Annotated in this window: 57 protein-coding genes (2 of these 57 running past the window's edge); 20 read left to right on the top strand and 37 right to left on the bottom strand. The window is 61.9% G+C overall.

The annotated features are described in order from the left end of the window. On the top strand, positions 1-419 hold the 3' portion of the coding sequence (locus tag AC07OO_RS18325) for a MerR family transcriptional regulator (protein ID WP_495083573.1). Its footprint begins 70 nt before the window's first position; only the last 419 of its 489 coding nucleotides appear in the window; its start codon lies off the left edge, out of view; the stop codon is at positions 417-419. A 20-nt stretch (positions 420-439) separates the two neighbouring features. Here AC07OO_RS18325 and AC07OO_RS18330 read toward each other — a convergent pair whose 3' ends face one another. The 4 genes from AC07OO_RS18330 to AC07OO_RS18345 all read right to left on the bottom strand — a co-directional run bounded on the left by AC07OO_RS18330 (position 440) and on the right by AC07OO_RS18345 (position 4,001). Beyond that, positions 440-1,714, bottom strand: a complete 1,275-nt coding sequence (locus tag AC07OO_RS18330) for a cation:proton antiporter (protein ID WP_495083574.1) — start codon at positions 1,712-1,714, stop codon at positions 440-442. Between the two features lie 96 nt (positions 1,715-1,810). Next, positions 1,811-2,059 carry a hypothetical protein gene (locus AC07OO_RS18335; protein WP_495083575.1) on the bottom strand — a complete coding sequence of 83 codons (249 nt, stop codon included), beginning with the start codon at positions 2,057-2,059 and terminating at the stop codon, positions 1,811-1,813. A 79-nt stretch (positions 2,060-2,138) separates the two neighbouring features. After that, on the bottom strand, positions 2,139-3,704 hold the full coding sequence (locus AC07OO_RS18340; RefSeq protein ID WP_495083576.1) for a glycine betaine ABC transporter substrate-binding protein: 1,566 nt from the start codon (positions 3,702-3,704) through the stop codon (positions 2,139-2,141). A 3-nt stretch (positions 3,705-3,707) separates the two neighbouring features. After that, a complete protein-coding gene (locus AC07OO_RS18345; RefSeq protein ID WP_495083577.1) occupies positions 3,708-4,001 on the bottom strand; it encodes a hypothetical protein in 294 nt (97 codons plus the stop codon). Positions 4,002-4,029: 28 nt separating this feature from the next. Here AC07OO_RS18345 and AC07OO_RS18350 point away from each other — a divergent pair, with 28 nt between their 5' ends. After that, positions 4,030-5,007 carry a DUF6929 family protein gene (locus AC07OO_RS18350; RefSeq protein ID WP_495083578.1) on the top strand — a complete coding sequence of 326 codons (978 nt, stop codon included), beginning with the start codon at positions 4,030-4,032 and terminating at the stop codon, positions 5,005-5,007. Between the two features lie 12 nt (positions 5,008-5,019). Here AC07OO_RS18350 and AC07OO_RS18355 read toward each other — a convergent pair whose 3' ends face one another. From AC07OO_RS18355 to AC07OO_RS18365, 3 genes are all read right to left on the bottom strand, one after another. Beyond that, on the bottom strand, positions 5,020-5,493 hold the full coding sequence (locus AC07OO_RS18355; RefSeq protein ID WP_495083579.1) for a cache domain-containing protein: 474 nt from the start codon (positions 5,491-5,493) through the stop codon (positions 5,020-5,022). Between the two features lie 85 nt (positions 5,494-5,578). Further along, on the bottom strand, positions 5,579-6,691 hold the full coding sequence (locus AC07OO_RS18360) for an MBL fold metallo-hydrolase (RefSeq protein WP_495083580.1): 1,113 nt from the start codon (positions 6,689-6,691) through the stop codon (positions 5,579-5,581). After that, entirely contained in the window at positions 6,688-7,611 is a 924-nt protein-coding gene (locus tag AC07OO_RS18365) for a LysR family transcriptional regulator (RefSeq protein WP_495083581.1), read from the bottom strand. Before AC07OO_RS18365 ends, AC07OO_RS18360 begins: the two co-directional genes overlap by 4 nt. Before the next feature lie 104 nt (positions 7,612-7,715). Between AC07OO_RS18365 and AC07OO_RS18370 the strand changes: the two genes are divergently transcribed. Beyond that, on the top strand, positions 7,716-8,930 hold the full coding sequence (locus tag AC07OO_RS18370; protein ID WP_495083582.1) for an MFS transporter: 1,215 nt from the start codon (positions 7,716-7,718) through the stop codon (positions 8,928-8,930). Between the two features lie 34 nt (positions 8,931-8,964). Continuing rightward, complete coding sequence (locus AC07OO_RS18375) at positions 8,965-10,188, top strand: aminotransferase class V-fold PLP-dependent enzyme (RefSeq protein WP_495083583.1); 1,224 nt, start codon at positions 8,965-8,967, stop codon at positions 10,186-10,188. Here AC07OO_RS18375 and AC07OO_RS18380 read toward each other — a convergent pair. After that, entirely contained in the window at positions 10,161-10,679 is a 519-nt protein-coding gene (locus AC07OO_RS18380) for a GNAT family N-acetyltransferase (RefSeq protein ID WP_495083584.1), read from the bottom strand. The two genes, AC07OO_RS18375 and AC07OO_RS18380, sit on opposite strands and share 28 nt — an antisense overlap. A gap of 191 nt (positions 10,680-10,870) precedes the next feature. On the opposite strand from AC07OO_RS18380, the gene AC07OO_RS18385 reads away from it, so the two are divergent. Beyond that, positions 10,871-11,770: an MOSC domain-containing protein gene (locus AC07OO_RS18385; RefSeq protein WP_495083585.1), complete on the top strand. Its 900-nt coding sequence runs from the start codon at positions 10,871-10,873 to the stop codon at positions 11,768-11,770. Between the two features lie 81 nt (positions 11,771-11,851). On the opposite strand, the gene AC07OO_RS18390 is transcribed toward AC07OO_RS18385, so the two are convergent. From AC07OO_RS18390 to AC07OO_RS18405, 4 genes are read right to left on the bottom strand one after another with little or no spacing between them, the layout of a single operon-like run. Continuing rightward, positions 11,852-13,252 carry an efflux transporter outer membrane subunit gene (locus AC07OO_RS18390; RefSeq protein WP_495083586.1) on the bottom strand — a complete coding sequence of 467 codons (1,401 nt, stop codon included), beginning with the start codon at positions 13,250-13,252 and terminating at the stop codon, positions 11,852-11,854. A gap of 37 nt (positions 13,253-13,289) precedes the next feature. Next, entirely contained in the window at positions 13,290-16,544 is a 3,255-nt protein-coding gene (locus AC07OO_RS18395; RefSeq protein ID WP_495083587.1) for an efflux RND transporter permease subunit, read from the bottom strand. Between the two features lie 38 nt (positions 16,545-16,582). After that, positions 16,583-17,806, bottom strand: a complete 1,224-nt coding sequence (locus tag AC07OO_RS18400) for an efflux RND transporter periplasmic adaptor subunit (RefSeq protein ID WP_495083588.1) — start codon at positions 17,804-17,806, stop codon at positions 16,583-16,585. 6 nt (positions 17,807-17,812) lie between these two features. Then, a complete protein-coding gene (locus AC07OO_RS18405) occupies positions 17,813-18,700 on the bottom strand; it encodes an alpha/beta hydrolase (protein WP_495083589.1) in 888 nt (295 codons plus the stop codon). 152 nt (positions 18,701-18,852) lie between these two features. Here AC07OO_RS18405 and AC07OO_RS18410 point away from each other — a divergent pair, with 152 nt between their 5' ends. Together AC07OO_RS18410 and AC07OO_RS18415 are read left to right on the top strand one after the other, a co-directional pair. Beyond that, positions 18,853-19,872: a LysR family transcriptional regulator gene (locus tag AC07OO_RS18410; RefSeq protein WP_495083590.1), complete on the top strand. Its 1,020-nt coding sequence runs from the start codon at positions 18,853-18,855 to the stop codon at positions 19,870-19,872. Between the two features lie 195 nt (positions 19,873-20,067). After that, a complete protein-coding gene (locus AC07OO_RS18415) occupies positions 20,068-22,419 on the top strand; it encodes a DNA polymerase II (protein ID WP_495083591.1) in 2,352 nt (783 codons plus the stop codon). Between the two features lie 58 nt (positions 22,420-22,477). Here AC07OO_RS18415 and AC07OO_RS18420 read toward each other — a convergent pair whose 3' ends face one another. From AC07OO_RS18420 to AC07OO_RS18455, 8 genes are all read right to left on the bottom strand, one after another. Then, on the bottom strand, positions 22,478-22,798 hold the full coding sequence (locus AC07OO_RS18420; RefSeq protein ID WP_495083592.1) for a hypothetical protein: 321 nt from the start codon (positions 22,796-22,798) through the stop codon (positions 22,478-22,480). Between the two features lie 171 nt (positions 22,799-22,969). Next, on the bottom strand, positions 22,970-23,356 hold the full coding sequence (locus AC07OO_RS18425; protein WP_495083775.1) for a putative signal transducing protein: 387 nt from the start codon (positions 23,354-23,356) through the stop codon (positions 22,970-22,972). A 68-nt stretch (positions 23,357-23,424) separates the two neighbouring features. Beyond that, positions 23,425-23,925: a hypothetical protein gene (locus AC07OO_RS18430; RefSeq protein WP_495083593.1), complete on the bottom strand. Its 501-nt coding sequence runs from the start codon at positions 23,923-23,925 to the stop codon at positions 23,425-23,427. A 69-nt stretch (positions 23,926-23,994) separates the two neighbouring features. After that, entirely contained in the window at positions 23,995-24,450 is a 456-nt protein-coding gene (locus tag AC07OO_RS18435) for an ABA4-like family protein (RefSeq protein WP_495083594.1), read from the bottom strand. Further along, positions 24,443-24,931, bottom strand: a complete 489-nt coding sequence (locus tag AC07OO_RS18440; RefSeq protein WP_495083595.1) for a hypothetical protein — start codon at positions 24,929-24,931, stop codon at positions 24,443-24,445. The genes AC07OO_RS18435 and AC07OO_RS18440 overlap by 8 nt, the downstream gene beginning before the upstream one ends. A gap of 141 nt (positions 24,932-25,072) precedes the next feature. Beyond that, a complete protein-coding gene (locus AC07OO_RS18445; protein ID WP_495083596.1) occupies positions 25,073-26,173 on the bottom strand; it encodes a WD40/YVTN/BNR-like repeat-containing protein in 1,101 nt (366 codons plus the stop codon). Between the two features lie 33 nt (positions 26,174-26,206). Beyond that, the gene (locus AC07OO_RS18450; protein WP_495083597.1) at positions 26,207-26,479 is read right to left on the bottom strand and encodes a MoaD/ThiS family protein; all 273 of its coding nucleotides are present in this window, start codon (positions 26,477-26,479) and stop codon (positions 26,207-26,209) included. A gap of 69 nt (positions 26,480-26,548) precedes the next feature. Continuing rightward, on the bottom strand, positions 26,549-27,004 hold the full coding sequence (locus tag AC07OO_RS18455) for an Lrp/AsnC family transcriptional regulator (protein ID WP_495083598.1): 456 nt from the start codon (positions 27,002-27,004) through the stop codon (positions 26,549-26,551). A 135-nt stretch (positions 27,005-27,139) separates the two neighbouring features. Here AC07OO_RS18455 and AC07OO_RS18460 point away from each other — a divergent pair, with 135 nt between their 5' ends. Further along, positions 27,140-28,759: an aminotransferase class V-fold PLP-dependent enzyme gene (locus tag AC07OO_RS18460; RefSeq protein WP_495083599.1), complete on the top strand. Its 1,620-nt coding sequence runs from the start codon at positions 27,140-27,142 to the stop codon at positions 28,757-28,759. A gap of 119 nt (positions 28,760-28,878) precedes the next feature. Here the strand turns inward: AC07OO_RS18460 and AC07OO_RS18465 are convergent, their stop codons facing one another. Then, complete coding sequence (locus AC07OO_RS18465) at positions 28,879-29,274, bottom strand: DUF3224 domain-containing protein (RefSeq protein ID WP_495083600.1); 396 nt, start codon at positions 29,272-29,274, stop codon at positions 28,879-28,881. A 245-nt stretch (positions 29,275-29,519) separates the two neighbouring features. Here AC07OO_RS18465 and AC07OO_RS18470 point away from each other — a divergent pair, with 245 nt between their 5' ends. Both AC07OO_RS18470 and AC07OO_RS18475 read left to right on the top strand, forming a co-directional pair. Beyond that, positions 29,520-30,356 carry a DUF6597 domain-containing transcriptional factor gene (locus AC07OO_RS18470; RefSeq protein ID WP_495083601.1) on the top strand — a complete coding sequence of 279 codons (837 nt, stop codon included), beginning with the start codon at positions 29,520-29,522 and terminating at the stop codon, positions 30,354-30,356. Positions 30,357-30,398: 42 nt separating this feature from the next. Next, positions 30,399-31,391, top strand: a complete 993-nt coding sequence (locus tag AC07OO_RS18475; protein ID WP_495083602.1) for a 2-hydroxyacid dehydrogenase — start codon at positions 30,399-30,401, stop codon at positions 31,389-31,391. Here the strand turns inward: AC07OO_RS18475 and AC07OO_RS18480 are convergent. Further along, positions 31,388-32,128 (bottom strand): zf-TFIIB domain-containing protein, encoded by a 741-nt coding sequence (locus AC07OO_RS18480; RefSeq protein ID WP_495083603.1) that lies wholly within the window; start codon positions 32,126-32,128, stop codon positions 31,388-31,390. The genes AC07OO_RS18475 and AC07OO_RS18480 overlap by 4 nt on opposite strands. Before the next feature lie 87 nt (positions 32,129-32,215). Next, complete coding sequence (locus tag AC07OO_RS18485; RefSeq protein WP_495083604.1) at positions 32,216-33,136, bottom strand: VTT domain-containing protein; 921 nt, start codon at positions 33,134-33,136, stop codon at positions 32,216-32,218. 385 nt (positions 33,137-33,521) lie between these two features. Between AC07OO_RS18485 and AC07OO_RS18490 the strand changes: the two genes are divergently transcribed. Then, positions 33,522-33,920, top strand: coding sequence for a hypothetical protein (locus AC07OO_RS18490; RefSeq protein WP_495083605.1), 399 nt, complete (start codon positions 33,522-33,524; stop codon positions 33,918-33,920). Between the two features lie 10 nt (positions 33,921-33,930). Here AC07OO_RS18490 and AC07OO_RS18495 read toward each other — a convergent pair whose 3' ends face one another. Next, positions 33,931-34,803, bottom strand: coding sequence for a LysR family transcriptional regulator (locus tag AC07OO_RS18495; RefSeq protein ID WP_495083606.1), 873 nt, complete (start codon positions 34,801-34,803; stop codon positions 33,931-33,933). A 117-nt stretch (positions 34,804-34,920) separates the two neighbouring features. Here AC07OO_RS18495 and AC07OO_RS18500 point away from each other — a divergent pair, with 117 nt between their 5' ends. Beyond that, a complete protein-coding gene (locus AC07OO_RS18500) occupies positions 34,921-35,895 on the top strand; it encodes an MBL fold metallo-hydrolase (RefSeq protein WP_495083607.1) in 975 nt (324 codons plus the stop codon). Between the two features lie 39 nt (positions 35,896-35,934). Next, the gene (locus AC07OO_RS18505) at positions 35,935-36,411 is read left to right on the top strand and encodes a hypothetical protein (protein WP_495083608.1); all 477 of its coding nucleotides are present in this window, start codon (positions 35,935-35,937) and stop codon (positions 36,409-36,411) included. A 7-nt stretch (positions 36,412-36,418) separates the two neighbouring features. On the opposite strand, the gene AC07OO_RS18510 is transcribed toward AC07OO_RS18505, so the two are convergent. Beyond that, the gene (locus AC07OO_RS18510; protein ID WP_495083609.1) at positions 36,419-36,658 is read right to left on the bottom strand and encodes a hypothetical protein; all 240 of its coding nucleotides are present in this window, start codon (positions 36,656-36,658) and stop codon (positions 36,419-36,421) included. A 136-nt stretch (positions 36,659-36,794) separates the two neighbouring features. On the opposite strand from AC07OO_RS18510, the gene AC07OO_RS18515 reads away from it, so the two are divergent. Genes AC07OO_RS18515 through AC07OO_RS18525 form a run of 3 tightly spaced genes read left to right on the top strand, consistent with a single transcriptional unit; the run spans position 36,795 to position 38,346 of the window. Beyond that, positions 36,795-37,112 (top strand): hypothetical protein, encoded by a 318-nt coding sequence (locus AC07OO_RS18515; protein WP_495083610.1) that lies wholly within the window; start codon positions 36,795-36,797, stop codon positions 37,110-37,112. A gap of 13 nt (positions 37,113-37,125) precedes the next feature. Continuing rightward, a complete protein-coding gene (locus tag AC07OO_RS18520) occupies positions 37,126-38,058 on the top strand; it encodes a toxin-antitoxin system YwqK family antitoxin (RefSeq protein ID WP_495083611.1) in 933 nt (310 codons plus the stop codon). A 9-nt stretch (positions 38,059-38,067) separates the two neighbouring features. Further along, on the top strand, positions 38,068-38,346 hold the full coding sequence (locus AC07OO_RS18525) for a toxin-antitoxin system YwqK family antitoxin (protein ID WP_495083612.1): 279 nt from the start codon (positions 38,068-38,070) through the stop codon (positions 38,344-38,346). A 93-nt stretch (positions 38,347-38,439) separates the two neighbouring features. Here AC07OO_RS18525 and AC07OO_RS18530 read toward each other — a convergent pair whose 3' ends face one another. Both AC07OO_RS18530 and udk read right to left on the bottom strand, forming a co-directional pair. Next, positions 38,440-38,766, bottom strand: coding sequence for a hypothetical protein (locus AC07OO_RS18530; protein ID WP_495083613.1), 327 nt, complete (start codon positions 38,764-38,766; stop codon positions 38,440-38,442). 20 nt (positions 38,767-38,786) lie between these two features. Continuing rightward, the gene (udk, locus tag AC07OO_RS18535; RefSeq protein ID WP_495083614.1) at positions 38,787-39,431 is read right to left on the bottom strand and encodes a uridine kinase; all 645 of its coding nucleotides are present in this window, start codon (positions 39,429-39,431) and stop codon (positions 38,787-38,789) included. A 153-nt stretch (positions 39,432-39,584) separates the two neighbouring features. Between udk and AC07OO_RS18540 the strand changes: the two genes are divergently transcribed. Continuing rightward, entirely contained in the window at positions 39,585-41,204 is a 1,620-nt protein-coding gene (locus AC07OO_RS18540; RefSeq protein ID WP_495083615.1) for a putative bifunctional diguanylate cyclase/phosphodiesterase, read from the top strand. Further along, positions 41,201-42,043 (top strand): hypothetical protein, encoded by an 843-nt coding sequence (locus AC07OO_RS18545; protein ID WP_495083616.1) that lies wholly within the window; start codon positions 41,201-41,203, stop codon positions 42,041-42,043. Before AC07OO_RS18540 ends, AC07OO_RS18545 begins: the two co-directional genes overlap by 4 nt. An 18-nt stretch (positions 42,044-42,061) precedes the next feature. Here the strand turns inward: AC07OO_RS18545 and AC07OO_RS18550 are convergent, their stop codons facing one another. The 3 genes from AC07OO_RS18550 to AC07OO_RS18560 all read right to left on the bottom strand — a co-directional run bounded on the left by AC07OO_RS18550 (position 42,062) and on the right by AC07OO_RS18560 (position 44,066). Then, entirely contained in the window at positions 42,062-43,030 is a 969-nt protein-coding gene (locus AC07OO_RS18550; RefSeq protein ID WP_495083617.1) for a hypothetical protein, read from the bottom strand. Continuing rightward, positions 43,027-43,497 (bottom strand): helix-turn-helix domain-containing protein, encoded by a 471-nt coding sequence (locus AC07OO_RS18555; RefSeq protein WP_495083618.1) that lies wholly within the window; start codon positions 43,495-43,497, stop codon positions 43,027-43,029. Before AC07OO_RS18555 ends, AC07OO_RS18550 begins: the two co-directional genes overlap by 4 nt. Before the next feature lie 257 nt (positions 43,498-43,754). Further along, complete coding sequence (locus tag AC07OO_RS18560) at positions 43,755-44,066, bottom strand: nucleotidyltransferase family protein (protein WP_495083619.1); 312 nt, start codon at positions 44,064-44,066, stop codon at positions 43,755-43,757. Between the two features lie 167 nt (positions 44,067-44,233). On the opposite strand from AC07OO_RS18560, the gene AC07OO_RS18565 reads away from it, so the two are divergent. After that, complete coding sequence (locus tag AC07OO_RS18565) at positions 44,234-45,709, top strand: HEAT repeat domain-containing protein (RefSeq protein ID WP_495083620.1); 1,476 nt, start codon at positions 44,234-44,236, stop codon at positions 45,707-45,709. 129 nt (positions 45,710-45,838) lie between these two features. Here AC07OO_RS18565 and AC07OO_RS18570 read toward each other — a convergent pair whose 3' ends face one another. From AC07OO_RS18570 to AC07OO_RS18590, 5 genes are all read right to left on the bottom strand, one after another. Next, complete coding sequence (locus tag AC07OO_RS18570) at positions 45,839-46,408, bottom strand: hypothetical protein (protein WP_495083621.1); 570 nt, start codon at positions 46,406-46,408, stop codon at positions 45,839-45,841. A 247-nt stretch (positions 46,409-46,655) separates the two neighbouring features. Further along, on the bottom strand, positions 46,656-48,521 hold the full coding sequence (locus tag AC07OO_RS18575; RefSeq protein WP_495083622.1) for an AAA family ATPase: 1,866 nt from the start codon (positions 48,519-48,521) through the stop codon (positions 46,656-46,658). Between the two features lie 35 nt (positions 48,522-48,556). Next, positions 48,557-50,383 carry a glutamine--tRNA ligase/YqeY domain fusion protein gene (locus AC07OO_RS18580; protein ID WP_495083623.1) on the bottom strand — a complete coding sequence of 609 codons (1,827 nt, stop codon included), beginning with the start codon at positions 50,381-50,383 and terminating at the stop codon, positions 48,557-48,559. 10 nt (positions 50,384-50,393) lie between these two features. Beyond that, entirely contained in the window at positions 50,394-51,653 is a 1,260-nt protein-coding gene (locus AC07OO_RS18585) for an HD-GYP domain-containing protein (RefSeq protein WP_495083624.1), read from the bottom strand. Positions 51,654-51,953: 300 nt separating this feature from the next. Next, the gene (locus AC07OO_RS18590; RefSeq protein WP_495083625.1) at positions 51,954-53,093 is read right to left on the bottom strand and encodes a branched-chain amino acid ABC transporter substrate-binding protein; all 1,140 of its coding nucleotides are present in this window, start codon (positions 53,091-53,093) and stop codon (positions 51,954-51,956) included. A 190-nt stretch (positions 53,094-53,283) separates the two neighbouring features. Here AC07OO_RS18590 and AC07OO_RS18595 point away from each other — a divergent pair, with 190 nt between their 5' ends. Next, positions 53,284-54,402 carry a DUF2157 domain-containing protein gene (locus AC07OO_RS18595; protein ID WP_495083626.1) on the top strand — a complete coding sequence of 373 codons (1,119 nt, stop codon included), beginning with the start codon at positions 53,284-53,286 and terminating at the stop codon, positions 54,400-54,402. Between the two features lie 16 nt (positions 54,403-54,418). Here the strand turns inward: AC07OO_RS18595 and AC07OO_RS18600 are convergent, their stop codons facing one another. Together AC07OO_RS18600 and AC07OO_RS18605 are read right to left on the bottom strand one after the other, a co-directional pair. Next, positions 54,419-55,009 carry a hypothetical protein gene (locus AC07OO_RS18600; RefSeq protein WP_495083627.1) on the bottom strand — a complete coding sequence of 197 codons (591 nt, stop codon included), beginning with the start codon at positions 55,007-55,009 and terminating at the stop codon, positions 54,419-54,421. Positions 55,010-55,053: 44 nt separating this feature from the next. Continuing rightward, a protein-coding gene (locus AC07OO_RS18605; RefSeq protein WP_495083628.1) for a carbohydrate porin crosses the window boundary here: on the bottom strand, positions 55,054-55,284 show its 3' end. The gene runs 996 nt beyond the window's last position; only the last 231 of its 1,227 coding nucleotides appear in the window; the start codon falls outside the window, past its right edge; it ends in the stop codon at positions 55,054-55,056.

A 55,284-nucleotide genomic window follows, 5' to 3' on the forward strand; every position in this document is an offset into this window, starting at 1 on the left:
GGCTGCTGTTGGCAACCGAGCGCGGGGCCAATGGCTACCGCAGCTACACCGAGGCAGACCTGACGCGCCTGCAACTGATACAGATGGCGCAGAACCTGGGCTTCACGCTGGATACGTTGCGTGCGCTGTTCTCGGCTCAGGTGGAGTTTCCCGAGGACGAGCTGATGGCGGGGCTGGATGCCCGCCTGAAAGAAATTGACACGGTAATGGCTACCTTGCGCACGCAGCGCAAGGCGGTGGCTGCGCTGCGTGCGCAGGTGGTCCAGGCCTGGGAGCAGGGGGAATGCCTGGCCGTGGCCGACTTGATCCACAACATGGCCAGCCAGCACCCGCGCAAGGCGGCTGCGCCCAAGGGCGCCAAGTCCCAGCCGCAGCAGCCTACGAAAAAGATCTTGCAGCGCAGTGCCGGCGGTCTATAGCCCAGGCGTGTCGCATGCCCCTATGGGTGGTCGCTGGGCAAGGTCTTGGCCCGCTTCCAGAACAGGCCCAGCAGCGGCTTGACACTGGTGCCGTGCAGCAGGATGGACAGCGTCACGACGATCAAGGTCAGCTGGATCAACTGCAGCGCCAGCGGCTCGGGCAGGCCATGCTGGATGACATACATCAGGTAGTACAGCGAGCCCACGCCCCGCACACCAAACCAGGCGGCGAGGCCGCGCATCTTCCACGGGGTGCCGGTGCCCACCAGGCCAACCAGCACGCTGACGGGGCGCGCCACCAGAAACACAAACAGGCTCAGCCCCACGGCGGCCCAGGTCCAGGAGTCGCGGAACAAGGTGCCGCCAATCAGGATGACCAGCACCATTTCCGACAAGCGCTCCAAATGCTCCTTGAACACCAGCGAGCCTTCGCTGACGGTGGGCGGTGGTTCCGTGGTGTCGTCGTGCACCTGGCTCTTCTTGGCGAGCGTGAGTTCGGTCTGGCGCAACGCGACGGCTGCGAAGAACACCGCCAGGAAGCCCCAGGCATCGACCATCAGGCATACACCGTAGACCAAGCCGATCAGGCCCAGACCCAGGAAGTCGTCCATCAGCTCGTGGCTCTGCGGGCGGCGGCGCAGCATCCAGCCTAAGCGGGCGAGTGCCACCCCTGCGACCACGCCAATGGCCACTGCGCCCACCGTGGCCCACAGTACCTCCACCACCAGCCAACGCCCGCCCGCGTCGCCCAATTCATGCAGGCCCAGCAGGCCCAGGCCCAGCATCACAAAGGGGAAGGCGCTGCCGTCGTTCATGCCCGCTTCACAAGTCAGTGCAAAGCGCAACTGGTCGCGGTCGCCGGGGTGGCGAATCTGCACGTCGGTGGCCAGCACAGGGTCCGTAGGTGCCAAGATCGCACCCAAGAGCACGCCCGCACCCACGGGCAAGTCCAGCACCCACACAGCGAAGGCGGCGACCAACGCCACGGACACGGCCATGGACACGGTGGCCAGCAATATCGGCGCGCGCCAGCGGGCAAAGCTGAAAGCGCCCGGCATTTTGACGCCGGCCGAAAACAGCGAGATCAAAACCACCACCTCGGTCAGCGTCTCCAGCAAGGCGGACTGTTTGAGGGGGTTGAAGTGGAAAAGATTCAGCGCGCTGGGCCCCACCAGCAAGCCCACCGCGAAATAGATGATGGCGGGTGTGACCGGCAGGCGCTGCAGCAGGGTTGCTGTCAGCCCTCTCACCAGCAGCAGGCCACCGATCAGCAAAAACCATTGTGCGCTGGTCATGGGCGTGGGTGAGACAGTCGCCGCCGGGCCGCCCCAAGGCGACTAAGCCCACTTGGGGGGCAGCGTAGTACGTGCAGCGACAAGCGTGGGGGCATGTTAATGCGTGATGAATTCGTAATTGACGACTTCGCTCTCCACCATGTCCAGGATGTCGTTCAGCACCTCGTCGTCTTCGGTGCTGGACCAGGTTTCCTCCGGGTCCGTGGCAAACAGCGGCTCTATGGCCAGATCCAGGAATTGCGCGTTGGGCAGCTTCAGCACTTGGCCACCTTCCGATGTCTGGACCAGTTCCCAATCATCGGGTACGGACATCTCCAGCGTGATGGTGACGTTGAGCTTTTTCATGGTGACTTCCTTTTTTTTAAGAGGGGTGGAGGGTAACCGAAGACGCCACACCCGGCCGTGCGTTGCCCAACCGACTGCGTTATGCAGTGTGGTTGCTGCGGCGCAAACCACGTTCCAGCAACTCGAAAAGAGCTTCGCTCAGAAATGCCAGCAGGGCCGCGGGCAGGGCGCCGGCCAATAGCAGCTCGCGGTCGTTCAGGGCTAGACCGGTCACGATGCGTTCACCAAAGCCACCCGCGCCCACAAAGGCGGCAATGGTGGCCGTGCCAATGGAAATGGCCGTGGCGGTGCGCACACCGGCCAGTAGGTTGGGCAGGGCCAGCGGCAGTTCGATGTGGCGCAGGCTTTGGGCGTTGCTCAAACCCAGCGATTGGCCGGCCAGGCGCAGGCCCAATGGGACCTGGTTCAGGCCCGACGCCGTGTTGCGCATGATGGGCAAGAACGCGTACAGCGTCAGCGCCATCAGCGCGGGCAGTGTGCCAATGGCGCCCAACAGCGAAATCAGCACGGCCAACATCGCGATGGCTGGCACGGTTTGTAGCAGGCCGGTGGCGCCCAACACCGCAGCACTGAGGCGCGGGTGGCGAATGGTCAGCACCGCAATCGGCACGCCCAGCAGCGTGGCCAGCGCTACCGCAGCGGCGACCAGCAGCAGGTGCTGTGTGGCCAGGCGGGCCAGGTCGGCTGCAAACAGTTTGGCCCAGAAGCCGCGTTGTGCCGTTTCCTTGTTGGACGCAGTTCCCGTCGCCATGGCTGCCAACTGGTCCCGCGCAATCACATCAAAGGCCACGCCCTTCAGCTCGGCGCGGGCATTCATCGCAATCATCATCGCCTCGGTCACGCGGCCCTCCAGCGCCTGCAGCGCGGCCCAGGCCTTGGGATGGCGGGCGGGTACATCCAGCCGGTACAGCAACATGGCGTCGTACCGAGGGAAGTAGTGCTGGTCGTCGTCCAGCACGCGCAGGCCCAGGGCGTCGATCTTGGCGTCGGTGGTGTAGATGTCGATGGCGTCCACCTGCTGGGAGCCTATCGCGTCGTAGGCCAAGCCATGGTCCAGGCCGGTGGGGGTGTGCTGCAGGCCGTAGCGCTGGGCCAGGCCGCGCCAACCGTCGGCGCGGCCGATGAATTCATTGGACAGGCCCAGTTTCAAACCGGGGTGGGCCGCCAGATCGCTCAGACGGGTGATGCCCAAGGCCTTGGCGTGGTCCGCGCGCAGGGCCAGCGCATAGCCGTCGTTGAAGCCCAAAGGCACGGCTACACCCAGGCCCAGGGGCGCCAGCGCCTGCTGCATCTGCGCCAGCGTCATCGGGGCGGTGCTCTTCAGAATCTCCTGGCTGATGGTCCCGGCGTATTCGGGGTAGAGGTCAATCTGCCCCGCGCGCAGCGCCTCGTAGACGATGGCGGTGTTGCCCAGGCCGGCCTGCACTTGCGGTGGCACCATGGTGTGTGGCGCGGCTTGCTGTGCCAGCAGTTCGGCCAGTATGTAGGACTCGGTAAAGCGTTTGGAGCCTATGCGCAGCGGAGTATCTGCTGCAAAGCCCAGACTGCTAGTGCCCAGCAGGAACAAGACCGTCAGTACTCCCGACAACTGGCGCAGCAAGCATCGGGGAAGCAGGGCGAAGGCTACGGTGTGAATGCGGGCCATGGCTCAGGCACCTAGCTTGGCGCTGACTTCTGCGGCATCGGGCGCTGCAAAGACCGTGTTGTGCCTGTCGGTGAATGGCCCGCCACCCGGCTCCACAGCACCTTGCGCGTCGTAGCCAATGGCCTTGAACTTCCACACCTGTTCTATGCGTTTGAGGTTGCCCACATGGCTGCCATCGGGCAGGTGCACGCTATACACGTTGGCGTTGACGGGTTTGAGTGTCAGCAGGGTCACAATGGCCAGCAATGGGTGGACGGGATTGCGCCAAGGGTAACCCAAGTACCATGGGGCTAGCACACCTTCAAACCAGCCAACCTAGGCAAGCATGCAAACTCCACCCCTACCGCAGGCCACACCCCCCTTGCAGGCGCAACTGATTCAGCCTTTGCTGGTAGACCCCGCTCAGCACCCGCGCGGTGTGGCCTACCTGAGTGCGGCCAGCGGCTTGGTGCGCGTGCGCCAGCACCTGTTTGTGGTGGCGGATGATGAATTGCACCTGGGCGTGTTTGACGACGCTGCCGCACTGCAGCCGCCTGCCAGTGGGCTGCCGGCGATGGGCCAGCTGATCCGCCTGCTGGACGGCGATCTGCCCAAGGACGCCGGAAAACGCAAGAAGGTCAAACCGGATTTTGAAAGCCTGGCGCTGCTGCCCGCGCTGCCAGGCTGCCCCGCAGGCGCACTGCTGGCACTGGGATCGGGGTCGAAGGCCAATCGCGACACAGCAGTGCTGCTGGCGCTGGACGTGCAGGGCATGCCCAATGGGCGCATGGCGGTGGTGGATTTTGCACCCCTCTATGCGCCGCTGCGCAAGCGCTTTGTGGACCTGAACATTGAGGGCGCCTTGGTGGTCAGCGGCGAGCTCTTGCTACTGCAGCGCGGCAACAAGGGCCAGGCACCCAATGCCTGCGTGCGCTTTGATTGGAACCTGGTGGCACCCTGGTTGGCGGGTGTGCAAAGCCAGCCGCCCGCTGCCAAAAGCGTGCAACTGATGGATCTGGGGCGCGTGGACGGTGTGCCCCTGGGCTTTACCGATGGTGCAGCCCTGCACAGCGGTGCATGGGCCTTTACCGCGGTGGCAGAGAACACCGACAACAGCTACCAGGACGGTGCCTGTGTGGCCTCGGTCGTGGGCATCGTGGGGGCGGACGGCGCGTTGCAGCAGATGTACCGGTTGGAAGGGGCGCCCAAGGCCGAGGGCATGGCCGTACGGGTCGATGGCAGTGATTGGGTCATCACGCTGGTTACCGACCCCGATGACCCGGCCACTGCCGCGCAGCTATTGCAGTTGCGTTTGCCGGGGTGAAGCGGCGGTTATTTACTTGTAGATGCCGCAGGCAATGTAGAAATTGTCGTCCGCCCGCTCCACGTAGGTACTCTTTTGTTCGATCTGCTTGGAGATAGGGTTGGGCCATTTGTAGTCCACCCAACCTTTGCCTTCCTTGCTATTGGCGACCTCGGCAAACCGCTTGGTGAAGGGCACACCGTCAATGTCCTTCAGCTCAGTCATGACCTTGCCGACCAGCTTTTGGTTGGCGCCGTGCGCGGGCACGGGGATATTGGGCTTGAGCGCCCCGGAGAACACATACAAGTCTTTGGTCACAAACTTGGGCGCGGTCTGGTTGTTGATCTCGGCCCAGGTCTTGTCGGCGCCGTTGGCCTTGTAGAAGGCAATCACTTTCTTCACCAAAGCCACGGCTTCATCGGCTGTGCCGTGGTCTGCCGCCTGGGAACCCAAGGCCATGAGGGATGCAAAAAGGGCCAAGAGAAATTGCTTGAACACAGTTTTCATGATTGCCTCGCGTAGGTTGTTATGGTGAAGGGGACGCAAGCAAGGTAGCACAACGCTTTTGCTTTGTAAACGCAGGGTTGCCCCCTCAACGCATGGGCGGCAGATACCAGGCTTTGCTGTCAAACGGCTGGCCGAATTCAAACTTCTCACCCACGCGCGGCGTGACCACCTGCGTGCCTTTGGCGCGGGCCGCCAGCACGGTGCGCACCACCGGCTCGGCCCAGTCGTGGTAGGCCAGGTTGAAAGTAGCCCAATGCACGGGCAGCAAGGTATTGGCACCCAGGTCTTGCTGGGCCTGGATGGCAGATTCGGGGTTCATGTGGATGTCCATCCACGTATCGCCATAGGCGCCCACCTTGATCAGCGCCAGCTCCGGCGCACCCAGGCGCTCGCGTATGGCCTTGAAGTGGCCGGCATAGCCGGTGTCGCCACTGAAATAAGCCGAATGGCTGGGCCCCTTGAGCATCCACGATGCCCACAGCGTGGAATTGTTCATGCTGGTGCGCCCCGAGTAGTGGCGCGCCGGCGTGCAGTGGATGGTCACGCCTTTGATGCTGGCCTGTTCCCACCAATCCATCTCGTGGATCTGCGCGGCGGGTACGTCCCAGCGCTCCAGGTGCGCACCAATGCCCAGGCCAACATAGAAGTGTGTGCCGCCCTGCGCCAGGTGGCGTATCGTGTCCATGTCCAGGTGGTCGAAATGGTCGTGCGAGATGACCACCGCGTCGATGGCCTTCCACTGTTCCAGGGGCAGTGGAGTGGGGTGCAGGCGCGTCGGACCGACAAACTGAAACGGTGATGCGCGCAGCGACAGCATGGGGTCGGTCAGTATGCGCAAGCCATCCAGCTCCAGCAGCACGCTGGCGTGGCCAAGCCACCAGGCGCGCAGGCCGGGTGCTGCGGGCTTGGTCAAGTCGTCGGCAGACATCTTGATCACCGGCACCGCAAACTGCGGCTCACGCACCTGGTCGCCCATGTAGTCGTGCAGCTCGCGCCGCAGCGACATATTGCTGACATAGGGCGGCGTGTTCTCGAAGCGCCCGTTGTGAAACTGTGGCGACTGGCGCATGCGCTCCAGGCGTGCACCCTCCGAGGTACCGCCAAAGGTGGGCAGGCGAAAAACCAGCCAGGCCGCCACGGCCAACAGCAGGGCCACCGCCAGCGCGAACAGCGCAATCTTCTTCATCAAACGTGTCATGGCCGCACCTTCATGGTTTTTGCTTCGCCCAGCGCCAGCGCGACAAAACCGTCCACCAGCGGCGCCCGCTCGGCTTTGCGCTGCGCCAGCAGCAGCGATGTGCCCGCACCCGCGTCGGACAGCGGACGGTAGCACACCCCCTCCAACTGAATGCGTTCAAACGAATTGGGCAGTATGGAGATGCCGCAGCCAGCCGCCACCAGGCCAATGATGGTGGACGATTCACCCGCCTCCTGCGCCACATGGGGCACAAAGCCGGCAGCGTGGCACAGGCTGTAGATCTGCGGGTAGATGCCAACCCCGGCCGTGTTGGGGTACATCACAAAGAGTTCTTCGGCGAGTTCCTTGATGGCGATCTTCTTGCGCGAAGCCAGCCGGTGCGCGGTGGGCAGCACTACCACCAGGTTGTCCTTGCGCAGCTTGCTGAAATGCAGGGTATCGGAGTCGGTATTGGGGCCAGAGACGCCGTCGGGCGGGCGGATAAAGCCCAGGTCCAGGCGGCGCTGCGCGATTGCCTCCATCTGCCGCGATGTCGCCATCTCCTGCAGGCGCAGCGCCACCCGCGGGAACTGCTGCCGGTAGCGGTTGATGACCGCTGCAAACAGCGGTGTGAACGGCGTCGATGATGTAAAGCCTATGCGCAGTTCGCCGGCCTCGCCGCGCTGTGCACGGCGTGCGGTCTCGGTGGCCTGGCCGGCCATGGCCAAAATGCCGCGTGCGTCGTCCAGAAATAGCTTGCCCGCCTCGGTCAGGCGCACCCAGCGCTTGCTGCGCTCCAGCAGTAGCGCGCCCACATCGGCCTCCAGCGTCTGTATGGCCTGGCTCAGCGGCGGCTGGCCTATGTGCAAGCGCTCTGCCGCGCGGGTGAAGTGCAACTCTTCGGCAACCGCAACGAAATAGCGCAGGTGGCGCAGTTCCATGGTGTGTTATCTAAAAAATCAATAAATATGTGGACTAATATATATTGGACAGGCTAAATGTCCAAGCCTACGATGGCGGCACTGACACAGCACAAGGCCCCCGCATGCACACCCCCGCCCCGCAACCGGGCACACCCATCGCCACCGGGACACCGGAGTTCCACCGCATCAACCGCGCCATGGTGTTTGGTGGCTTTTCCACCTTCTCACTTTTGTACTGCGTCCAACCCGTGATGCCATTGCTGGCCGACCAGTTTCACCTGACACCGGTGCAAAGCAGTTGGATACTGTCCATCTCCACGCTGACGCTGGCCCTGTCGCTCATCGTCAGCAGCGCCATCAGCGAGCGCGTGGGGCGCAAGCCCATGATGGTGTTGGCCGTGGCCCTGGCGGCCATCACCACGGTGCTGTGCGCCTTTGCCAACGACTTTTTGCAACTGCTGGTGCTGCGGGCCATTCTGGGTATTGCACTGGGCGGCATGCCGGCCGTGGCGATTGCCTATTTGGGGGAAGAGATCGAGAAGACCGCTCTGGGGTTCTCGATAGGTCTGTATATCGCCGGCAGCGCTTTTGGCGGCATGGTGGGCCGTCTGCTGGCCGCGGTGCTGAGCGACCACTACTCATGGCGCGTGGCCCTGGCCGTGCTGGGTGCGGCCGGCCTGTATGCCGCGTGGGATTTCTGGCGCAGCCTGCCGGTAGCGCGCAATTTCAAACCCGCCGCGTTGGATTGGACCGGGCTGTTTGCTGGCGCGCGTCAGCACTTCGCCGACCCGGGCCTGGCCATGCTGTTCACACTGGCCTTTCTGCTGATGGGCTGCTTTGTCAGCCTGTACAACTACCTGGGCTATCGCCTGCTGGCGGCGCCGTTCAGTTTGTCGCACAGCGGCATGGGTGCCGTGTCGCTGCTGTACCTGCTGGGCATTGGCAGCGCCGTCTGGGTGGGGCGCCTGGTCGACAAGGTGGGCCGGCGGGGTGTGCTGTGGCTGGTGCTGTTGACCATGCTCTGCGGTCTGTTGTTGACGCTGTCGCAGTCCCTGGCCGTTGTGGTCTTTGGCACGGCGGTGTTCACCTTTGGTTTCTTTGCCTCGCATTCGGTGGCTAGCAGCTGGGTGGCGCGCCGTGCCAGTGCGCCCAAGGCCCTGGCCTCGGCGCTGTACCTGTTCTTCTACTACCTGGGCTCCAGTCTGGTGGGCTCTTGCACCGGTCTGCTGTGGGAGCGCGCCGGCTGGCCGGGTGTGGTGGCCGGCCTGGGCGCCACGCTGGCTGTGGCGCTGTGGATCACGCTGCGTTTGCGCAGGGTGCAGGCAGTGGCCGCGTAACATCGCTACCTAATTTTGCAATAAGGACTTTGGATTGACTAGCGACGGCATCAACAACACCGCCAGCATCGCTGCGGACGACGAAACCTATTGGGCCTCGGTGGCCGCACAGTACGCGCCCACACCTGACTTCATCAACCTGGAGAACGGCTACTTCGGCATGCAGGCCACGCCGGTGTTTGCGGCCTTTCAGCGCTACCAGGCGCAGGTCAATGCCGAGACGGGCTACTTTTTGCGCGAGCGCTTTGCCAGCCAGGTACAAGATGTGGTGCAGGCACTGGCCCGTTTCTGTGGCGTGCAGCCCCAGGAACTGGTGCTGACCCGCAACCTGATCGAAGGCATGAATGTGCTACTGCAGGGCTACCCGCTGCAGGTGGGCGATGGGGTCATCTGCGCCACGCACGACTATGACAGCGTGGCCGAAACCCTGGATATGGTGGCGCAGCGCAAGCAGCTCACACTGACCCGCATCCGCGTGCCGCTGAACCCCGACAGCGACGCAGACATCGTGCGCCTGTACGAGCAGGCCATCACCCCCAAGACCAAACTCATCCTGGTGACCCATTTGGTGCATCGCACCGGGCAGATCATGCCGGTGGCCCAGATCACGGCCATGGCGCGCCGCCACGGTGTGGATGTGATGGTGGACGCGGCCCACTCCTTTGCGCAACTGGACTTTCAATTGCCCGAGCTGGGCGCGGACTTTGTGGCCGTCAATCTGCACAAGTGGCTGGGCGCGCCGTTGGGCGTGGGCCTGGTCTACATCCGCCAGCCGCGCATTGCCGACATTGCGCCGCTGTATGGCGACACCCGCGCGCCCGCGGGCGACATCCACAAGCTGGGCCATGTGGGCACGGTGCCGCCGGCACCGATTTTGAACATCGCCGACGCGCTGGACTTTCATCTGCGCATAGGCCCGCGCAACAAGGAGGCGCGCCTGCGCTACCTCAGCCAGTACTGGCTGGACCAGGTGCGCGACCTGCCGAACGTGGAACTGCAAACGCCGCGCGACCCGGCGCGCTACTGCGCCATTGCCGCGTTCCGCATCGTGGGCGTGCCGTCCAAAGATGTGGCCAAGCGGCTGATGGCCGAGCACCGGGTCTTCACCGTGGTGCGCGATATCGACTATGGAGAAGGCAACAGTGGTGACGGTGTGCGCGTGACGCCCCACCTCTACACCCGGTTGCAAGACCTGGATGCGCTGGTGGCGGGCATCCGTCAGATCAGCGATCAGGTCAAGGTTTCGGGCCCCAGGTGACGGTAGACATGGGCCTGGCCCTGGCGGAAGGGGATGGTGGCCTCGTGCTGGGCGCCTAGGCGCTCGGCCACGGCCATGGATGCTGGGTTGTTGGTGGCCACCACGCTGATGGCCGTGGTCCAGCCAAAGTTTTCATACGCGGCCTGCAGCGAGCGCCGGGCGGCCTCGGTCGCATAGCCTTTGCCGTGCTGGCCCGGCACCAGGGCCCAGGTGATCTCGGGCTCGGACCAGCCCTCGGGAAACCACAGGCCAGAAATGCCGACAAAGGCGCCGGTGGCCTTTTCTTCCAGCGCCCAGGGGCCAAAGCCGCGCAGCACCCAGTGGCCCGAATACACCGCAAACTTGCGCCAGGCCTCGTCACGCCCGCAGGGGCCACCATAGCTGGCGGACACCGGGTCGGCAAAGAAAGTGGCCATGGGCTCGAAGTCATCTGGAGTGAAGGCGCGCAACACCAGGCGTTCGGACGTGAAGCGGGGAATGGTGGAGATCATCAAAATATACCCATATTAGGTTTTTTGAGTGCCTGTGGAGGTGATTGGTGCATAAAACTGCCTCTAGCCCTCGTCGAATATGCGTATAGCGCTATCAAATTCGAAGCTACCCTCAGCAAGCTACAGCGACGGTGGTGGTTTTAGGATTCTAGTCAGACCGGGGCACGAAAACCTTGGGATACTACCGCTCCATGAACGCCATCCCAAACCCCATCGAACCCCACATCGCCCGTCTGTTTATCTACCCGATCAAGTCCTGCGCCGGCATTGAGCTGCCCGCCGCCCGCTTGACCGACACCGGCTTGGCGCATGACCGCCAGTTCATGCTGGTGGATGCGCAGGGGCGCTTTGTCAGCCAGCGGGAGTTGGCCCGCATGGCGCTCGTCCGCCCGCAGATCGGGGGCGCTCTGCTGCGTGTCAGCGCCCCAGGCATGGCCGAGCTGGTATTGACCCTGGACGCACCGGATGCACAAGCGGCTGCGGAGTTGCCCGTGCAACTCTGGGGGTACAACATGCCAGCCTTGGATGTTGGGGACGAGGCGGCTGCCTGGTTCAGCGCCTTTCTGGGCCAAGCAGGGCTGCGCCTGGTGCGCTTCGACCCCTCGCACCGGCGGGTCTCGGACACCCAATGGACGGGCGAAGACACCGCGCTGAATCAGTTCAGCGATGGCTTTCCGTTGCTCGTGCTCAGCCGGTCTGCGATGGATGGCTTGAATAGCCGGCTCGCGGCCCAGGGCTGGCCCGAAGCGCAGGTGCAGCGCTTCCGCCCCAATATCGTCATCGACGGCGTGCCGGACCATGAAGAGGATCTGGCGACCGAAATGCTGCTGCTCGAACCGGATGCCCAGGCGGGCAGTGGTGAACCCATTCGTCTGCGCCTGGTCAAGCCCTGCCCGCGCTGCCCCATCCCCAACATCGACCCCAGCACCGCACTGAGCACGCCGCACGTGACCGACTGCATGAACACCTACCGGCAAGACCCGCGGGTGAACGGTGCCGTGAGCTTTGGCATGAATGCCATCACCCTGACCGGCCTGGGCCGGACCCTGCGCGTTGGCCAGCCGCTGGAACTGGACTACGGCTTCGAGTAGCGAAGTCTGGGTGTCACAGGGTACGGGCTAAGCCCGCCCGCTGCGATCGATTGCGGCTACCGCAGGCACCTGCAGATGCTCTCAACCCCAACCACCGCCCAAAGCCCGAATCAACCCCACCGTCGCCGCGTATTGCGCCGCCTTGACCTGCAAGGCCTGCCGACGGTTGCGCAACTCGCTGCGTTGCGCATCCAGCAGTTCCAATTGGCTGACCAAGCCGTTGCGGTAGCGCGAGCCCGACAGCACGGTGGCGCGGCTGCTGGCGGCGACGGAGCGGGACTGGGCTTCGGACTGGTCTGCCAGCAGGCGCAGGGCCACCAGCTGGTCTTCCACGTCGCGGAAGGCGACCAGCACCTGCTCGCGGTAGTTGGCCAGCGCAATGTTCAGCTCGGCGTTGGCGCCCTGCACACCCGCCTCACGCCGGCCGCCATCGAAGAGGGGGAGTGACAGCAGCGCACCCACGCCCCAGGCCTGGGTCGACAGCTTGAACAAATCCTGAACCTCGGGCGCGGCGTAACCGCCGTTGGCCGTCAGCGAGAAGGTAGGGAACCACGCAGCCTTGGCCACGCCTACGCGCGCCTGTGCGGCCTGCATGGTGTTTTGCGCGGCGGCAACGTCGGGCCTGCGCGTCAGCACCGTGCTGGGCACGCCGGCGGGTATGACAGGCAGGGCCGTGGACCAAGGGGTGGGTGCGAGTTGAAAATTGGTGGCAACCTCCCCCACCAGCACGGCCAGCGCATGCTCCAGCACCGCGCGCCGCTGGTCCAGCGCCAGGGCTTCGGATTCCGTGGATGCGGCTTCGCTGCGCACGCGGGCCACATCCAGCTCCGCCACATCGCCTTCGCGCAAGCGCACTTCGGTCAGGCGCAGCGTGTTCTGGTAGGCTAACAGCGTGCTGCGCACCAGCTCCCGCTCGGCATCCAGTGTGCGCAGGCTCAGGTAGGTTTGTGCCACATCCGCCTGCACCAGCAATTGCGTGCTGCGCAGCAAGGCTTCGCGTGAGGCGGCGTCGAGTGATGCGGCATTTGACGCGCCGGACAGCTTGCCGAACAGATCGACTTCGTACGACAGATTGGCGCCTGCAGTTACCACGGTTTGCGCGACGTTGCCGGTGGTGGCATTCAACTGTCGCGTTGCGCCTACGCCCACGCCGAGTTGCGGATAGCGGTTGGCATCCAGTTGGCCTGCCAGCGCCCGTGCCTGTGCCAGGCGCCCCGCCGCAACCTGGATGCTGCTGTTGTTGCCATTGGCCTTGGTGATCAAACTGTCGAGCACGGGGTCGGCAAAGGCCGTCCACCATTGGCCCTGCACTTGAGGAGTCGCTGCACTTGGCGATAGCGCAGTGGCGCTTTCCTTGAAGGCTGTGGGCGCGGCAGGCAACTGCGAGGTATCGACGATGGCAGAGCTTGCGCAACCGGCCAGCACCAAAGCCATCGCCAGTGGCACTAGCGCTGTGCGCAGTGTTGAATAGGTGTGGTTCATGGAGAACTCCTTTGGTCTTTCTGTTGGGTTGTTGTTCTTATTCATGTTGCTTGAGGCGCGCGGCAGGTTGCGTGTGCAAGGCGCCGCCGCCGCCCGAGCCTGAGCCTGAACCCGAGCCGATAGCGTGCGCGATGTGCGGCACTTCACCATGCAGCTTCAGCGCGCGGTTGCCCGCCATGGCGCGCAGCGCCACGTAGAACACCGGTGTCAGGAACAGGCCAAAGGCCGTCACGCCGATCATTCCCGAGAACACGGCCACACCCATGGCCGAGCGCATCTCCGCACCCGCACCGGTGGACAGCACCAAGGGCAGCACGCCCATGACAAAGGCCAGCGATGTCATCAGGATGGGACGCAGGCGCAAGCGGCTGGCTTCGATCGCGGCCTGCAACGGCGTGCGGCCGGCGAACTCCAGCTCGCGTGCGAACTCGACGATCAGGATCGCGTTCTTGGCCGATAACCCCACCAGCACCATCAGCCCGATCTGCGTGAAGACGTTGTTCTCGCCCCCAGAAATCCACACACCCGTCATCGCCGCCAGCAAGCCCATGGGCACGATCAGGATGATGGCGATCGGCAGGGTCAGGCTTTCGTATTGCGCAGCCAGCACCAGGAAGACCAGCAAGATAGCCAGCGGGAACACCAGCACGGCGGAGTTGCCAGCCAATATCTCCTGGTAAGTCAGCTCGGTCCATTCAAAGCCAATGCCCTTGGGCAAGGTCTCTGCGGCAATGCGTTCAATCGCCGCCTGCGCCTGGCCCGATGAGTAGCCGGGGGCTGGGCCACCACTCACATCCGCCGACAGGTAGCCGTTGTAGCGCATGGCGCGCTCGGGCCCAAAGCTGGACTGCACCTTCATCAACGCCGACAACGGCACCATCTCGCCGGTGGTGGAGCGCACCTTGAGCAGGCCCACGTCTTCGGCCCGTGCGCGGTAGGCCGCATCGGCCTGCACCCGCACGCTGTAGGTGCGGCCAAACTTGTTGAAGTCATTGGCGTACAGACTGCCGAGGTAGATCTGCATGGTGTCGAAAATATCGGTCACCGGCACATTGAGCTGGCGGGCCTTGGCGCGGTCGATGTCGGCATAGAGCTGCGGCACATTGACCTGCCAACTCGTGAACGCACCGGCTATTTCAGGCGCTTGATACACCTTGCCCATGAAGGCTTTCACCGATGCGTCCATCGCGTCATAACCCAGCGAAGCGCGGTCTTCCAGCTGCAGCTTGAAGCCGCCCGTGGTGCCCAGGCCTTCCACCGGGGGTGGTGGGAACATCACGATGAAGGCGTCCTGGATGCTGCCGAATGCCTGGTTCAACTGGCCCGCCACTGCGCCACCGCTTTGGTCCTTGCGCGTACGTTCGGCGAATGGCTTCAACGTGGCAAACACGATGCCGGAGTTGGAACTGTTGGTAAACGCGCTGATCGATAGGCCAGGGAAGGCAATCGCGTCTTCCACATTCGGGTTCTTCTTCATGATCTCGCCCATGCGCTGGATCACATCTTCGGTGCGGTCCAGCGTGGCGCCGTCGGGCAACTGTGCAAAGCCGATCAGGTACTGCTTGTCCTGTGCGGGCACAAAGCCGCCGGGCACCAGCTTGAAGACGCCGACCGTAGCCGCCACCAGCACCAGGTAGAAGGCCAACATGGCGCTCTTACGCGAGATGGCGCTTTTGACACCCGTGCTGTAGCCGTTGGCGCCGCGGCTGAACAGGCGGTTGAAACCCGCGAAGAAGCGGCCAAACACCTTGTCCATGCCGCGCGTCAGTGCGTCCTTGGGCGCATCGTGGCCTTTGAGTAGCAAGGCGGCCAATGCGGGTGACAGCGTCAGCGAGTTGATGGCCGAGATCACCGTCGAGATCGCAATCGTCACCGCAAACTGGCGGTAGAACTGACCGGTCAGGCCGCTGATGAAGGCCAGCGGCACAAACACGGCCACCAGCACCAGTGCAATTGCGATGATTGGGCCGGACACTTCGCGCATGGCGCGGTAGGTGGCCTCACGGGGGCTCAGGCCATCGCCGATATTGCGCTCCACGTTCTCCACAACCACGATGGCATCATCAACCACGATACCAATGGCCAGCACCAGCCCGAACAGGCTCAGCGCGTTGATGGAGAAGCCCAACAGGTGCAACACGGCAAAGGTGCCCACCACCGATACAGGCACCGCGAGCAGCGGAATGATGGAGGCGCGCCAGGTCTGCAGGAACAGGATGACGACCAGCACCACGAGTGCAATCGCTTCCAGCAGGGTGTGGATCACCGAGGTAATGGAGGCGCGCACAAACTGTGTGGGGTCGTAGGCGATGCGGTACTCCACGCCTTCGGGCATGTTCTTGGCCAACTCGTCCATGGTCTTGTGCACCGCGTCCGAGATTTCCAGCGAGTTGGAACCCGGTGCCTGGAACACACCCATGCCGACCGCCTGCTTGTTGTTCAGCAGCGAGCGCAGTGCGTAATCGGCAGCCCCCAGCTCCAGGCGTGCAATGTCGCGTAGTCGGGTGATGGCGCCGTCGGCACCGGTCTTGACGATGATGTCGCCAAACTCTTCTTCGTTTTGCAAACGGCCTTGTGCATTGATGGACAGCTGCATGTCCACACCGGCCAGGCCGGGCGAGGCGCCGACCACACCGGCCGCGGCTTGCACGTTTTGCCCGCGGATGGCGGCCACCACGTCACTGGCCGACAGGCCGCGCTGCGCCACCTTCTGCGGGTCCAGCCAGACGCGCATGGAGTAGTCGCCACCGCCAAAGACCTGTACCTGGCCCACGCCCTGTATGCGGGCCAGGCGATCCTTGACATTCAGCACCGCGTAGTTGCGCAGGTAGTTGATGTCGTAACGGTCATTGGGCGACACCAGATGCACCACCATCGTGATATTGGGTGAGCTTTTGACCGTGCTCACACCCAAGCGGCGCACTTCTTCGGGCAGACGGGGTTCGGCCTGCGAGACGCGGTTTTGCACCATCTGCTGCGCCTTGTCGGGGTCGGTGCCCAGCTTGAAGGTGACGGACAGTGTCATCACGCCGTCGGTCGTGGCCTGGCTGTTCATGTAGAGCATGCCTTCGACGCCGTTGATGGATTCCTCCAGCGGAGTGGCCACGGTTTCGGCGATCACCTTGGGGTTGGCGCCGGGGTACTGGGCCCGCACCACGACGGTGGGCGGCGCGACCTCCGGGTATTCGGAGATCGGCAGCCCGCGCAGTGCGACCAGGCCGGCGATCAGCATCAGCAGTGACAGCACGCCGGCAAATATCGGCCGGTCAATGAAAAATTTGGACAGATTCATGGCAGTTCTTCTTGTTTGTGGAAAGGATCAGTACAGATTTATTTCTGCGCGACCTGGATGGGCTTGTCACCATTCGATCGTTCAGACTTGGCCGTCATCTCGACCACCTGCGGTGCGACCAGCGCACCGGGGCGCACGCGCTGCAGGCCATTGACGATGATGCGTTCATTGGCGGTCAACCCGGTCTTGATGACGCGCAGGCCATTGACCGATGCGCCCAGCGTCACTTCGCGGTACTGCGCCTTGTTGTCCGCGTCCACGACCATCACAAACTTCTTGTTCTGGTCCGTACCAACGGCGCGCTCGTTGATGAGCAGCGCACTGGTCTTTGTAGACTGGCCCATGCGGATGCGTGCGAACTGGCCGGGCATCAACTGGCCGTCCTTGTTGTCGAACACGGCGCGTGCGCGCACGGTGCCGCTTTTGGCATCGACCTGGTTGTCGACCAGTTGCAGCTTGCCTTCAAACGGTGTGTCGTTGCTGGCGGATGTGCCCATTTGCACGGGGATGCGGTCCAGCTTGCGGTCACCGCCGGTGCTTACGTCCTTGAGAGCCTTGGCCACGACCTGCTCGTCGGCGTCAAAGCTGGCATAGATGGGGCTGACGGACACCAGCGTCGTCAGCACCGGTGCACCCGGGCCAGCGGCCACCAGATTGCCCACGGTCACTTCCAATTTGCCGACACGACCCGATACCGGTGCGCGCACCTGGGTGTAGTCCATGCTGAGTTGCGCGGTTTGCAGTGCGGCCTGCGCGGCGCGCAGGTTGGCATCGGCTTCCAGTTGGCCATTGGCGCGCTCGTCCAGTTCGCGCTTGGATATCGCCTGCTCGTTCCACAGGCGCTGCGAACGCTCCTGCTCGCCCTTGGCCTGCGCGCCTTTGGCCTGCGCGGCGCCCACCTGGGCTTGCGCGCGCTGCACGTCGGCAGCGTAGGGCGCCGGGTCAATCGTCAGCAACAGGTCACCTTTCTTGACGAGCGCACCTTCGCGGAAATGCACGGCCTGGATGGTGCCGGCCACACGGGGGCGGATGTCGACACGTTCAACGGCCTCGAGCCGGCCAGAGAATTCATCCCAGGCCGCCACATCGCTTTGCACGACTGTGGCGACCGACACCGGCATGGCGGGTGCTGCCGCAGCAGCAGGCTGTGCGCGTGAACTGCTTACGCCAAAGATGGCGGCGGTAACACCCGTCAATGCAAACACGGCGACGGCCGTGGCGACGAGGCGGCGTTGGGGAGTGTGGAGGCGAATGGTTTGCATGGTGGTCTATCCCTGAAAAATTAAAGAACGGTGGAAGTGGAAAAAAAAATCGCTGAACTGTTGCTGCACGCCAGCCGACCAGGTGGCCTTTTCATGGGCTGCACCAGCAGGCTCCAGATAGCTCACGGGCCAACCGGTTGGCCCGGGCATCACGGCGACGTGGACCGCGCGACCGAACACCCGCAGGCGGTCTGCGTAGGCAAGTGCTTCATCCCGCAGAGGGTCGTCTTGCGCTGTCAGCAGCAAGGTAGGTGGCAGGCTTGCCAGGCGCAGCGCATTTCCAGGCGCGGCGTAGGGGTGGGCCGCGTTGTCAACGCGGGAAAGGTATTGGTTCCAGCCATCTGCCCAGGTGCAGCCCACCGGGCCGGCATCGGCACTGCGTAGAGACTCGGTTGCCATGCACGGGTCCAGCATGGGCGACAGCAAAATTTGCCCGGCCAGATCTGGGCCGTGGCGGTCACGCGCCATCAACGCCACGGCGGCTGCCAAGTTGCCACCGGCTTCTTCACCGGCCACAAACACCTGCGCGTCCTTGCCAGCGAGCTTGTGCCTGGCCTTGAATGCCCAAACGAGCGCCGCGTAACCCGTTTCGATAGCTTGGGGGAAGGGGTTGGCCGGGGCCAGTGGGTAGCCCAACGAGACCACGACCGCACCCGTTGCGGCCAGCAAACGGGGTACGCAGCCCCCTTCCTCCAGCGAACCAGCCACAAAGGCCCCGGCGTGAAAGTGCACAACCAGCGGCGCTGGCGCGTTGGCCGACGGGTTGCGCTGGCCGTAGAAACGCACATTCAGCAAAGGGCTGGCGGGCGGTTTCAAGCCGGTGGGAATCTGCTTTTCAATCCAGGCCGGGCCCGTTGGGGCAGCTGCGGCAGTAGGTTTGGAGAGGCTGTGCATCGGATCAAGCCGCAAACCGGCTTTTATTTGTTGCGATGCAGCAGAATGTAGGGCGCATGCCCCAAGCAATAAATAGCCTTTTCGTTCAAACTTTATTTCACCAGTGCAACAATCGACCCAAAATCGCTGCGGTTTTCTGATTTACTAGGCTTATGGACAAATTTTCCGCCATGCAGGCATTTGTACGGGTCGTTGAGGCTGGCACCTTCACCAAGGCTGCTGACTCGATGGGCGTACCCAAACCCTCGGTCACGCGCCTGATCCAGGATCTGGAGAAGGAGCTGGACACCAAACTGCTCAACCGCACCACCCGCAAGGTCACTGTGACCGTGGATGGCGCGGCGTATTACGAGCAGGCCAGCCGCCTGCTCGGCGAGGTCGAAGAGTTGGAGTCGAGCATGTCGCGCGCCAAGGCCAGTCCGCGTGGCAAGCTGAAAGTGGATGTGCCGTCTTCACTGGGCCTGGCCATCATCATCCCGGCGCTGCCAGACTTTTATGCCCGTTACCCCGACATCCAGCTCGACCTGGGTGTCAGCGACCGGCCTATCGACATCATTGCCGAGAACGTGGATTGCGTGGTGCGCGGCGGCGAGATCACCGACCAGTCGCTGGTGGCCCGCCGCATTGGCGAGTTCTACATGATGACCTGCGCATCGCCGGCCTACCTGAAGCGCCACGGCACGCCGCAGCACCCTAGCGAGCTGGAAACCCAGCACAAGATGATCCGCTATGCCTCGCCGCGCGATGGAAGGCTATATGTATTTACGCTGCACAGTGAAGCAGGCTCGGTGGAGATCCATGGCAAACACCAGCTCTCAGTCAACGACTCCAACGCCGGGGTAACTGCGGCCCTTGCCGGTCTGGGCGTGCTGTATACGGCCACTTTCCTGATCCAGGACCACATCAGCAATGGCACGCTGGAGCCGCTGTTTACCGGCTGGTGCACGGAGACCAAACCCATGTACGTGGTCTACCCACCCAACCGCCACCTGAGCAACAAGGTGCGTGTGTTTGTGGACTGGATCGCCGAGCTATTCTCCAAACACGATCTGATTCAGCGCAAGAGCTCCTTGCCCGAGGCCATGTGCAAAGGCTGGGCGGCACCGGCCGTGCCTTCAGCCGCTGGCAACGCGGTGAATGCAGCCACAAACGCCGTATCTGAAGCGACTTGAGAGACTTGATGCGGCCCTCTGTTCGCCGACGTCTAGAAGCAAGGATTGAGCAGGGTTCTGTCCAAACAGCTTGCTTGTCTCAGTGATCGCCTTCCCCGAATGATCAAAACTGGCCCCTAGCCAACGCCATCTGTCGGCGAAAATAAACCATTCCCAACCCGCCCGCCATCCCGCTTCCCCCCATCCCCAACTCCTGTGGTGCCAACAAAACAAAAGGGGTTCATCCTGACCCGCAACTGGCGGGACACGACGGCGGGAACCGAGATCGAGTACTGGCTGGCAACTGACGCTGGGCCGCTGAAGGTGCTGCTGACGGCGCAGACCTCAGTGGCCTTTGTAGAAACCCGGTTCCGGGCGGCGGTGGAAGCGCAGCTTGCGGCCATGCCGGGGATGGAGCTGCGCGAACTCGAACTCAAGACCTTTCAGCAAGGCCCCGTCGTCGGGGTGTATGCCAAGCACTTTCGCCAGCTCGGGCAACTGGCACGCAAGCTCCAACCGCAGAACATCCCCCTGCTGGAGGCCGATGTACGCCCGCATGACCGCTACCTGATGGAGCGCTTCATCACCGCCGGCGTATCGGTGGAAGGCGGCAAGCTCAAGCCCGAGCCGGACTATCGCCCGGTGCTGAAGGTCGTGTCCTTGGACATAGAAACCAGTGAAAACGGTGAGCTGTATTCCATTGCACTGGACGGCTTGCCCGAGCGCGTGGTGTTTATGCTGGGTGAGCCCCCCGCTGAACCTGCCGAGCGCGCTGAGCCGCTGGACTTTGCGCTCATCTACCTGCCGACCCGCAGGGCCATGATCGAGAGTCTCAATGATTGGTTCGCGTCCAACGACCCCGACGTCATCATCGGGTGGAGTGTCATCCAGTTCGATTTGCGCGTGTTGCAGAAGACGGCTGACCAGTGCGGGGTGTCGCTGCTGCTGGGCCGCGAGCGCCAGCCCATCAAGTGGCGGACGCATCCGGGCAAGCAGGGCTATCTTTTCGCACCCACGCCGGGCCGCATCATCGTGGACGGTATTGAGGCGCTGAGGGCTGCGGTGTGGAGCTTTCCGTCGTTCAGCCTGGAGTCCGTCTCGCAGGCGCTGCTGGGCGAGGGCAAGGCCATTGGTGACGAGTACGACAAGATGGCCGAGATCAATCGGCGCTACCGCGAAGACAAACCGGCGCTGGCGATCTACAACATCCGCGACTGTGAGCTGGTCTTGCGCATCTTCGAAAAGGCGCAACTGCTGCAGTTCGTCATGGAACGGGCGCACACCACCGGCTTGGCCGCTGACCACTTCGGTGGCTCCATCGCCGCATTCAGCCACCACTACTTGCCACGCATGCACCGCCTGGGTTATGTGGCACCCAATGTGGGTGAGATTCAGCGCAAGGCTTATCCGGGTGGCTATGTCATGGATTCCAAACCCGGCTTCTACGATTCCGTCGTGGTGCTCGATTACAAGAGTTTGTACCCCTCCATCATCCGCACCTATTGTGTGGACCCCGTAGGTTATGCAGAGGGTCAACATGCGGGTGAAGCTGGAGACCCCATCCATGGCCCCATGGGTACGCTGTTCTCGCGTGACAAGCACTGCCTGCCGGAAATAGTGACCACACTCTCGCGCAGCCGCGATGAAGCCAAGAAAGTCAAGAACGAACCGCTTTCACAGGCGCTGAAGCTGCTGATGAATTCCTTTGCCGGCGTGCTGGGTGCGACCGAATGCCGCTTCTTCAACCCCGAACTGGTGTCGGCCGTGACCCTGCGCGGGCACGAGATCGTGAAGCGCACGCAGGCATTTGTGGAGGACCGTGGGTATGAGGCCATCTACGGCGATACGGACTCCATCTTCATCTGGCTTGGGCGCACCCATACCAATGCCGAAGCGCATGCCGTGGCCACCGAGCTGGTGCGCGACATCAACGCCTGGTGGGCGCGCACGCTGCACGAAGAGCAGGGCCTGGAGAACTTCCTCGAGATCGAATTCGACACGCACTACAAAAAATTCTTCATGCCCACCATCCGAGGCTCGGACGTCGGCAGCAAGAAGCGCTACGCCGGCTTGAGCATAGACGCGGCGGGCAAGGAGGAGATGGTTTTCCGCGGCTTGGAGATGGCCCGCAGCGACTGGACCCTGCTGGCGCGGCAGTTCCAGGAGGGCTTGCTCTCACGTATCTTCCATGACCAGCCTTACCGCGAGTTCGTGACCGACTATGCGCACACCACCTTGGCGGGCGCCAAGGATGAACTGCTCATCTACCGCAAACGCCTGCGCCACCGTCTGGATGCCTATGTCGTCAACGTTCCACCGCAGGTGCGTGCCGCGCGTACGGCCGACGCGTATAACGCTGGCGTCGGCCGACCGATGCAGTACCAGAACGGCGGATGGATTCAGTACGTGATGACGAAGAACGGGCCGGAGCCGCTGGAAGCCCGCCAGTCTCGTATTGACTATGAGCACTATTTAAGCAAGCAGCTACAGCCGATTGCGGATGCCATCCTGCATCCTATGGGGGAAAGCTTTGCAGAGTTGACTTCGGCGCAGCAGGGGCTTTTTTAGCGTTGTCGAATGCGCTACTCCGCCCGAGCATTTCCGCAGCAATTTCACTCTGCAAGAGCTAGTAGATAGACAGCAGCATCGGACCGCCCAATAAGACTGCAATACACCCATATATAAGCCCCAAAGGGATGGCAAGGACAATGATGCTGATGTTTCCAACCGTTTGCAAAGCAGCACTTTTTCTTATTGCTCCTAAGCTGGGGAAGAACGTGAATAATTGCAGCACAAAAGAAGGAACACACACGACCGCGAGGATGAGGCCAAACAGCAGGGCGTCACCGTGCGGGTTGCTCCAATTTGCCCCGGTGAAACTACCCACAACCAAAGTGACGAATAAAGCGGCAACAGGCGCTACGTTTGCTAGAAGAAGCAACTTCAACGGTCTCGGTAATCGCCTTACGTGGTGCAGAAACATGCAATTCAGCGAAAAATTGTCGGCATAGGTTGAACACTACAGCCTGCGCCCATCTCAGTGTTCCAGCGACCAGACACCGACCAACGACCGCAACTGGCCGCGATGCCGGGGGGCGTTAACCAAGGCAAGAGTTCATCACCTCAGTTGATTGCACGACATGCACCGCAAGTCTTTGGCCGGCGGAAAGATGGCACGGCCGAAAAATAGCAGCACGAATGCCAGCGAGATCGCAGGCCAACTGCGTTGCCTTTCGAACCGCTCGGACCCACAGCGCAGGCACTGCATGACTTCTGGAGGGTATGACTCAACCAGAGCGGTCTCAAGTTCGCCGCGATCTCGCGAGATTAGGATCGCTTGCGCCCGCTCTACATGCTCACGACGGACAAGCAGGCGAACACCACCAAAACCCAACGACATGGGCCACCATGCCGCCACAATGTGCTCGCTCCCGAGATAGGCACCAATACCCTCCGACTCCAGGAGCGCCCGTGCAATCTGAGCCTCCCAAGGGCTTATGTGCACTTCAACGACGGTGAATGCGATGACTTGGTCCAAAGCGAGTCCCTGTGCGTTAGCTCACGCTACGAAATCTAATCATCATACTGATTCAAGAAATAGGCTCGATAGAGCCAGCCAGGAATTTTTTCCTTGTCTGCTTTGTCAATATAGACAAACGACTGCGGCTGAAAACTGCCATCTTTTCCAAATTGCCCGAAGACGACGCGTGTTTCGCCAACCTTGGCCGAAAAATCGAATTGTCCTGCGCAATCCGTGCCGGCCATGCTGTTGAGGACACCGTTCACTTCCACGGTTTGTTTCCCTGTCTTCTCTCCAAGCCAGTGCAAGACCTTGAATTGAATCTTTAACGGTCGCACTTGCAGATCACTGCCCGTCGCACTGCCTTCGGTTACGGACAATGCTCTACCGAGAAACACTTCGCCAGAATACCCGTGAAGCAGATTCTGAATTTTGGGCTTACACGCCCAAGCGTGTGGGCTTGCCAAACTTAGCAGCACCCCAAACAGCAGGAACGAATGATTGGATCGCATATCAGCCCATATGAGTTGCACTAACTTTTTTTCCGCGTCCAATTATTGCTGCAAGGGCAGTGGCTTGATGAAACTAGCCGCTAGCCCCCGTAAAATATGCACATGCCGCTACTAAATTGATAGTTTCCTCAGCCGAATACTGAGCCCGCAATACAGCAACAGTCCCGCAGGTCCGAACAGAAAAGTCAGTGGCAGGCAGGGCAGTAGCAGCCAACGGCCGCGTTCACGGGTTTGTACATCGTCCACCATCCAGCGGCCCAGCCACAGGTCAAACGCCAGGAAGTGCACCCAGCCACCCGCTAGCTTGCCGGGGGATGCAAACAGCGTTGTGACACCAGCCAGGCTGCCGAAGTTGCCACCCGGTGCGCTGCCCCAGTGTTGCACCAGTAGCAGCACATAGGCGGCGCACAGCAGCAGGGGCACAACCCGGCCGCCAAGCTGCAGCAACCGGCTGCGCACGGTGCCAGGCTTGCACACCACGCCGACTACCAGCAGTGCCCAGCCCAGCAGCGCGAGCGTGCTGGCCCCTTCAAATGCGACGTCGGGCGCCAGGCTGTAGCTATGCATCGGCCACGTTGCCTTCGGGGCGCACCACCATGGCCTGCTGACCATAGCGCACGACCTTGCCGCCGTGTTCCTCAGCAAAGGCGACGGCCTGCGCGTGGGTCGAGAACCAGGCGTTGGGGTAGCCGAATTCCAGTCCGGTGCTGTAGTGCTCCAGCGCTTGCGGTGGCTGGCTGCGCAGCGTGGGCAAATAGTCCTCCCAGTTGGCAAAGCCAGCCTCCACGGCCAGCATTCGCAAGAAGTGTTTGCGCTGTAACAGATGGCGCTGGCGGTACAGAGCGCTGAGGGTCAACTCGGCAAAGGCGCCCGCCGCGTGGGCGCGGCGCACGGGGGGCATGGCGACCAGCAGGGTGGCGTCCTTGGACGCGCGGTGCAGCGTGCGGGCCAAGCGCAAGGCCTGCTCGACGGCGCTGAGGGTGTTGGACGGCGTGGGTGTGCCAGCGGTGCTGGACGTGGTAACGGTGGGGATGCTTGAATGGCGCATACCGACTCCTTGATAACAACGGCCGTTCTCGCAGTGGGCCAGGTAGGAGGGGTATGCAAGCGATAGCGGCTTGCGTGTCAGGTGCATCGGCTTTCGCGAGCTGGGCGTCCTGAAAGCCCGGCCCGCATTGTAGCCTTGCAGTTAAGCCGACACCCAACCCAGCGCCGCCACCGGTGGCAGGTCTTTGGAGACGCAGTGCCAGTGCTCACCGGCATCGGCGCTGATCCACAGGCCGCCGGTGGTGGAGGACATGGCCAGGGTTTGTCGGTCCGGGGCCAGTTCCAGGCTGTGGCGGTAGACCAGGTGGTAGGCGTTTTCCTGCGGCAGGCCGCTGGTGAAGGTTGTGAAGGTCTTGCCGCCGTCGTCGGTGCGGTTGACGACCATTTTCCCGTCCAACGGATAGCGGTGGGTATCAGCCTTTGCGGGCACAAACCAGGCCCGCAGAGGGTCCACCGGGTCGCAGGCCACGGCGAAGCCAAAGCCGGATGGCTTGGGCGCGGCAATGGCGTCCCACACCTGGCCGCCATTGCTGGAGCGGTATAGGCCGCAGTGGTGCTGCGCCCACAGCACATCGGGCTGGGCGGTGCATTGCACCACGCGGTGCGGGTCTTGCGTGTTGGGGTCTTGTTCGCTTTCGGGGGGCAGGTAGTCGGCCTTCATGCCATCGGCGGTCAGGCTCCAGGTCTTGCCACTATCGGTGCTCTGCCAAACACCACCGCAGGAAATGCCCAGTGTGATGTGCTGTGCATTGCGCGGATCCACCAGCACCGAGTGCATGCCGGGGTAGTCGTTGCCGCCGCCAAACCAGCCCAGGCGCTTGGGGTGTTCCCACAGCGCGGTATTCAGCGTCCAGCTGTGGCCGCCATTTTCGGACTTGAACAGGCCCGCGGGCATGCAGCCGGCCCACAACGTGCCGGGCTCTGCGGCAGACCCGGGTGTCAGGCTCCACAGCATCTCCACATTCCATGGCGTGGGGTCGTCGGCCAGGGGGCCTTCGGTGGGCTTGGTGGGGAAGGCGGGCGCGGTGATTTCGGTCCAGTTGGCGCCTTGGTCCGTGCTTTTGCGCAGCTTGACGCCAAAGTGGCCCATTCGTAGCGCGGCATACCAGTCGCCATTGCGCGGGTCGGCCAACACCTGGGTCACGGGGTCGCCGGCAAAGTGGTGGGTGGCGATGGCCCATTGCGTGCCTTGACCTTTGACCACGAACAGGCCTTTGCGGGTGGCTACCAATAGAGTTTGCATGGGATCGGTCTCCTGTTTAGGTGGGGATCATCTTCAGCCGCCGGTGAGGGCTTGGATGACCAGGACGGTGTCGCCGGACGAGAGTGTCTGCTCCAGCTTCTGCCGGTTCAGCACCATGGTTTGGTTGATGAATACGGCCACGTGTTTGCGGATATGGCCTTGGTCGTCCAGCACATAGTGACGAAGCTCCGCAGGTGCTGCTGCAAGTGCGGCATCCAACACCGCGCGCAGGCTGCCGGGTGCCACGCTTTGTGGTGCGCATTGCACATGGCGGCGCAAACTGGCCGCGAATTCCACAGTCACCACAAGGAGCCCTTCATGTGTTCAGACGGCGCAGTATCGCAACGACGCCCACCCTTGGCAAGCTGATCGACCCTACACCAAGGGCAGGGCCGTGGTGCTCTTGATCTGCTCCATGGAAAACGCGGACGACACGCCCGCCAGGTTCACCAGTCCGATCAATTTTTTGTAGAAGCGGTCGTAGCCATCGATGCTGGAGGCGACCACTTTGAGCAGGTAATCCACGTCACCACTCATGCGGTGGAACTCCTGCACCTCGGGCAACGTGCTGACCACGGCGGCAAAGCGCGTCAGCCATTTTTCGTCGTGCTGGCCGGTGCGGATGCTGACGAACACGGTCACCGGCAGCCCGACCTTGTGGCGGTTGACGACGGCCACGCGCCGTTCAATGAGGCCATCGTCTTCCAGGCGCTTGACCCGCTTCCAGCACGGTGTGCTGGACAGCCCGACCTGCGCGCCCAGCTGCGCCATGGACAGCGTGGCGTCGCGCTGCAGGGCATCCAATATCTGCAAATCCAATCTATCTAGCATGGTGTTCTACAAAATATGAAAAATTGATATTTACATTCTTTATTTTCGGCTACTTTGGTGAAATTTGGAATGTATTCACCGCGGAGAGTTTCTACACTTCTCGCTATCCATTGCACGCAACCGCCGCTACCCACCATGACCTACGCCCTGTACCTGGACTCCAACGCCACCACCTCCGTGCTACCCGCCGCCATAGAGGCTGCCAGCCGCGCCATGCGCGAGCAATTTGGCAACCCCAGCAGCAGCCATTCGCACGGCATCGTGGCCAAGGCCTTGCTGGACCAAACCCGGGCCAGCGCTGCCCAGGTGCTGGGCGCTGGTGACGGCCATGTGGTATTTACCAGCGGTGCCACCGAAGGCATCCAGACCGCCGTGCTGTCGGCGCTGCGGGCCATCGGCGCGTCGGGTGCAGGGCAAGGCCGTCTGCTGGTCTATGGCACAACCGAACACAAGGCTGTGCCACAAGCGTTGGAGCATTGGAACGCCGTGCTGGGCTTGGGGCTGGAGCTGCGGGCCCTGCCGGTGGATAGCCAAGGCCAACACGATTTGCAAACCCTGGCCGACTGGTTGCCCCAGACTGCGCTGCTATGCACCATGGCCGCCAACAACGAGACAGGCGTCATCACCCATCTGGCCGCCATAGAAGAACTGCTGCTGCAGACGGGCAGCAAGGCCCTGTGGTTGGTGGACTGCGTGCAGGCACTGGGCAAGATGGACCTGGACCTGCAACACAGCCGCATCGACTACGCACCGTTCTCCGGACACAAGCTCTATGCCCCGAAGGGCATAGGCATGCTGTATGTGCGCCGCGGCGCACCGTTCACGCCGCTGATGGCCGGTGGTGGGCAAGAGGGCGGTCTGCGCAGCGGTACCGAAAACATGCCCGGCATCGCAGCCCTGGGCGCGGTGCTGGATGCTCTGCAGCAGGGCGACACCTTTGCCAGCCACGCCACATTGCGCGGCTATCGTGACCAACTGGAGCGTGCCTTGCGTGCCGCATTCCCGGCTATCGCTTTCAATGTGCCGCTGGAGCACAGCCTGCCCACGACGCTGAACTTCTCGGTGCCCGGCATCACCAGCAAGGCCATGCTGGATGTGTTTGATGCCGCGGGCCTGCGGGTCAGTGCGGGCAGCGCCTGCAGCGCGGCCAAGGCCGCTGCCAGCTACGTGCTGGACGCCATGGGCCTGCCAGCTTGGCGCACCACGTCTGCCGTACGCTTGTCCATCGGAGCACTGACCTCCGCCGAAACCGTGAAGGCCGCCTGTGCGGCCATTGCCCGCTGTGGTGAGGTATTGCTGGCGCTGCATGGCGCCGACGAAGGCCAAGACTACGCGGCTGTGCCGGATGTGGCCTGCAGCGCCGAAGAGGTTGCGGCGATGACGCTGTGTTGGAGCGATCTGGGTGCCTTCCTGGCCGCCCATCCCAAGGCCCACCTGTTGGACGTGCGCGAGGCGGCCGAGCACCATGCCAGCCGCGGCATACGCTACGGCAGTCTGGCTGCCATCAACGTCCCCTTGAGCACCATGGTCGCACTGCCTGCCACGTGGATGGATTCCAACAAAGGCACGCCCGTGGTGCTGGTCTGCCGCAGTGGCAAGCGCAGCCTCAAGGCCGCCCAATGGCTGCGCAGCCAGGGCTACACCCAGGTGCGCCATCTGCATGGCGGCTTGGCGCTGCGGCCCGATTCGTCCAGCCACATAGCTGCCTTACCACACTCGCAAGCCCCCAAAATCGCCCACGCCGCGACCGCTTAAAAACAAGGCACGGTCTTGCAAGCCAAGCCTGGCGCGGCTTGCGGCGCTTGTGAACACGCTTATCCACAAGCTAGCCCACAGAGGGGCGGGGTAAGTTTTTTTGCAGTTTTTTGAAAAATTCAGGGCAGCGTGAAGTCAAACGTATAGACATGCTGTCCGCCGGTGATCTGAATACCCATCTGCCCCTTCAGTCCCACCAACTCGTCGGTGCCGGAGTCGGGTACGACCTGTACAGTCAGCTGCGGTGTGCCGCGGTCCATGGTGCCGGTGTGCATCAGCACGAAGCTGCCCTTCTTGCCAGCCAGGGTTCCCGTCACGCGCTCAATCGCCACATAGCCGGCCGAGCCCTTGACCTCGGTGCCCGCGGCCAGCATTTCGCCCAGGCTGTGGGCGCTCAGGTCGCCGTGGAAGGTCTTGTCCAGCGTGTTGCGGCCCAGCTTGGCGGCTTCGATCGCCGGCGTTGCTGCCTGGGGTGTGAGCTTGACGTCGAAGCTTCCGGTGATGTGTTGTTGCATGTTCGACTCCTTCGTGGCATTGACTGGGGTGGATATTGTGGGTGGTGCAGCCCTGGCGGTGCCCTGTGCGCACAGCAGTATGCACAAGGCTATAGCGGTTGCTGCTGCGCGTGGTGAATGTGTTGTCATCTATCGGTATCCTCTGGATGTCCAAAGCAGCCTATGCGCTTCGGTTCTGCTTGGCGTTGTGTTGTATTACACCGGAGCACGCCGTAGCAGGATAGGAAAAACGCGACAACACCAGCATGAGCCAGCCCGACCCACTACCCAATCGCACACCTACAGCCCAGCCGCGCGGTGTTCTGCGTCCCAGCTTCAGCCAGGGTCAGTTTGAACACAATCGACAATTGCCCAGCGCTGCATTGGCCGATTGGGTGGAGCACTACTGGCACGTGCGCTGGGATCTGCGTGGCCTGCCTGCGCAGCAGCAGGCCACGCTGCCGCACCCCAATGTGCACTTGGTGGTAGAGCAGGGCCAGGCCCGCATCTGGGGCGTGCACCACGGCCGTTTTGTGCGGCAACTGCAAGGGCAGGACCAGGCGTTTGGTATCAAGTTCAAGTGCGGCGGCTTTTATCCCTTCTACCGCCAGCCGGTGGCCGATCTGCTGAATGGCTCATTGGATGTCAGCACCTGCTTTGGCCCCACGGGGGCGAGCCTGGCCGCGCAAGTGCTGGCGGCGCCCGACTTCGCCACCATGTGCGCGGCGGCAGAGCGCTTTTTGCTCCACCACCTGCCGGCCGCTGACTCACAGGTGGCGCGCGTCAGCGGCCTGCTGGAGCGCATTGCGCAAGAAACCACCCTCGTGTCCGTGGACGACGTGTTGACCCTCAGCGGCCTGAACAAGCGTGGCCTGCAGCGCCTGTTCCAAAAGTATGTGGGCGTCGGCCCCAAGTGGGTGGTACAGCGCTACCGCCTGCACGAGGCCATTGCCCAGGTGCAGGCGGGCAAGACGCAGAGCTGGGTGGAGTTGGCGGTGGAGCTTGGCTATTTCGACCAGGCCCACTTTGTGCGGGACTTCCGCCAACTGGTGGGCATGGCACCGGGTGAGTACGAAAAGAGCCTTGCACTCCCCGGTGCTTGAGCTGCCACCCACTCGGATGACGGGTATAAACTGAACCCCACTATGCGCGTCACCGTCTACAGCACCCGCCTCTACGACCGCCAGGCACTGGAGCGCAGCCAAGGGTTCGGCGCCCACCATTTCAACTTTCTGGAAGCGCGGCTGGATGCCAGCACCGTGGCCACAGCGGCCGGTGCTGACGCCGTGTGCGCGTTTGTCAACGACCAACTGAACCGCGCCGTACTGCAAGCACTGCACGACCTTGGCGTGCGCCTGGTGGTGCTCCGCTGTGCGGGCTTCAACCAGGTGGACCTGGTGGCCGCGCAAGAGCTGGGCGTCGCAGTGGGCCGCGTGCCTGAGTATTCGCCCTATGCGGTGGCCGAGCACACGCTGGCCCTGCTGCTGACGCTGAACCGCAAGATCCACCGCGCCTATGCCCGCGTGCGCGAGGGCAATTTCGCGCTGGACGGTCTGCTGGGCTTTGATGTGCATGGCCGCACGATTGGGGTGGTGGGCACCGGTCGTATTGGCGAAACGTTTTGCAAATTGATGACCGGCTTTGGTTGCACGCTACTGGCGGCCGACCCCAAGCCCAACCCGGTATGTGTGACCATGGGCGTGCGGTATGTGCCCCTGCCCGAGCTATTGGCCCACAGTGATGTGGTCAGCCTGCATTGCCCGCTGACGCCACAGACCCGTCATTTGATTGACGCCGCGGCCTTTACCCAAATGAAGCGCGGCGCCATGCTGCTCAATACCAGCCGCGGCGCGGTGGTCGATACCCAGGCCGCCATTGCTGCCCTGAAGAGCGGGCAACTGGGCAGCCTGGGCCTGGATGTATACGAGGAAGAGGGCGGCCTGTTCTTCCGCGACCTGTCGGATGCGGGCATTCAAGACGACGTCTTTGCTCGCTTGCTGACCTTTCCCAATGTGGTGGTCACCGGTCACCAGGGTTTCTTCACCGAAGATGCGCTAACGGCTATTGCCAGCACCACGCTGGCCAACCTGGATGCCTTTGCGGCGACGGGCAAGCCGGTGTATCCGGTGCCAGCCTAATCCCCCAGCATGCTGGCCACCAGCGCAATACCCAGCGAAACCAAGTCCGCGCCCTCGGATGCGCTCTGCGAGAACAGGCTGCCGCGCTCGGCCTGCTGCGCGCGCAGTGCGCGCTGGCGGTCGCGCTCCAGCGAGACCAATGCATCGGCCAGGTCGGGTGCCGATGCCGGTGCGGCCGCAGCCTTGGCGGCTTTGGCATAGCCCTGCAAGGCCTGCTCTACGGCGGCAGGGTCTATCAGCGAAAACGCGCTGCGGCAGTGGGGGCAGGCCGCGTCTTTGCGGATATCCACCGGCGCACCACAGCCGGTGCAGTGGATGACGGCCAGGCGCTTGGCCAGGTCGGCGATCTCGGGCTTGGTCAGCATGCGCACAAAGCCCTTTTCGATCAGGAAGGACGAAAACGGGCTGAAGCGCCCGTGCCCCTGCGCACAGCGGTAAGTGATGTAGCGCCCGGTGCGCACCACGTCAAAGCCTTGCGTCAGCCCACCCATGCAGCGCGGGCACTGCATCGTGCTGGCGTTGGCCAAGGGCTGGCGGGGCGCGTCGCGCTGCTCGTGCAGCATCTTGAACAGATCAGCCACCGCGGCGGGCGCCAGCTTCAGGTTTTCTTGCGGGTCAAACCACATGCCTTGGCAGGTAAAGCACAGGTCCAGTTCGACCGTGCCGTCGTTGTTGCCGGGCAGCGTCAATGTCTGCATGAAGTTGCGGCACGAGGAGCAGCGGGTAGGGTAGGGCATAGAGGCAGGTGGGATGGTTGCCGGTATTGTGCCCTGCCGATATCTAGTTGCGGTGACCCCTTATGTGGCGTGCGGGTTTGCTTGGCGCTAGGCCTGCGCCGCCTTCCACGCATCAAACCCGCCGCGCAAGGGGTGGGCATTGGGGTAACCCAGCTTTTGCAGGGTCTGGGCTGCATGCACGGCGCCGGCATCTTGCGGGCAGGCGCAGATGGTGACGATGGGGTAGTCCTTGGCCACGCCCGACAAAGACAGCGTCAACGCATCGTGTTCCGTGAGGTGGGCATGGGGTATCAGGCCGCCCTCGGCCGCCAGGGTCTGGCTGCGCAGGTCGATGATATGGGGCGGGCGGGGGCCGGCCAGGGCCAGCGTCAGTTCGTCCATGCTGACGTGGTGCATGGCGGCCAGGCGCTCGAAGCGGGTCTTTTGCCAATACTTCCAGGCAATGACGACCAGCACCGCGGCCAGGGCCAGCAGCGCCAGGTGGATGCCGTGCGCACCCGTCCAGCCCAGCAGGCCGTCAATCTGCGCCTGGAAGGCATAGCCGGCCACCAGGGCCAGCCCGGCCCACAGGCCCGCGCCCACGGCAGAGGCCATGAAGAACGATGTCCCCGGCATGCCCAGGGCCCCGGCCACCGGTGGCGCCACGGTGGCAAAGCCGGGTATGAACTTGCCAAACACCAGCGACCACACGCCCCATTTGGCAAAGCGTGCCTCGGTCTGGTTGACGCAGGAGCTGGGGTTGATCGACATCTTGCACAAGAGCGACAGCACGCGGTAGCCAAACCTGCGCCCGGCCTGGTACCACACCCAGTCAGCCAGTAGCGAGGCCAGCACCGCGGCCAGCAGCATGGCGGCCAAGGCCATCAAACCGCTGGACTGGCTGCCGGCCAGCACCATGGTGGGTACGGAAGGCACGGGCAAACCCAGCTGCTGCAGCAAGACGTTGCCAAAGACCAGCAGGTTGCTGTCGTGCTGCAAGAGCGGGGTGATCCAGGTGCTGGTATCCACGGTGGTTTTCAAAGAGGGGTGGAGGCCAGTCTAGCGCAGGCAAACGGATGCCGCTGGCCAGACAAGCCCCCTGAAAACCCCAATTCGGGATGAGAGGCCAAATTGCAAGGGGCGTGTGAGCTGGATTTGGCGTTAGGTCTCGTGAAATAGACATGTGTAGCTAGCAAAAATAGAGCAATCCAGATCACCATGGAGCAACCGCGCCACGAAGGCACGCTACTGCAATGGGACGACGCTCGCGGATCGGGCGGGCACTACGCGCCCGGCAGGGGCCAGAAGCTGATGGTGCTGGTAACGCGACTAAAGCCTAAAGCAGCGCTACGTGCGCCGGCGCACAGAAGCCTTGGCCCAGACTTGCCTAGCATGTGTGCAGGAGGTGCGCGCCATGATGAAAACGTTGGACGATTTCGACAAGGACCTGGGGACCTTTTACCCCCGAGGGCATACGGTAGTGGCGTTCAACAGTTACCACCGAGCGGCATCGGTAGCGATGGGGTTGAGGGCACGCAGTGCCACCTTTGCTGACACCGTGCTCGCCACGCCGCAGCAGATGATCGACTTTGTGCAGAGCCACCATACCGACCGCAATGGCCAAGCCTCACAGATCGACAGCAGCCTGCCCACGCTGCTGCATTACCTGGACCTTGCGCGCGGTGGTGCGTACTTTCTGGTCATCCGCACACCGGGTGGAGAAGCCGCCGCCGCGGTGGCACGCGCCATCGAGTACGTGCCGCACCTGCTGGCACAGCGCTACCAGTTGCTGGCGATTGAAGATATGGCCTGACGGCCCGCCGTCACGCAAAAGCCTTGCGCAGCTCGACCAGCAGCAGCTGGTAGACCACCTTCACCCGGGTCGTTTCACGTAGATCGGGGTGGGTCAGCAGCCACAGGTCGGTGGCGCAGGCGGGCACGGGCTGGCCAACGGCCTCCAGTGTGGGCGTGGCATTGCCCATGAAGCAGGGCAGCATGGCCAGGCCCAGGCCCTCTGCGCAGGCCTGGCGGATGGTGCCAAAGTTGTTGCAGCGCAGGCCCACATCGGCCAGGGGCTTGATGCTCTGCAGCCAGCGCAGCGTGCGGTGGCCTGTGTGGGAGTCGTCCAGCGCAATCCACTCATGCGCGCCCAGCGCCAGCGCCCGCGTGGTCTTGGGCTTGAGGTAGCGCTTGGCGCCATACACGCCAAAGCGCAGCGGCGCCACGCGCTTACCGATCAGGTGCTCGGGCGGGTGGTCCGTGGGGCGCACGGCGATATCGGCATCGCGCCGCGAGAGGTTGACCGCCGCGTTGTCCACCGACAGCGTCAACATGATCTGCGGGTACTGCGTGCGGCATAGCGCCAGCATGGGCTGCAGCATGGCCAGGGCCAGGCTGTCGGTGGTGGAGATGCGCACCGCGCCGCTGGGGCGAAGGTCTTGCCCCGCCACGCGCAGCAGGGCCTGGTTGGCGGCGTCCTCCATCTGCGCGCCGGCCTGGGCCAGCGCCTCGCCAGCGGTCGTGGCGTGGTAACGCCCGCCCGCGCGCTCAAACAGGCGCACGGCCACGCGCGCCTCCAGCTGCGCAATGCGCCGGAACACGGTGGCGTGGTTCACGCCCAGGCGCTTGGCCGCGCCCGACAGCGAGCCGGTCTCGGCAATCAGCGCCACCAGGCGCAGGTCGTTCAGGTCTTCCATGCCGGGCCTTTCGAACTGTGCATATTTGCAAATGAAAAGTGCATTTTTTGAGAATTGTATTGTTTCAATGCAAACGCCAAACTACGTCCATTCGCAACTTCTTTAAAGGACCTCACCATGATGTTGAAACACTCTTTGATAGCCGCTGGCATTGCCACCCTGCTGAGCCTGGGCGCCCAGGCCGGCGAGCCCGTGTGGGACGGCAATACGATTCAGATGGTCAGCGAGACGCTCAGCCCCGGCGTGTTTGCGTTCTACGCTAGCGATGCCAAGGCGCTGAACGCCAAGGGGGCAGCCGCCGGCACCAGTGGTGGCCTCATCGTGGGCAGCAAGGGTGCGCTCTTGATCGAGACCATGCTCAACAAGCGCCTGAACCAGCAGGTGCAAGACCTGAGCCGCAAGCTGGGCAAGAGCAAGCCGCTGCTCTACGCCATCAACACCAGCGCCCATGGCGACCATTCGTTTGGCAATATGTATCTGCCCGCCAGCACTACCATCATCCAGCACGCCGCCACGCGCACCTATGTGGACCAGCATCTGGCCGACGACAAGGCCTTCATGATCCAGAACTTTGGCAAGGGCCGCGGCATTGAAGAGATCAAGGCCCGCACCGGCGACCTGCTGGTGCCCCCTGGCGGCAAGCTCACGCTGGACCTGGGCGGCAAGACGGTGGACATCATGGACTTTGGCTTTGCCCAGACCGGTGGCGACCTGTGGGTGTGGGAGCCGCAGGCCAAGGTGCTGTGGAGCGGCAACCCGGTCATCGCGTCCAAGCCGGCGCTACCCTGGCTGCTGGACGGGCATTTGGTGGCATCGCTGGAGACCCTGCGCAAGGTCTATGACTTCTTGCCCGCCGACGCGCGCATCGTGCCCGGGCACGGCGTGCCCATGACCCGTGAAGACCTGAAGTGGCACATCGACTACCTGGCCGCCGTGCGCACCCAGGTGCAGGCCGCCATAGACCAGGGCCTGAGCCTGGAGCAGACCGTCAAGCAAGTGGCCATGCCCGAGTTCGGTGGCTACGCCTTGTTTGGTTGGGTGCACCCAGGGCTGAATGTGCCGGCTGCGTACAAGGATCTAAGCAAGAAGTAGCGCACTTCAGGGAGGTCTGCGCCTCCTAGAATCGCGGGCATGAGTCCCGCAGCGCCTTCGCCAGCATCCGCACTGCCGCAGCACCACGAAGGCACGCTGACCCAGTGGGACGACAGGCGCGGCGTTGGCATCATCACCCTCCAGGGCGTCGACCAGCAACTGCCGGTGGACGCCGCGGCATTTCCGGGGGATGGTTACCTGCCCACGGTGGGCGAGGTGCTGGGCGTTGAGATGGAGACCGGTACCGACGGGCAGCCCCGTGCGGTGCGCGTGCAGCGCTTTGCCGAGCCCGCGGCCACAGTAGCCAAAGCGGGTGGTGGCAAGGGCGGGCGAGCCAAGCTGCGCCTGAGCCGGGCGCCCCGCCACGGAGGTACCGCCAGCCGGGGCCAACGCTGGGGCGTGGTCGTGCTGCTGGTAGCCCTGGCCGTATTTGCCTACGTGCGCTATGCCAAGCGGGTAGGGCAAATGGAGGCGGCCGTCACCAAGACCGCGCAGTTGCCGCCCGCCCCGCGTTAGTGGGATGTCAGTGGGGCACCGCGTCGCTGGGTTGGTGGCTCAGCGTGATCCGCTTCTGCCGCACATACTCTTTGTACTCCGTCAGCGGTATCGCAGTCAGCCCTGCGGCGCCGTTCTCTTCGGTCCAGCTCAGCGTGGCGCTGTCGGCATTCAAGTCCACCTCCACCGGGCCGGGCGGAATCTCGATGGGCGCGCCATCGCCGGGGCGGTAGGTTACGTGGTCATGGACGGTGGCGTGCTGGATCATGGTGGGCTCCTCTCTTTGCAAAGCCTCCATTGCACGCCACAGGCGCGCCGCGCTCTGTGCGATGGCGCACCTGGGCGGCGGTAGGCGCTGCTGCGTAGCGGTTTTTGCTCGTGGCGCTGGAGTACACTTTTCGCCCATGCTGATTCACCGTCATTCTTCTTTCGCGCGCAGCCTGGCCAAATGGATGGGCGTCGTACTGCTATCCATTTCCGCACTGTGGCTGCTGGGCTGGCTGCAGGGCAATGACCCCGACTGCGTGCTGGAGACCAGTGTCATGGCCCAGATCCGCATGTGCGATGCGCAAGAGCTGGCCAACGCCCCGGCCTACCCCCTGCACCATCTGGCTGCCATCCTGGCCCTGTTTGCAGTGGGCCTGGTCTGCATGCGCCTGGCCTTGGGGTCTGGGACACGGCGCGGCACGGCCACCGAAGCTGGCCCTGCCAGCGGCGCCTGAGCCAGCACGGCATATGCCCTACGCCACCCAGCCCACTGCTTGCGTCGGCGTTACCGCGCTGCTGTTGTTGAGCCTGGCCAGCCCTGCGGCCCATGCCGTGCAAGACTGCGAGTTCAAAGGCAAGCACATCAACACCAGCGACGGCTCCCAGACCGCTGGCAAGACCGGCATGGTGCTGTGCAAGGACCGCGACACCGGCAAGCCTGAGCGCGAATACGAGCTGCGCGACGGCCAAAGCATAGGCCTGAGCCGCTACTTCCGCGAGGGCAAGCTGGTCAAGGAATTCACCATCACCACCAATGGCCCGCACGAAGGCCTGGAGCGCGAATGGGCCACCAATGGCCAATTGGTACTGGAGTTCACCAACGTCAACGGCCACACCCGTGGCCTGCGCCGCCAGTGGTTTGAAGATGGCAAGCCCCGCAAGATCGAGTGGGTGGCAGAGACAGAGCGCGAAGGCGCCGCCGTGGAATACCGCGCCGGCAGCGGCCAACTGGCCAGCCTGCGCTGCGGCCCCAAGCCCCTGCTTGCCCCACATGCGAATGACGCCAAGCTCTGCGGCTTCGAAGGCGGGCCATCCACCGTCAACCTGTACTCCTACAAGGGCGATCTGCGCAGCACGCTGGTGCTGGCAGCGGGCGTGGAGCAAAAGGCCACCACCTTCTTCGCCAACGGCAAGCCCGAGGTAGAAGAAGAGCTGCTGCAAGGCGGCACGCAGAAGCGCGAGACCTATTACTACGCCGAGGGTGGCAACAAGCAGCGTGAGAAACTGTGGGACCTATCCACCGGCCGCCCGGCCTTGCTGCTGCGCGACGCAGAGTTCCACACCAGCGGCACACTGGTGGTGGAGCGCAAATACCAGCTCGTAGTTGCCGACACCTCCAGCGGCCGCAAGCGCAGCCGCCTGGCGAGCGAAGAGCGCTTCTACCTGAATGGCCAGCCGTAGCAGAAGGACGTGTACACCCAAGAGGGCAATGCTGAGCTGCGCGACACCCAGCGCTACACCGACCAGGGCAAGCTCAAGGCACAGGGGCGCTATGTGCAAGAAGGCCGCTACGGCGAGCGCCTCGTGGGCGTGCACACCGTCTTCTTTGCAAATGGCAAGCCAGCGCAGGAAGACACGTTTGACGCCAAAGGCAAAACAACCCGCCAGAAGGTGTGGGACGAATCCGGCAAGCTGGTCAGTGACGACGAGTTGTTTGAAGACGGGTCGCGCAAGGCGTATGCGAAGTAGCACTTGCTGGGTGCCATTCAGCCGATTGCCTTAAGCCGTATGTCCCGATAGCCCTCGTGGAATATGCGTATATAGCTACCAAAAACGTAGCAATCAAGCCTGCCACACACCAAACCCCGCTGATCGCAGGTCTATGCCGATCTCGATCTCCTTGTCCACCGCGTCTTGGTAGCTCAAGGGGTTGAAGGCCTCATACAGGTCGGGCAGCAGGCGCAGGCCGTATTGCTGCGCGAAGCGGTTGGCCTGTATGCCGGCCTTGTGCTTGTCAAAGCGCACATCGGGGTCCAGGCCGGTCATGCCTACGTACACACAGGGCTTACCTTCTACATAACCGGGGTTGCTCTTGCGAAAGCGCGGTTCCAGCAGCACGTCTTTGGAGAGTTCCACCACGTACACATGGTGGTGCTTGCGGCGGGCCATGGTGGGAGCGGAGGTGGGCGTCAGGCCCTACTATCCAGATCGCGAATCAGGCTGACCACCTTGGTGGTGATGATGTCCACCGCCGGCCCGTTGGCGCCGTGCGGCAGGATCACATCGGCATTGCGCTTGGTGGGCTCGATGAACTGCTTGTGCATGGGGCGCACCGTTTCCAGGTACTGGTTGATCACGCTCTGGGCACTGCGCCCGCGCTCGGCCATGTCGCGCTGCAGGCGGCGGATGAAGCGCACGTCGGCAGCGGTGTCGACAAAAATTTTGAGCGACATCATGGCGCGCAGATCGGCGTCGTAGAGCGCGAACAGGCCTTCGATGACGATCACCGGTGCGGGCTTGACGGTGATGGTTTTGCTGGAGCGGTTGTCCGCCGCAAAGTCGTACTCGGGCATTTCAATTGCCTGGCCGTTCAGGAGCGCCTGCACATGCTGCACCATCAGCGGCCAGTCAAACGCCGCAGGGTGGTCGTAATTCGTCTTGCGCCGGTCCGGCGGCGACATGTGGGATTGGTCGAGGTAGTAGTCGTCTTGCATCACCACCGCGGCCATCTCGGGGCCGATGGAGGCCAGCACCTCGCGCGTGACGGTGGATTTGCCGCTACCACTGCCCCCTGCGACACCGATCACGAAGGGTTTTTGGTTGGTTGTGTTCATGTGATTTCCGTACCTGGGCCAGCGATTGCCCGCCATCTTACTTGCTGCGACCAAGGCCTTTTCTCGCTATTGCTGTGCACGATGGGGGCTGCTACAGTGGCCCGAAAGTAGAGCAAGGCGAGGATTGTTTGAGTGCCCTAAGCGACATTGGCAATGCTAAAGAAAAAAACTTCCGCATCCCCCGCACCCGATAGGCTCATCAGCGATGAGGTGCATGCCACGCGGCGGATGAATGTGCGGCGCACCGACCGCTTGCTGGCCACGGCAGAGGTGCTGCTCGCCAACCGGGACCAGCACGCCACCTCGCAAGAAGACACGCTGGCCGTGATCGCCGACCTGATCCACGCGGCCACCCATGATGTGCTCACCGGCTTGCCCAACCGCAGCCTGCTGCTCAACCGGCTGGAGCATGAACTCACCCAAGCCGCCGCAAACGATGGGCATGTGGCGGTGCTTTTTCTGGACCTGGACAACTTCAAGCTGGTGAACGACTCGCTGGGGCATGACAGTGGCGATGAGCTGCTGTGCGAGATAGCCCGGCGCATCAGTGCGTGCGTGGGTGCCAGCGGCATTGTGAGCCGCATTGGCGGAGACGAATTCGTCATCTTGTACCCCCATGCCCAAGGCGGGGCCGAAGACGCGCTGGCCGCCAGGATGCTGCTGGTTGTTGCCGAACCCGTGCGCATAGGCGCCAGAGAGGTGGTCACATCCGCCAGCATTGGGGTCGCCAGCAGCAGCCTGGGCACGCAGTCGGTCGAGCAGCTGCTGCGCGATGCCGACACGGCGCTCTACGCCGCCAAAGACCACGGCAGGAACTGCATGGTGCGCTTCAACCACGAGTTGCACGCGCGCGTGGCCCGGCGCATGCAGATCGAGTCGGACCTGCGCGTGGCCCTGCGCGAAAAGCAGCTGTTTGTGCACTACCAGCCGCAGGTGAGCCTGGTCACTGGGCAGCTGGTGGGTGTGGAGGCGCTGGCGCGCTGGCACCACCCCGTGTATGGCATGGTGTCGCCGGCGGAGTTCATCCCCATTGCCGAAGACAGCCGCTTGATCTGCGAACTGGGGCGGCAGGTGTTGCATTCGGCCTGCCAGCAATTGGCGGCATGGACGGCCGCATCGCCCGGGCGGCCACTGTCGGTAACGGTCAATGTGTCACCCCGCCAACTGGGCGACCCCAACTTCATCACCGAAGTGCAGGCCATCGTGCAGCAAACGGGCGTGAGCCCATCGTCGCTGTGCCTGGAGCTGACCGAGAGCGCGCTCACCCATTCGGAGGCAGATATTCTCGAGGCGCTCAACCAACTGCACCAGATGGGCATCTACATGGCTATTGACGATTTTGGTACCGAGTATTCGTCGTTGGCCCGGTTGCGCGACCTGCCCATCGAGGTCTTGAAGATAGACCGCTCTTTCATCGACGGCCTGCCCACAGAGCCCGGCGATACGGCCATTGTGTCCTCCATCCTCAGCCTGGCTTTTGCCATGGGCAAACACGTCATTGCCGAAGGCATAGAGCGTGTTGACCAGGCGCTGGCCCTGCGCAGCATGGGCTGCCCCGTGGCGCAGGGCTATTTGTTCTCCAGGCCCGTGGAAGCCGCGCAGATCGCCGCCATGCAGGACCAGCCCTTGTGGCAGGCCCCCGTGAACTGGGGTGTGCAAGCCGCCGCGGTGACCCCCGACACCCTGACACGCCGTGCGCACCCCACCTTTATCGAAGAATTTCTGGACCACATCGGTATACCCATGGGCGTGAAGACCCAAGGCAGATCATGATGGCGCTGGTCATTGGCATCTGCAACCTGCTGGTGGGCGCGGCCTATGTGGGGCTGGGCCTGCTGAGCGCGTGGGAGGCGGCCAGCCAATACCGGTACCGGGGCCTGTCGCGCTTTGGTCTGGGCTTTTCGATGATGGCGGCAAGCTGCGGCCCCCACCATCTGGTGCATGGCTGGTGCGTGCTGGAAGGCGCACCGGTGACAACCCCCATGCTGGCCGTGACGCTGACCGGCCTGCCCGCCGGCATTGTGTTCTGCGCGCTGCGCGCCGAGGCCATGATGGCGGGCCGGGGCGACCGCACTGTGGCTGTCAAAGGGGCGGTGATGGCAGCTGTGGCGGTGGCGCTGTTGATTGTGGTCAGCGCAGTCGCCGGCTGGGCCATAGCCTCGCCCGCGTTGCCCTATGGCGAAATTTGCACCACGCAGGGCCTACAGGCCTGGCTGCTTGCAACTGGTACGGGCCTGGATGCCGCCGCGCTGGTGATGTGGAGCAACCTGTGGGTGACGTTCACCTACGCCATGGTGGGCTGGTACCTGGTAGACACGCAAATACGCCGCTATGTCACCACCCATTCGTGGTCGTTGTCGGGCCTGGCGCTCTCGGGGGTGTTTCCGTCGTGCGCAGCCATGCACCTGATCATGGCGCTCACGCGCAGCCTGGAAGTGAGCACCCTGCCGTTTGACCTGATTGGCGTACCGGCGTCGGTGTACTTCTTGTGGGTGGTGCGGCAACTGCATGCCGACTCCGCCATCGACTGGAACCGCCGACCGCTGGCGGGCCTGGCCGCTACGCCGCATCGGTCATCGCCCTGGAGCGAGGCGGCTAGCGTTGAGCGGTGATGGGGCGCACCCCCCCCATCAAAAGCTTGGCACCGGGTTCTTGCCCTTTGCGAGCGCAAGCGCGTCTTTGACAACTTCGTACACGGCTTGCTGTTGAATCTCTTCGGTTGGCAGCAGCGCATTGTCTCCGTTCAACTTGCTCAAGCGCCCTTCAAAGTTAACCACCAAGCGACCCTGCTGGAATTTCCATTTGCCATGGACATCGAAGCATTCGTGCTTGTCTTCAGGTTCTTTCGGTGGTGTGTCCAGCGCGCTGCATGCGCCGTAGGCGCCATCATTGTCTGCCGACATGGGAATGCCCCCCGCTAAGGGTGTCGCCTTGCCAGGCTTCAAACTCAGAACGACCAGCCATGTTCCGCAGTAGCCTTGCCAGCAACTGCCCCACTCGGAAGCGACGGCATAGTGCCCATCAGCTAGTTTGGCCACGCTGGTTGTGCCGATGTTGCCTTCCACGCCGCTTTGGGCAGCGGCGTCTTGCCGGGCCGTCAACCGCCAGCCATTGGCGTCGTGCTCAAAGAAGTAAGTACCGATGATTCCGGGGCATGCGTGGCAGGTGTAGGCTTGCTTGTCTTCTTCGGAGAAAGGGTGCGTTTCGGTGACCAAGGCTGCGTGCGTATCGTCCAGCCTCACAACATAGAGGGGCGAGACCTCCGCCCGCGCGGCATCCGGTTGTGTATGGGCCTTGTCACCCGCCGTTGCTGACAGGTCGACGTCTTGAACCAAGCCTGGGCCCTTTGCTTGCCAGGTGGGGAAGGGCAACAGCATCAACGCGGCGCGGTCCAGTGTGGCGGAGTAACGGGGCGTTGCTTTCTGGCACGACGCGGTCAGGATCAGGCAGGCGATGAGTAGCGTGCTGCGGATTGCGATTTGCTGAAGAAGGTGCATGGCTTGCAGTTTAGTTTCCGTGAACGGCTGAGATGCCACCATAGATGAGCCAAAAAGCCGGCGCGGCGTCGGCAGCGCGCGCCTGCAATGGCTGCTTTTCAAGTGGGATCGCCACCGCCGCCCGCGGTGGGCGCAAAGGCTGTGCGCAGAGCCTGCAGCAGCGCCTGTTCGTGGGCGGGCATGGCCTGCATGTCCAACTGCAGCGCGTTGCGCTCGTACAGGTCCAGCGCCACTGCGGGGGAGAGTGTCTCGGTGCCCTGCAGCTGCCACGCCAGCGCGCGCAGCAGGGGGTAGTCGGCCAAGGCCACCTGCGCCGGGAGCCAGCCGGTGCGATCGGGCGCTTGCTGCAGCGCCATGCCCAGCGCCACCATGACGCTGCACCAGGCGCCCATGGTGACGGAGGGTTCACCCTTCTCAATGCGGTACAGCGTGACCCGCGACAGCCCCGCCGCTGCGGCCGTTGCCGTCGCGCTCTGGCCCACGGCCTTGCGCTGGTTGCGGATCTGCGTGCCCAGGGCTTGTAGCTGGGCAACGCAGGTTTCGTTGATGGATGGGGGTTTGGATGGCATGGTGATTCTCATTATTTACAAAAATACTGTTTTGTAAATAATGAGAATCAAATTCTGCGTTTTAAGGGAGCTAAGCACTGAAATTCAAGCAAATCGGCCTCTAGCCCTTGTGGAATGGTTGCTTGTAGCTACAAAATTTGTAGCAACTCTTATTTCAGCTCATCCAGCAAGGTCTGCACGGACCCGATTAAAACGGGCAGGGCGTTCTGGGCAATGTTCCAAACCGTGCCCACGTATCCCACAAAAATGCACGTGGGTCACGCTGCTGCATAGACCGCTTCGCGGTTGCGGTTGATGCTGGCCAGCACATAGGGGTTGCGCACGGCGCCGGGTTCTACCAAGTCCACGTCACGCCCCAGCAGCGCCTCCAGCGCAGCCTTGGCGCCAAAGAAGGTGTCTAGCCCAGGCTGCGCGTCCGGCGCGAACTCCACCAAGAAGTCCGCGTCGCTGCTTTCAGGGTCAAAGTCGTCTGCCCGCGCAGCAGACCCGAACACCTCTAGCCGGCGAATGCGGTAGCGCTGGCAGATGGCAGAGATGCCTGAGCGGTGTTGGGCGATGGCAGGATGCATGGGTGGAGTTTAACGGGGCTGGGCGGCTATGTATCAAATAGGCCACCAGCCAGCGTGGGACCTAAGCAGTCAGCTACTGAATATGTAGCAAATTCTGGAGAGTTTGCCTCTTTAGAATGGGGGAAACTGATTAAAAAACTAGCGCACGGAACCCGTGCAGGGGATTGATGGTGTCTTTCGGTGACTTTCTGAGCAAACTCCTCCAACCGCACGTGGCACAGGGCCCCGTGTTGCCCAAACCGGTTGGGATAGCGCATGCAGTGGCCATCGGCTACTACGGGATCTTGGACGCCACCTATGCCAAGGCGTTTTCCGATTGGAGTAAAGGCCGGCCCATCCTGGTGGCACGCTTGCAAGCATTGCCCGCCGCCGCTGCGGTTGAATGCCTGGACAACCGCGGTGGCTATGTTCGTGAATTCAGTTTGCGCGTGTTGATGGCGCAGGACTGGATAGCCGCTCTGCGGCCAGTGATGAAGCGGCTGAACGACAACGTGCCCATCAACCGCCAGCTTTCGCTGCAGCTGGTGCTGCACTGGCTGGCACACATACCTGCCGCTTCATTGGTGGATGCTTTACCGGATTTGTATGCGCTGGAGGGGCAAAGCCGTGTGGACTTCAAGCAAATCATCGCCGTGCTGCAGGCCCGCTTAGCGGAGCCCGAGTGCCGCGATGTAGTGTTGGCGGGCATCAGCCATACCCGCGCGGCCGTGCGCCGTCGATGCTGGCCACTCTGTCTGGCGACCTTCAATTGGTCAGACCAAGAGAAAGTGGAGCGTGCCATTGCGAGTGGCGATGTTGGCTTGGCCCGCACCGTGGAGCCGCTGGCAATGGAACTGCCAAATGCGGAATTGCAAGCGCTTTTTGAGCAGCGCCATCGTCTGAAGGCCATGCCACTGCGACGTGCGGTGTACCTGAGCCTGTGGCGCAGAAAGTTGGGCGACATGGATACGCTGTTCTCGCTCGCGCTGTGGGATCGCTCCTTCTCGATCCGATGGCTGGCACGGCATTGGAGCCAAGAAGCCCCGCAGGTGTTGGTGGCGGCGTACCGCCGGATGTTGGCGGACCCGGCAGCATCGACCCGACTCAAACGCTATGCGCTGGAGGGGCTGGGGCAATTGGCCCAGGCCGACACATTGGATTGCTGCGGGGTTGCGCTACAGGACCCAAGCCCGGTGTTGCGCAGAGCTGCTTTGGAGGCACTGTGCAATTTCGCATCGGTTACACGCTACGCATACCTGACGCGGGCGTTGCTGGACGGCGATATGGCTGTGCTGCGCAAGTGTTTTGAACTGTCGCTCAAGACAGGGGATTACCTGGCTTATGACGACCTGCTGCCCATTGCCCACGCGCGCAGCCGTGAGCTGGACTTCTTCGTGAACCTGATTGCCTATGCTGACCGTGTGGCGGCTTGGCAGGGTATTCACCTGGTGTCACTGACTCAGTTTGCGGATGCCGGTTTGCAGGCGGCGTTGAAGCCCCATGTTGATGCCTTCTTGGACCGTTGGGCGGGGCTGTACAACTATTTCAAGGCCAGTCAGAAGCAGTGGGCGGATGTGTGTGCCTGGTTGCCCTACGAGACCTTCGACGTGCGTTCGCCGTTGCGGTTTGCGTTAGAAGGGGAGGCGAAGCGGGTCAGGGTCTAAGTGCAAAGCCCTATGGCTACCGGACTCTATAGAACGTATTTGCGCGGCTACAGAAATGAGGCCTTACGTGCATCCATATTGATGCGTGAGTCACGATTCGGCGTAGGTAGCGAACCGTCGGCAGGAGCTTTAGGGGGTGTCCACTTTTTTGCATGAAGCGATCGCGGGCCCCATGACATCAAATTTTTGTAGCTGTGGCAGACCCTCATTGATAAAGCGTGTGAACTGTATGCCCCCGCTTGAGTTGAAGAACTTTGTCGCGACCTGGATGTCTTGCTGATTGAAACTTGGTGGCACAGATGCTATGGACGGGGGCTTCTGTCCACGGAAGCCTGCACGCATCACTTCTCGGACCGTCTTCGCTCCGAAGTCCTTCAACTTTTTACCGGTTGACGTCAGAAAGAAGCCTGTTGCTTGTTTAACCGAGTCTGCATTTGCAAATGCAGTTCGCACAATTGGACGAGCAAGAGGGTATATAACGGAGAAATCAATTTTTTCCCGAACACATTCAGCTTGTGCTTTTGTCAACTGTGCTGACTCGGTTCTGAAGATTAAGTTTTCATCGAGAGCCGCCGTGATGCCTTCTATTACGTAAGCTTGAATGAAGGCGTCTGAGTCTGCGTCGGATGGTGCAAGTGCGTGGCTGCTGGCTGACATGAGCAGCATTGAAATAACTGATGCTTGTTTTGCTATCCGCATGGTGAGTTTCCAATAAAGGTGAGCCTTGGTGTCATCCAGGTTTTTGCCGGGTTCTCTTTTTGTATGACACTGCCCTTCAGGTCTGTCAGCGACTATGAGGCAAGTCAATATGTCTATCGCGAAAGGCAAGTAGGGGTGTCATGACGCCAACACTAACCAGAAGCAAAAACCAAGCGCGTATGGCGGTTGAGCCAACTTCAACTTGGAGGCAAGAATCGGGACAGAAAAGGCCAGCCTGTGTACACGCTCAATAGGAGTACGCTTCAAATTTTTTTGCTAAGTGGGTGAGCAGACCCTTAATCTTCTCGGTCGTTTCCTGACTGAGATGAGGGCGTTGGCCGGAGCGCACTTTCTGAAGAAACAAGCGAGACGGCAGTACTTTGTCCCGCCGGGTGGTCTTCATGTGACTGGAGTTCTTCTCCACAATTGCTTCCGGTTGTACTTCGAGAACTGCCGCAAATTCATCCCTAGTGAACATATCCTCGATAGCACCATCGATGTTTAACGAGGTTAGGCAGTCTTTTGTTATGGTCAACCAATCCTTCTTTACCGAATTCTGCGCGTCCTTATAGGCTTTGTCGTTGTCATAGAGATAGATTACGCGACACCCCCATCCTTGAAGAATGGTGCCTATTTTTGGCATGTTCCCCGAGCTTCCGCCGGAGACAAATTTCCCTTGGAATACGTTGAATATTTCGTTGAGCGCTGTAAGGTAGAAATAGTCTGAGGGCCCCTCTACAACTATGTTGTCCACCTTGTCGCCGCCGACGATACCCTGATTTAGCTCCAGACCAATTGCAGTCAGTATTGGAGTCAATGTTTCCTTGTCCGCAACTGCGTGAACCTTGTTCTCAACATAAGTGCCGAGTGTTTCATGCTTTTGTACTAGTCTCAATCGATCCAATTTTTCGGGTTCAATGAGATAGGGGGAGTGGGTAGAGATCAATATTTGCGATTTTTGGCTCGCGTCCTCCAGGTGCTTGAGGATGTCTCTCTGCGCGGTTGCATGGAGATAGAGACCGGGCTCGTCTATCAAAATCACATTTTTTACGTCCCCGCGCGCTCGCGCTGAGACGCGCACGTAAAAAGCTAGGTGCCACCTTCTGCCTTGACTACGAACTTCCGGTGGAAAAAACTTTCCTTTTTCTTCGATCCAGAACTCAAGCCCATCACTGTCCCAATCTATTGACAGCTTTGATAGATCTTGAGTCCAAAACTGACCGAAATCTTCATTGAGCTGCACGTTCAAGAGATACTTGTGCTGCTTCTTCGCGCTACGATTACTCCCTTGAATCGTTTCGACATCAAGGTTGCTCATTTGTCGCAGGTCTTTAATCCACTTATTTGTGGGTAGCTCAGACAACGGAACCTGGCTTGGGAACACATCGTCGAATGAGCTAAACAAGACAAAATTTGGCATGTAGGCCAAGCATTTATCAAGCACGCGACTGAGAACTGTTTTCTTGAGGTTCTCGTTACTATCTATCGCGACAGTTAGTTCATCGAACTTTGCATAAATTTCATTTCGCTGCGCATCATCCAATGAGCTCAACTCGGTCTCTAAGCTTCGCAAGTATTCCTGAATCGCATTTACGGCGTTCACGCCATCCAGAGGATTAATGTTGAGTTTCGGAAGTCTTGCCTTCGCCGTTACTTCATTCGCTTGGAAGGCGGTGACCATGGCAACAGCTCCTGAAAGAAGCTTTTCCCAATTCTTTGGTTCACTGGGTTGAATCGACGACAGTGGAGAAAAGGTTGCTGAGTAGGAGTCAGGATAGTTTTTCTCGACGACCAAACTATTTTTGGCTGCTAGCGCGCCCAAGACCACTCTCTTAACTTCGCTGCTCAAATCCGTGCTTTCAATGATTTGAGTGGCTTCATTTGCTCCAATTTGGAATTCAACTTCTATGAAGGGCTTGAGGTTGGGCTCCCCAATCGGCATGGCTTTCTCTCGAATTGGTACGCCACGATTGAAGTCTTCTAAAGCCTCTAGAAGCGAGCTCTTTCCGGCTTCATTTTTTCCCGCAAGGATCGTCACTCCCGAGGCAGGGTAGCAATCGCCAGAGTCAATGATTGACTTGTAGTTTTTGACACGGAATCTTTTTAGTTCCATTTAGCCTCCCTGGTCCTTCCACAGCAATTGAGTTACTACTTCCCCCAGCTATCCTTCAACCCCACCGCCAAGTTAAACACCGGCTTGGTGCCCGTCACATGGTCCACCCGATCCGCCACAAAGTACCCGTGCCGCTCAAACTGAAACTTTTGATCCGGTAGTGCATTGGCCAGCGACGGCTCAACAATCGCGGTGATGACCTTCAGGCTATTCGGGTTCAGGCTTTCGATGAAGTCTTTGCCGCCCGCATCGGGCTGCGCGTCCAAAAACAGGCGGTCATACATGCGCACTTCGGCGTTCACGCCGTTGGCCACGCCCACCCAGGTGATGGCGGCTTTCACCTTGACCAGGTCGCTGCCGGGGGTGCCGCTCTTGGTGTCGGGCACCACGGTGGCCAGCACGTCGGTGATGTTGCCGTCTATGTCTTTGATGCAGCCGGTGCATTCGATGACATAGCCGCCCTTGAGGCGCACCTTGTTGCCGGGGAACAGGCGCTTGTAGCCCTTGGGTGGCACTTCTTCAAAATCTTCGCGCTCTATCCACACCTCTTTGCCGATGGTGAAGTGGCGTGTGGGCGATTCAACCCCCTCCGGTGGGTGGGGCAGGCTGGGCTGGGTGCAGGGCTCCAGGTGGCCGGCGCCCATCACTTCGTCCCAGTTGGTCAGCACCAGTTTTACGGGGTTGATGACAGCCATGCCGCGGTAGGCCTTGGCTTCCAGGTCTTCGCGCAGGCAGCCTTCCAGCGTGCTGTAGTCGATCCAGCTGTCGCTCTTGGTGACGCCAATGCGTTCGGCAAACAATTGAATCGCGGCGGGTGTGTAGCCGCGGCGGCGCAGGCCGACGATGGTGGGCATGCGGGGGTCGTCCCAGCCTTCTACCTTGTGGTCGTACACCAGTTGCGCCAGCTTGCGCTTGCTGGTGATCACATAGGTGAGGTTGAGGCGTGAGAACTCATACTGCCGCGGGGGCGGGCTGGCCAGCAGGCCGCCTTCGGTCAGGCGCTCCAGCAGCCAGTCGTAAAACGGGCGTTGGTCTTCAAACTCCAGCGTGCACAGGCTGTGGGTGATCTGCTCCAGCGCGTCCTCGATGGGGTGCGCGTAGGTGTACATGGGGTAGATGCACCAGGTGTCGCCCGTGTTGTGGTGCGTGGCGCGGCGGATGCGGTAGATGGCCGGGTCGCGCATGTTGATGTTGGGGCTGGCCATGTCGATCTTGGCGCGCAGCACCATCGATCCATCCTCATGCTCGCCATCGCGCATTTCGCGGAAGATCTTCAGGTTCTCTGCCGGCGTACGGCTGCGGAATGGGCTGTTGGTGCCGGGCGTGTTGAAGTCGCCACGGTTCAGGCGCATTTGCTCGGTGGTTTGCTCGTCCACATAGGCCAGGCCGGCGCCGATCAGGTATTCGGCGGCTTGGTACATGAAGCCAAAGTAGTCGCTGGCTTGGTAGGGCTCGGCGGTGGCGCTGCCATTCCAGTCAAAGCCCAGCCATTTGATGGCGTCGCGGATGGAGTTGACGTATTCCACGTCTTCTTTCTCCGGGTTGGTGTCGTCAAAGCGCAGGTGGCACACGCCACCGTAGTCACGCGCCAGGCCGAAGTTGATGCAGATGCTCTTGGCGTGGCCCACGTGCAGGTAGCCATTGGGCTCGGGCGGAAAGCGGGTGCGGATCTTGGCGGGGTCTGGCTTGCCGGCGGCGTGGTGGGCCGCGTCGCCAGGGGTGCCGGCCCAGCGGCGTTGGGCGTAGGTGCCGTTGTCCAGATCGCTTTGGATGATCTGGCGCAAGAAATTACTGGGTTTGGCGATGTCGGCGCCGTTTGGTGCGGCCGTGGTGGTGCTGTTGGTGGGGGTGGGAATGCTCATCCGCCCGATTTTAGGCGTGCTGCACCTTCAAGTCGGCCCAAATGGGCGTAAGTTCGGTCTTTTCTGCCTCGCTTAGGCTTTCTGCCAACAGCATGCACTCGCGTTGCAGCTCAAACAGGCGCAGGCGCAGTTCGCCCCAGGCCAGGTCCATCTCAAAATGGTCTTGTGGTGTCAGTTGCTCAGGGGCCAGGCCCCACACGCCCAGGGCGTTCCAGGCCATGCGCAGGCGGTGCAGGCGGTCTTCGGCCAGCAGCACGATGGCGGCGCGCTCCTTGCTGCCGGTGGGGGACTGCAGGGTGTGGGCAATGCCTTGCGCTTTTTCCAGCGTGGCGTTGATGTGGTGCAGGGCGTCGGACGGCACGCGGATGTTGGTGGGAATCTTCTCCCGCGCGTCGCGCGCCATGTTGAACACCACACTGCTGTAGCGCGACGGAAACTCGCCGGGCACCACACGCAGTGCAAAGCTGGCGCGGAACAGCGGCGCGGTGGGCGATTGCGATACGCCCATGGCCGTCTCCACCGCGGCCAGCAGCATGCCCAGCGGCGAGATGGCGTCGCCGTGCAGGCGGGCCGGGTAGCCCGAGCCGTTGGCCCGCTCGTGGTGCTCGCCGACGGCACGGCACAGCGTGGCGGGGTAGTCGGTGGTGGCGTCCAACAGCAATTGGGCAATGCGGGGGTGCACCATCATGTGCTGGTGGCCCAGCAGGTCCAGAGGCTCCTGGCCGTCCAGGTATTGGGGTTGGATATAGGCCTCGCCGATGTCGTGCAGCAGACCGCCCAGCATGGCTAGGCGCATGTCTACGGGCAGACTTTGGGCCTGTGCCATGCCGCCGGCCAGTGCCATGGCTTGCACGGCATGCTCTACGGCGCCGGGGCGGGTGGCCAGGGCGGTGGTCAGGAGCAACTGCGCCACAGAATGCAGTGGCATCTGCTTGAGTTGCTTCTCCAGCACCGTGCCCCAGGGGCGCAGGGCGTTGGCCATGCTGTGGTTGCTGTCCAAGAATTTGTGCAATTGCTCCAGCAGATAGAAGGGGGTGACGCCGTCTTCGGCCATCAGGCAGGCTTCTATGGGGTTGAGCAGCTTGCGCTCCAGCAGGCGCTGCTGCAGCGCGGCCGATACGGGCAGGCCCTTGGCCCAGAGCTTGAGGCCACGCACATCCACAATGTCTTGCGAGGCGACGATGGAGTAGGTTTCGCTGGCCCGCAGGATGGCGGCCAAGAAGTCCGGGTCGGCATGCGAGTCGCCGGGTGCAAAATTGACTGCTTGCATGGTGTATCCGTCCTCCTTTAGAGCCCCGGGGTGCCCGCAATACCATTTGCGGGCAGTTGGTGGAGCCTGTCGTCAGGTGCTTACTTATTCTTTGGCAGCCCAACTTGTAAGCGGATGTAGCTCCATGGATGGAAGTGTCGTCCTCCTATTGGTGTTTTTAAAGGCCGTTTGGCGTGGCAGATGCACCGCCTGTCTGGAGCATGGGCGCGCGGCGCAGGCGCCGCGGGCATAAAAAAAGGGCACACCCTGCGGTGTGCCCTTTGGCGCTGGCAACCGGAGTTGCCAATGCATTAGTGCCTATTAGCGGATAACGGCCAACTCGGTCAGCTTGCCACCCTTGACGGTCTTCAGTGTCAAAGCGCCGTTCTTGATGTCGCCCTTTTCGTCAAAGGAGATGGGGCCGGTCACGCCTTGGTAGCCAGAAGTGGCAGCCAGTGCGGGCAGGTACTTGGCTGGGTCAGCAGAACCAGCCTTGACCATGGCAGCAACCATCACGTTCACAGCGTCATACACATAGGGTGCGTACACTTGAACTTCGGTGCCGAACTTGGTCTTGAAAGCGGCCTTGAATTTTTCCATGCCAGCCTTGCCAGCACCTTCCACGCCACCGGCTTCAGCGCAGTAGACTTGGTTGTCGGAGATGGCATCGCCACCCAGCTTGACCAGTTCTGTGGAGCAGATACCGTCGCCGCCCATGAACTTGGCATTGATACCCAGGGACTTCATCTGACGCAGCATGGGGCCGGCAACAGCGTCCATACCGCCGAAGAACACGACGTCAGCCTTCTTGCCCTTGATGGTGGTCAGGATGGAGTTGAAGTCGGTAGCCTTGTCAGTTGTAAATTCCTTGGCAACCACGGTGCCGCCAGCAGCTTCAACAGCCTTGGCGAACTCTTGTGCCACACCTTGGCCGTAAGCGGTACGGTCATCGATCACGGCGATGGCCTTGCCCTTCAGTTCCTTAACAGCGTACTTGCCCAGTGTGCCACCCAGTTGGGTGTCGTCAGCAACCATACGGAAAGCTGTCTTGAAGCCTTGGCGTGTGTACTTGGGGTTGGTAGCGGAGGGAGACACTTGGGGGATGCCAGCGTCGCTGTAAATGCGCGATGCGGGGATGGTGGTGCCGGAGTTCAGGTGACCGACCACGCCAGCAACCTTGGCGTCAGCCAGCTTTTGAGCGACTGCAGTGCCTTGCTTGGGGTCAGCAGCGTCGTCTTCGGCCATCAGCTTCAGAGTAACCTTTTGGCCACCGATGGTCACGCCTTTTGCATTGAGTTCTTCAATGGCCATCTTGGCGCCGTTTTCATTGTCCTTGCCCAAGTGGGCAATGGCACCGCTGGTTGGGCCAACGTGGGCAATGGTGACGACGGTTTGTGCCATCGCAACGCCGGATGCCAGGGCAACAACGGCAGCAGCAACGATTTTCAACTTCAACAGCATAAATTCTCCAGTAGTAAGAAGTGTGAACACAGAGGGTGTCACTTCCTACACGATAGCGCATCTGAAAGCCCCCCAACTTAGGGATGCTACTAGTATTGAACCTATATTTAAATGGCTAATAAACCATTAGCATCTCTTCTGACACGTTACTGCCACATGCGCACTGCTTTCGTGCTACTGGGTGTTCGCTATGCAAAAACCAGAAACCGCCCCTGATACTTCGGTGACAGTCTCTTTGCGGCTGCAAGACCTGCAAGAGGCCGTGCGTGCCGGCACGATCACACAGGCCCAGGCGCACGCTTTGTGGGCGCAGTTCACCGACATGGGGCTAGTAGCGGCCGCGCAACGCCAAGCGGCCACCACCGCGCACAGCGGGCCGGTCTTCAGCTTTGTCAACGTGCTGTATTACTTCGGCGGCATGGTGGCCATTGGCGCGATGACGCTGTTCATGACGCTGGGTTTCCAACTGATGGGCGCAGCGGGGCTGTTGGTCATCGGGTTGGGTTATGCCCTTGCTTGCCTCAAGGTAGCCGACCATTTCAAGGCCAAGGGCCTGCCCATACCAGCGGGTATCTTGGCCACGCTGGCGGTGTGCCTGGTGCCCTTGGTCGTGTGGTGCGTGCAAAGCCTGCTGGGCCTGTGGCCTCCGGGCGGAGACGACTCCTATTCGACCTACCACACGCATATCAACTGGCGATGGATGACGCTGGAGTTCGCCACCCTGGCCGCCGGCGTGGTGATGCTGTGGCGCTACCGCCTGCCGTTCATGGTGATGCCTATTGCGGTGACGGTGTGGTACCTGAGCATGGATCTGGCCAATGCGCTGTTGCAAGAGGGCACGTGGGATTGGAAGTTCATGCGCGATGTGTCGCTGGTGTTTGGCATTGCCACCTGCTGTGTGGCCATGTGGGTGGACGCACGCAGCCGCCGTGCACGCGAGCCGGCGTGGCGGCAGGACTACGCCTTTTGGCTCTACATCTTTGGCGGCATCATGTTCTGGGGCGGTTTGAGCCTGCGTGACTCTGCATCGGAGTGGAGCAAGCTGCTGTATTGCCTGCTCAATGTCGCGCTGGTGTTTATGGGCGCAGCCATCGGCCGGCGTGTGTTCACCGTGTTGGGTGGCCTGGGGGTGGCGGGTTACCTGGGCTATTTGTCGCACCAGGTTTTCAAGGACAGTCTGCTATTCCCGTTTGCGCTGACCCTGCTCGGCTTTGGCGTGGTGTGGTTGGGTGTGCTGTGGCAGCGCAACGAGGCCGCCATCAACGCGCGCTTGAGTCGCTATGTGCCCGAGGGACTGCGCCCAAGATAGGCTTGCCCGCGTTGGATCAAGCTACCAGGCCTGCCGCAAAAGCATTCACTGCATCCACATCGGTGGGGAGCGTGGTGTAAGCCAGGCCTTCGCGGTCCATCAGCTCAACCATGCCGCGGTCTATGGCGCGGGCCTGCTCTTCGTCTTGAAAGCGGCCGGTGCGTATGTATTTGCGGTCACTGCGGGCCACGACGATGTTGACGTTGTTGCATTGCTTGTACCAGTCCAGTATGTGGGTGCGCGTCTTGGCGATGTCGCAGATGTTGTCCAGATAGTTTTCGTTGTAGTACAGCACCTGGGGTAGCGAGCATTCGGTGATCAGGAATTGCACCTGGCCGTCCAGCAGGCTCAGCATCTGGTACTGGCGCTGGGCGATGAAATACTGGTTCTTCAGCACTTCGAAGTTTTGCTGCCACACCAGAGACTTGGCAAAGTCGGGTATCACCTCCACCGTCTTTTCGCGCAGCTTGAGGTACAGCACGATGGCCGATGTGATGACCGACTTTTCGCACCCCGGGCCGCCTATGACATTGATCACCTGCGTGGGGTAGAGCCGCATCTTGCTCTCGGGTAGGTGGTTGGCAACAGAGGTGTAGTGGATCGCCATGGGATAGCCTCTCAATTCAACAGTCAATGTTGGGAAACGCAGGCTTAGAAGGATACCTCCAAGCGCACACCGACCACAGTGGCCTGTGCGACCGACCGGTCTGCGCCAGGGTTGCCGAACCATTGCAGCATGGGTTGCACTGCCAGTTCGGGCAGTGGTTTGATGCGGTAGCTGAGCTCCCATGCGGATTCGATGGCGGTGGTGGCTCGCCCGGCCGCTTCTTGCACGGCGCGGTATTTGTCGCTGACCACGGCCTGGGTGTAGGCCAGACCCAG

It is taken from the genome of Rhodoferax sp. GW821-FHT07G04 (genome assembly GCF_059418585.1).

Bases quoted from the DNA above. Each gene is read 5' to 3' on its own strand.
- AC07OO_RS18330 (WP_495083574.1), bottom strand. From the start codon at position 1,714: ATGACCAGCGCACAATGGTTTTTGCTGATCGGTGGCCTGCTGCTGGTG.
- AC07OO_RS18335 (WP_495083575.1), bottom strand. From the start codon at position 2,059: ATGAAAAAGCTCAACGTCACCATCACGCTGGAGATGTCCGTACCCGAT.
- AC07OO_RS18340 (WP_495083576.1), bottom strand. From the start codon at position 3,704: ATGGCCCGCATTCACACCGTAGCCTTCGCCCTGCTTCCCCGATGCTTG.
- AC07OO_RS18350 (WP_495083578.1), top strand. From the start codon at position 4,030: ATGCAAACTCCACCCCTACCGCAGGCCACACCCCCCTTGCAGGCGCAA.
- AC07OO_RS18355 (WP_495083579.1), bottom strand. From the start codon at position 5,493: ATGAAAACTGTGTTCAAGCAATTTCTCTTGGCCCTTTTTGCATCCCTC.
- AC07OO_RS18360 (WP_495083580.1), bottom strand. From the start codon at position 6,691: ATGACACGTTTGATGAAGAAGATTGCGCTGTTCGCGCTGGCGGTGGCC.
- AC07OO_RS18365 (WP_495083581.1), bottom strand. From the start codon at position 7,611: ATGGAACTGCGCCACCTGCGCTATTTCGTTGCGGTTGCCGAAGAGTTG.
- AC07OO_RS18370 (WP_495083582.1), top strand. From the start codon at position 7,716: ATGCACACCCCCGCCCCGCAACCGGGCACACCCATCGCCACCGGGACA.
- AC07OO_RS18380 (WP_495083584.1), bottom strand. From the start codon at position 10,679: ATGATCTCCACCATTCCCCGCTTCACGTCCGAACGCCTGGTGTTGCGC.
- AC07OO_RS18385 (WP_495083585.1), top strand. From the start codon at position 10,871: ATGAACGCCATCCCAAACCCCATCGAACCCCACATCGCCCGTCTGTTT.
- AC07OO_RS18390 (WP_495083586.1), bottom strand. From the start codon at position 13,252: ATGAACCACACCTATTCAACACTGCGCACAGCGCTAGTGCCACTGGCG.
- AC07OO_RS18395 (WP_495083587.1), bottom strand. From the start codon at position 16,544: ATGAATCTGTCCAAATTTTTCATTGACCGGCCGATATTTGCCGGCGTG.
- AC07OO_RS18400 (WP_495083588.1), bottom strand. From the start codon at position 17,806: ATGCAAACCATTCGCCTCCACACTCCCCAACGCCGCCTCGTCGCCACG.
- AC07OO_RS18405 (WP_495083589.1), bottom strand. From the start codon at position 18,700: ATGCACAGCCTCTCCAAACCTACTGCCGCAGCTGCCCCAACGGGCCCG.
- AC07OO_RS18410 (WP_495083590.1), top strand. From the start codon at position 18,853: ATGGACAAATTTTCCGCCATGCAGGCATTTGTACGGGTCGTTGAGGCT.
- AC07OO_RS18435 (WP_495083594.1), bottom strand. From the start codon at position 24,450: ATGCATAGCTACAGCCTGGCGCCCGACGTCGCATTTGAAGGGGCCAGC.
- AC07OO_RS18440 (WP_495083595.1), bottom strand. From the start codon at position 24,931: ATGCGCCATTCAAGCATCCCCACCGTTACCACGTCCAGCACCGCTGGC.
- AC07OO_RS18445 (WP_495083596.1), bottom strand. From the start codon at position 26,173: ATGCAAACTCTATTGGTAGCCACCCGCAAAGGCCTGTTCGTGGTCAAA.
- AC07OO_RS18455 (WP_495083598.1), bottom strand. From the start codon at position 27,004: ATGCTAGATAGATTGGATTTGCAGATATTGGATGCCCTGCAGCGCGAC.
- AC07OO_RS18460 (WP_495083599.1), top strand. From the start codon at position 27,140: ATGACCTACGCCCTGTACCTGGACTCCAACGCCACCACCTCCGTGCTA.
- AC07OO_RS18465 (WP_495083600.1), bottom strand. From the start codon at position 29,274: ATGCAACAACACATCACCGGAAGCTTCGACGTCAAGCTCACACCCCAG.
- AC07OO_RS18470 (WP_495083601.1), top strand. From the start codon at position 29,520: ATGAGCCAGCCCGACCCACTACCCAATCGCACACCTACAGCCCAGCCG.
- AC07OO_RS18475 (WP_495083602.1), top strand. From the start codon at position 30,399: ATGCGCGTCACCGTCTACAGCACCCGCCTCTACGACCGCCAGGCACTG.
- AC07OO_RS18480 (WP_495083603.1), bottom strand. From the start codon at position 32,128: ATGCCCTACCCTACCCGCTGCTCCTCGTGCCGCAACTTCATGCAGACA.
- AC07OO_RS18490 (WP_495083605.1), top strand. From the start codon at position 33,522: ATGATGAAAACGTTGGACGATTTCGACAAGGACCTGGGGACCTTTTAC.
- AC07OO_RS18495 (WP_495083606.1), bottom strand. From the start codon at position 34,803: ATGGAAGACCTGAACGACCTGCGCCTGGTGGCGCTGATTGCCGAGACC.
- AC07OO_RS18500 (WP_495083607.1), top strand. From the start codon at position 34,921: ATGATGTTGAAACACTCTTTGATAGCCGCTGGCATTGCCACCCTGCTG.
- AC07OO_RS18505 (WP_495083608.1), top strand. From the start codon at position 35,935: ATGAGTCCCGCAGCGCCTTCGCCAGCATCCGCACTGCCGCAGCACCAC.
- AC07OO_RS18510 (WP_495083609.1), bottom strand. From the start codon at position 36,658: ATGATCCAGCACGCCACCGTCCATGACCACGTAACCTACCGCCCCGGC.
- AC07OO_RS18515 (WP_495083610.1), top strand. From the start codon at position 36,795: ATGCTGATTCACCGTCATTCTTCTTTCGCGCGCAGCCTGGCCAAATGG.
- AC07OO_RS18520 (WP_495083611.1), top strand. From the start codon at position 37,126: ATGCCCTACGCCACCCAGCCCACTGCTTGCGTCGGCGTTACCGCGCTG.
- AC07OO_RS18530 (WP_495083613.1), bottom strand. From the start codon at position 38,766: ATGGCCCGCCGCAAGCACCACCATGTGTACGTGGTGGAACTCTCCAAA.
- udk (WP_495083614.1), bottom strand. From the start codon at position 39,431: ATGAACACAACCAACCAAAAACCCTTCGTGATCGGTGTCGCAGGGGGC.
- AC07OO_RS18540 (WP_495083615.1), top strand. From the start codon at position 39,585: ATGCTAAAGAAAAAAACTTCCGCATCCCCCGCACCCGATAGGCTCATC.
- AC07OO_RS18545 (WP_495083616.1), top strand. From the start codon at position 41,201: ATGATGGCGCTGGTCATTGGCATCTGCAACCTGCTGGTGGGCGCGGCC.
- AC07OO_RS18555 (WP_495083618.1), bottom strand. From the start codon at position 43,497: ATGCCATCCAAACCCCCATCCATCAACGAAACCTGCGTTGCCCAGCTA.
- AC07OO_RS18560 (WP_495083619.1), bottom strand. From the start codon at position 44,066: ATGCATCCTGCCATCGCCCAACACCGCTCAGGCATCTCTGCCATCTGC.
- AC07OO_RS18565 (WP_495083620.1), top strand. From the start codon at position 44,234: ATGGTGTCTTTCGGTGACTTTCTGAGCAAACTCCTCCAACCGCACGTG.
- AC07OO_RS18570 (WP_495083621.1), bottom strand. From the start codon at position 46,408: ATGCGGATAGCAAAACAAGCATCAGTTATTTCAATGCTGCTCATGTCA.
- AC07OO_RS18575 (WP_495083622.1), bottom strand. From the start codon at position 48,521: ATGGAACTAAAAAGATTCCGTGTCAAAAACTACAAGTCAATCATTGAC.
- AC07OO_RS18580 (WP_495083623.1), bottom strand. From the start codon at position 50,383: ATGAGCATTCCCACCCCCACCAACAGCACCACCACGGCCGCACCAAAC.
- AC07OO_RS18585 (WP_495083624.1), bottom strand. From the start codon at position 51,653: ATGCAAGCAGTCAATTTTGCACCCGGCGACTCGCATGCCGACCCGGAC.
- AC07OO_RS18590 (WP_495083625.1), bottom strand. From the start codon at position 53,093: ATGCTGTTGAAGTTGAAAATCGTTGCTGCTGCCGTTGTTGCCCTGGCA.
- AC07OO_RS18595 (WP_495083626.1), top strand. From the start codon at position 53,284: ATGCAAAAACCAGAAACCGCCCCTGATACTTCGGTGACAGTCTCTTTG.
- AC07OO_RS18600 (WP_495083627.1), bottom strand. From the start codon at position 55,009: ATGGCGATCCACTACACCTCTGTTGCCAACCACCTACCCGAGAGCAAG.